This is a genomic window from Jeongeupia chitinilytica (assembly GCF_014652315.1).
GTDB lineage: Bacteria > Pseudomonadota > Gammaproteobacteria > Burkholderiales > Chitinibacteraceae > Jeongeupia > Jeongeupia chitinilytica.
This window is the reverse complement of record NZ_BMYO01000004.1, coordinates 110,410-164,623: the sequence shown is the minus strand read 5'-3', so window position 1 is coordinate 164,623 and position 54,214 is coordinate 110,410. Positions and strand designations below refer to the sequence as shown.

Here is a 54,214-nt window from a genome sequence, read left to right as displayed (position 1 = left end):
GTCGGTTTCGACTACTTCGGCGGCGAAGCCGAAGACCTGCTGTTCCGCAACGTCCCGGCCAAGCGCGTTCAACTTGCCGACGGTTCGACAGCGCTGGTCGCCACCGTCTACGACCTGCTGCTCGCCAACTACGGCGTCGACAACGGCATGGGCGGCGGCAACGTCGCGACCTCGTACGCCGACGACATCGCCTACACCCCGGCGTGGCAGGTCAAGCACACCGGCGTGCCGGCGATCGACGTCGAGACCGTCGCGCGCGAGTTCGCCCAGAACGCCCACGACACCCACGGCAAGAGCATGGTGATCGTCGGCGCGGCGCTGAACCACTGGTTCCACAACGACATGACCTATCGCGGCATCATCAATCTGCTGATGATGTGTGGCTGCGTCGGTCAGAGCGGCGGCGGCTGGGCGCATTACGTCGGCCAGGAAAAGCTGCGCCCGCAACCGGGCTGGACACCGCTGGCGTTCGCGCTCGACTGGCAGCGCCCGGCACGCCAGATGAACGGCACCTCGTTCTTCTACGCCCACACCAGCCAGTGGCGGCACGAAAAACTCTCGGTTTCCGAAATCCTCGGCCCGAGCGCCAATGTCGATGCGTACAAGGACATGTCGCTGATCGACTTCAACGCCAAGGCCGAACGGATGGGCTGGCTGCCGAGCGCGCCGCAGCTCGAAACCAACCCGCTCGATGTCGTCCGCCAGGCCGAAGCCGCCGGCCGCAATCCGGCCGAGTTCGCTGCCGAACAGCTGAAATCCGGCCAGCTCAACATGAGCTGCGACGATCCGGACAACCCGAAGAACTTCCCGCGCAACCTCTTCGTCTGGCGCTCGAATCTTTTGGGCAGCTCGGGCAAGGGCCACGAGTATTTTCTCAAGTACCTGCTCGGCACGCAGAACGCCGTGTTCTCGGATGAGAACGACGCGATCACGCCGTCCGATATCAAGGTGCGCCCGGCCGCCGAGGGCAAGCTCGACCTCTTGACGGTGCTCGACTTCCGGATGAGCACGACCTGCCTCTACGGCGATGTCGTGCTGCCGACGGCGACCTGGTACGAGAAGGACGACCTCAACACCTCGGACATGCATCCGTTCATCCACCCGCTGTCCGAAGCCGTGCAGCCGCTGTGGCAGAGCAAGACCGACTGGGAAATCTACAAGGCGATCGCCAAGAAGTTCACCGAACTGGCCGGCCCCTACCTCGGCGTGCAGAAGGATCTGGTCCTGACGCCGCTGATGCACGACAGCCCGGGCGAGCTGGGCCAGCCGTTTGCACCGAAGGACTGGAAGAAGGGCGAGTGCGAGCTGATTCCGGGCAAGACCGCGCCGAACATGACCGTGGTCGAGCGCGACTACGCCCGTATTTACGAGAAGTTCACCACCATCGGCCCGCTGCTGAAGAACGTGAACAACGGCGGCAAGGGCATCTTCTGGCAGACCGGTCATGAAATCGACGAGCTGGCCGCGCTGAACGGTGTTGCCGCCAACGGCCAGCCGAAGCTCGACACCGCGATCGATGCCGCCGAAATGATCCTGACGCTGGCGCCGGAAACCAACGGCCATGTGGCGGTGAAATCGTGGGCGGCGCTGTCCGAGGTCACCGGCCGCGACCACACGCATCTGGCGAACGGCCGCGAGCATGAAAAAATCCGCTTCCGCGACGTGCAGGCACAGCCGCGCAAGATCATTTCGTCGCCGACCTGGTCGGGCATCGAATCGGAAGAGGTCAGCTACAACGCCGGCTACACCAACGTCCACGAGCTGATCCCGTGGCGCACGCTGACCGGCCGTCAGCAGTTCTATCAGGATCACCGCTGGATGCTCGACTTCGGTGAAGGTTTTGCCGTCTACAAGCCGGCGATCGACCTGAAGACGGTGCAGCCGATGCTCGGCCGCCAGCCGAACGGCGAGCAGGAGATCGTGCTGAACTTCATCACGCCGCACCAGAAGTGGGGCATCCACTCCACCTACTCGGACAACCTGCGGATGCTGACCCTGAGCCGCGGCGGCCCGCACGTGTGGCTGTCGGAAACCGACGCCAAGAAGGCCGGCATCGAGGACAACGACTGGATCGAGGTGTTCAACGTCAACGGCACGCTGACCGCCCGCGCCGTGGTCAGCCAGCGTGTTCCGGAAGGCATGACGCTGATGTACCACGCGCAGGAAAAGATCATCAACGTGCCGGGCGCCGAGCAGAGCGGCAAGCGCGGCGGCATCCACAACTCGGTGACGCGCACGGTGACCAAGCCGACGCACATGATCGGCGGTTACGCGCAGCAGGCCTACGGCTTCAACTACTACGGCACCGTTGGCGCCAACCGTGACGAGTTCGTCGTGATCCGCAAGATGAAGAAGGTCGACTGGATGGAAGGCGAACTCAAGGGAGAAAAAGCATGAAGATTCGCGCCCAGGTAGCGATGGTGCTCAACCTCGACAAGTGCATCGGCTGCCATACCTGTTCGGTCACCTGCAAGAACGTCTGGACCAGCCGTGACGGCGTCGAGTACGCGTGGTTCAACAACGTCGAGACCAAGCCCGGCATCGGTTACCCGAAGGAATGGGAAAACCAGAAGAAGTGGAACGGCGGCTGGAAACGGCTTCCGAGCGGCAAGCTCGAACCGCGTCAGGGCGGCAAGCTGCGGATTCTGGCGCAGATGTTCGCCAACCCGAACCTGCCGGAGATCGACGACTACTACGAGCCGTTCACCTACGACTACGACCGGCTGCAGAACGCGCCGGAAGTACAGACGCCGCCGACCGCAAGGCCGGTGTCGGTGATCACCGGCAAGAAGATGGACAAGATCAACTGGGGCCCGAACTGGGAAGACGACCTTGGCGGCGAATTCGCCAAGCGCTCGAAGGACCAGCTGTTCGAGGACGTGCAGAAGGAGATGTACAGCACGTTCGAGAACACCTTCATGATGTACCTGCCGCGCCTGTGCGAGCACTGCCTGAACCCGGCCTGTGTCGCCTCGTGCCCGTCGGGCTCGGTGTACAAGCGCGAGGACGACGGCATCGTGCTGGTCGACCAGGACAAGTGCCGCGGCTGGCGCATGTGCGTGTCGGGCTGCCCGTACAAGAAGATCTATTACAACTGGCAGAGCGGCAAGGCCGAGAAGTGCACCTTCTGCTTCCCGCGCATCGAGGGCGGCCAGCCGACCGTGTGCTCGGAATCGTGTGTCGGCCGGATCCGCTATCTCGGCGTCATCCTCTATGACGCCGACCGGATCGAAGCCGCCGCCAGCGTCGCCGACGAAAAGGACCTGTACAAGTCGCAGCTGCAGGTCTTCCTCGACCCGCATTCGGATGCGGTGATCGAAGAAGCCCGCCGTCAGGGCATCCCGGATTCGTGGCTGACCGCCGCGCAGAAGTCGCCGGTCTACAAGATGGCGATGGAGTGGAAGGTGGCTTTCCCGCTGCACCCGGAATACCGCACCCTGCCGATGGTCTGGTACATCCCGCCGCTGTCGCCGATCCAGTCGGCGGCCGAGCGCGGGCTGATGAACCAGAAGGGCCTGCTGCCCGACGTCAGCGAAATGCGCATCCCGGTCAAGTATCTGGCCAACCTGCTGACCGCCGGCGACGAAGCGCCGGTGCTGTCGGCGCTCGAACGGATGCTGGCGATGCGCGTCTACATGCGCGGCAAATCGGTGCACGGCAGCGAAGACCTCGAAGTGCTGAAACAGGTCGGGCTGACGCAGGCGCAGGTCGAGGACATGTACAAGATCATGGCGATCGCCAATTACGAAGACCGCTTCGTGATTCCGAGCAGCCACAAGGAAGAGGTCGAGGACAGCTTCAACGACAAGGCCGCCTGCGGCTTCACCTTCGGCAACGGCTGCTCGGGCGGCACCTCGCCGCAGGGGCTGTTCGGCACGCGCAAGGAAGGCTCGGTGATCTTCGTCGACATGCCCAAATCGCGGAAGAACAAGGCGGAGGTGTAAACCATGACGACCGACACACTGCATTTCCGTGTCCTCTCGGCGCTGCTGCAGTACCCGGAAGCCGAGCTGATCGAAGCGCTGCCCGAACTCGACGCCGCGCTGGCACAGGCGCCGACGGGGCTGCGCATCACCGTCGCGCCGCTGCTGGCCGAACTGAACGCCGGCGATCTGATCGCCGCGCAGGAAGGCTATGTCGCAACGTTCGACCGCTCGCGCGGCCATTCGCTGCACCTCTTCGAGCACATCCACGGCGAAAGCCGCGAACGCGGTCCGGCGCTCGTCGACCTGATGAACGCCTACCGCACGCACGGCTTCGAGATCGACGCCAACGAGCTGCCCGACTACCTGCCGCTGTTCCTCGAGTTCCTCGGCAGCGTCGATGCAGCCACCGCGCAGGACTTCCTCAACGAGGCGGTCCACGTGATCGCCGCGTTGGCCGAACGCCTCGGCGAAGCCGAAAGCCGCTACGCCTGCGTGATGAACGCGCTGGTCGCGCTCGCCAGCGTGAAGATCCAGCCGCTGGTCGCTCCGCCGATCCGCGACATGGACGAGATGCTCGAAACCTTCGGACCCGGTGCCGACGGCACCGAACCGCTGCTGTCGCAGGCCGCAGGGCCCCAGACGGTGAAGTTCTACCCGCGCAATCAGGAGGCCCGGCCATGACTTACCTGCATCACTTCGTTTTCGGGGTCTACCCGTACATCGGTCTGGCGATCTTCCTGTTCGGCAGCCTGGTGCGCTTCGAGCGCGAGCAGTACACGTGGAAGAGCGATTCGAGCCAGCTGATCGACCGCCGGCTGCTGCGCGCCGGTTCCTACCTGTTCCACATCGGCGTGCTCGGTGTTTTTGCCGGTCACCTGGTTGGCCTGCTGACGCCGCTGGCGGTGTGGGATGCGCTCGGCGTGAGCCACGGCGCGAAGCAGCTGCTGGCGATGGTCGCCGGTGGCATCTTCGGCGGCATGGGGCTGATCGGTGCGCTGATCCTGATCTACCGCCGCTTTTCGAGCGAGCGGCTGCGCGCGATCACGACCTGGCGCGACAAGCTGACCTTGGGCTGGATCACCGTGACGCTGATCCTCGGCCTGTCGACGATCTTCGTCTCGAAGGATCACCTCGACGGCCACATGATGACGCTGTTCATGGAGTGGGCGCAGCGGATCGTCACCTTCCGTGGCGACGCGGCGAACTACATCGTCGACGCCCCGGGGATCTTCAAGCTGCACATCTTCATGGGCATGACCCTGTTCGTGATTTTCCCGTTCACCCGGCTGGTGCACGTGTGGAGCGGCTTCGGCGCCGCCGGCTACGTGACCCGGGCGTGGCAGCTGGTGCGGCCGCGCGGCTGAGTGCGAGTTGCCGACGTGAAAAGGGCGCCTGCGGGCGCCCTTTTTTTCGATCGGGTCGGGACGCCGGGCTGGGCGTCGCCGGCATGCCACGGCGCACGGATACCGGGCTGCCCCGAGGCGCCGGCATACGGGGTGGGTACAAAATCCGGTGCCGGTGTCCGGCGGGTTTCGTACAGGAAACTTAATCAAATATTCAGATATTGCATCGGCAACCCCGGTCTAGATTGATAGCAGGTCCACGACGCGGGAGAACGTCATGAGCACCAGCATCGGTCAGTACCTGCTGCAACGGCTGCACGAGGAGGGCGTGCGCCACGTCTTCGGCGTGCCCGGCGACTACATCCTGCGCTGGTACCAGCAGCTGGCACACAGCGAACTCACCCAAGTCGGCACCACGCGCGAGGATAACGCCGCGTTTGCCGCCGACGCCTATGCCAGGGTGCACGGGCTCGGCGCGCTGGCGGTGACCTACGGCGTCGGCGCGCTGTCGGTCGTCAACGCCGTCGCCGGAGCGGCGGCCGAATCGTCGCCGGTGGTGGTGATCTCGGGCGCACCGGGCGTGATCGAGCAGCGCGAACACCCGCTGCTGCACCACCGATTCGGGCCGTACCACTTCCAGCGCGAGATCTTCGAGCGGCTGACGTGCTACTGCGCGGTGCTCGACGACCCGCTGCTGGCGGCAAGGCAGATCGACCGGGCGCTGGCGGCGGCAAGGCGCTACAGCAAGCCGGTGTATCTCGAGCTGCCGCGCGACCGCGTCGACACGGTGATCCACCTGCAGCCCGAGTGCGTGTTCGACGACGACGGCAGCGATCCGGATGCACTGGCCGAGGCTGTCGCCGAAACCGTCGCCTTGCTTGCCGGTGCCGAACGCGGCGCGGTGCTTGCCGGGGTCGAGTTGCACCGCTACCGGCAGCAGGATGCGCTGGCGGCGCTGGTCGAGCGGCTGCGCTGGCCGGTCGCGGCGACGCTGTCGGGCAAGTCGGTGCTGTCCGAGCAGCATCCGGCCTATCTCGGCGTTTACGAGGGCGCAATGGGTGCCGAGTATGCACGCAACGTGATCGAGGACGCCGACATCCTGTTGCTGCTCGGTTCGGCATTGAACGACGTCGACCTCGGCGTGTTCACCGCCCGGCTCGACCCGCGGCACATGATCCAGGCGCGCAACGACGAGGTGTGTGTCCGGCACCACCGTTATCCGAACATCCGGCTCGCCGACTTCCTCTCTGCACTGATTCCGGCGCTGCAGGCGCCACAGCGCGACTGGCCGGCGCACAGCCTGCCGCTGTCGGCACCCGGTTTTCCCGAGCCCGGCGACGCGATGACGGTGTCGCGGCTGATCGGCCGGCTCAACGACACGCTGCCGGACGACATGCTCGTCGTCTCCGATACCGGCGACTGCCTGTTCGCGTCGCTCGAGCTGCGCACCCACCCGCGCACCGGTTTCCTCGCGTCGGCGTACTACACGACGATGGGCTTTGCGGTGCCGGCGGCGCTTGGCGCCCAGCTCGGCAGCGGGCTGCGGCCGCTGGTGCTGGTCGGCGACGGTGCGTTCCAGATGACCGGGATGGAGCTGTCGACCGCGGCATGGAAGGGACTGAACCCGGTGGTGATCGTGTTCGACAATGGCGGCTACAGCACCGAACGCTTTATCCTCGACGGACCGTTCAACGACATCGCACCATGGCGGCTCGACGCGCTCGCCGACGTGTTCGGTCCGCTGTACGCGTTCACCATCGGCGACGAGCAGGCGTTCGACGCGGCGTGGCAGCATGCGCTGGCGCACAAGGACCGGCCGACGCTGATCGCGGTCAAGCTCGCTGCCGACGACCCGTCGTCGGCGATGCGCCGGCTCGGCGAGTCGCTCGGAAAAACCGTCAAGGGAGGCTGAATGCGCGCGCGCAGCGAATATCTCGACTGGCTGATCGACGAGCTGGCGCCGCTCGGCCCGATCCGGGCAAAAAGCATGTTCGGTGGCTGGGGGCTGTACTGCGACGAAGCCTTCTTTGCCATCGTCGACGACGACGTGCTGTATCTGAAAGCCGACGACACCAGCCGGGCGGCCTTCGTCGCTGCGGGCTCCCGGCCGTTCAGCTATACGGCCCGCGGCAAACCGCAAACGATGTCGTATTACACCTTGCCTGATGCCGCGCTCGACGATTCGTCCGAGCTGCTTCGCTGGGCGCGAACCGGGTTCGGGGCCGCTTTGCGCGCGCAGGCGGCCAAACGCCGGGCCTGACGGAGGCGGCCGCTTCGCCACCGCTTTTGCACGCATCGCGATGCGGACGTGCGTTGGTAGTTGGCGGGGGATCGGCGGCGGGCAGCGTGCCCGAGTGTTGCCGGCCGGCATGCCAACGGCGCGCATGTCGGTCCGCCCCTTCCCGCCGCGGGCAAACTGTTGGAGAATCTGCATTAATCACGTCCAACTCTCGCCCGCAATCGGGGCTATCCATGCGTCAGGCTACCGTTACCCGCAATACCCTCGAAACCCAGATCACCGTCTCGGTTAACCTCGATGGCTCCGGCCAGTCCCGTTTCGATACCGGCGTGCCGTTCTTCGAACACATGCTCGACCAGATCGCCCGTCACGGGCTGATCGACCTCGACATCAAGGCGGTCGGCGACCTCCACATCGACGCGCACCACACCGTCGAGGACGTCGGCATCACGCTGGGCCAGGCGTTTGCCAAGGCCGTCGGCGACAAGAAGGGCATCCGCCGCTACGGCCACGCCTATGTGCCGCTCGACGAAGCGCTGTCGCGCGTCGTCGTCGACCTGTCGGGCCGCCCCTGTCTCGAGTACGACTGCGAATACACCCGCGCGATGATCGGCGGCTTCGACGTCGACCTGTTCGGCGAGTTCTTCCGCGGCTTCGTCAACCACGCGGCGATCAGCCTGCATATCGACAACCTGAAGGGCAAGAACGCCCACCACCAGGCCGAGACCATTTTCAAGGCACTGGGCCGCGCGTTGCGCATGGCGGTCGAGCACGACGAACGCATGGCCGGCATCACGCCGTCGACCAAGGGCACGCTGGTAGGCTGACATGGAAAAAATCGCCATCGTCGATTACGGCATGGGCAATCTGCATTCGGTGACCAAGGCGTTCGAGCTGGTCGCCGAAGGCCGTGCCGACGTGGTGCTGACCGCCGATCCGGCCGTCGTCGCTGCCGCCGACAAGGTCGTGTTCCCGGGGCAGGGGGCCATGCCCGACTGCATGCGCCATCTCGACGAGTCGGGACTGAAGGCCGAGGTGCTCAAGGCGGCATCCGAACGGCCCTTTCTCGGCATCTGCGTCGGCGCGCAACTGCTGTTTGCGCGCAGCGAGGAAGGCCCGACCGAGAGCCTGGGGGTGTTTCCGGGCGAAGTGGTGCGCTTTCCGCCCGAAAAGATGCACGACGCAGCCGGCCACAAGCTCAAGGTGCCGCACATGGGCTGGAACGAAATGTTCGTCAAGCACGCCCACCCCTTGTGGAAAGGCATTGCCGACGGCGAACGCTTCTACTTCGTCCACAGTTACCACTTTGCCGGTGCCGACGACATTGCCGTGATCGAGTCGGCGTATCCGTACCGCTTCGCTGCCGCAGTGGCGCGCGACAACATTTTCGCGATCCAGTGCCATCCCGAGAAATCGGCCGGCGCGGGTCTTCAGCTGCTGAAGAACTTCGTTGGCTGGGATGGCCGCCAGTAGGAGACTTTGGGTGAAATCACTGCCACAGTGGCTGCGCGCGTCTTTTCGGCAGTCGCTCATGACCGTTGGTGTGCTGGCGCTGGTTTTGCAGTTGTTTGCGCTGCCCGGTTCGCCATCGCAGATGAACTACCTGCTGTTTTTTGCCATATATTTCCCAGTTGGTGCGCTGGCCGCCTGTTTTCGCGCCAGATCGTTCCGTTCCCCGATCACCCATTCGTAACCGTCATCATGCTGATCATTCCTGCTATCGACCTCAAAGACGGCCAGTGCGTTCGCCTGCGCCAGGGCCTCATGAACGACGCGACCGTGTTCTCCGACGATCCGGCCAGCTTCGTCAGCCACTGGCTCGGCCAGGGCGCGCGCCGCATGCATCTGGTGGACCTGAACGGCGCATTCGCCGGCAAGCCGAAGAACCTTGACGCGGTCAAGAGCATCATCAAGGCCATCGACGGTGAAGTGCCGGTGCAACTGGGCGGCGGCATCCGCAACCTCGACACGATCGAGATGTACCTCGACGCCGGCATCGACTACGTGATCATCGGCACTGCCGCGGTCAAGCAGCCGGGCTTCCTGCACGAAGCGTGCGATGCGTTTCCGGGCCACATCATCGTCGGCCTCGACGCCAAGGACGGCAAGGTCGCGACCGACGGCTGGGCCAAGGTCACCGACCACGACGTCATCGATCTGGCGCAGCGCTTCGAAGGCTATGGCGTCGAAAGCGTGATCTACACCGACATCGGCCGCGACGGCATGCTCTCGGGCGTGAACATCGAAGCGACGGTGAAGCTGGCACAGGCACTGCGCATTCCGGTGATCGCCTCGGGCGGCCTGACCAACCTCGACGACGTCCGCAAGCTTGTCGAAGTCGAGTCGGAAGGCATCGAAGGCGTGATCACCGGCCGGGCCATCTACGAAGGCACGATCGACTTCAAGGCGGCGCAGGAGCTGGCCGACGGTACGCTCGAAGCCGTGGAAGCCTGATGCCGCTCGCCAAACGCATCATCCCCTGCCTCGACGTGACCGCCGGTCGCGTCGTCAAGGGTGTCAACTTCGTCGGTTTGCGCGACGCCGGTGATCCGGTCGAGATCGCCAAGAAGTACGACGCCCAGGGCGCCGACGAGCTGACCTTCCTCGACATCACCGCCAGCTCGGACGACCGCGACCTGATCCTGCACGTGATCGATGCGGTGGCCTCGCAGGTGTTCATTCCGCTGACCGTCGGTGGCGGCGTGCGCAAGGTCGACGACGTGCGCCGGCTGCTCAATGCCGGCGCCGACAAGGTGTCGATCAACACCACGGCCGTCAGCAACCCGGAAGTGGTCGAAGCCGCGGCCAGCCGCTTCGGCAGTCAGGCCATCGTCGTGGCGATCGACGCCAAGGCGGTCGACGACACCAATACCCGCTGGGAAATCTTCACCCACGGCGGCCGCCGGCCGACCGGGCTCGACGCGGTCGAGTGGGCGGTAAGGATGCAGCAGCTGGGCGCAGGCGAAATCCTGCTGACCAGCATGGACCGCGACGGCACCAAGATCGGCTTCAACCTGCCGCTGACGCGTGCGGTGTCGGACGCGGTGGACATTCCGGTGATCGCCTCGGGCGGCGTCGGCAACCTGCAGCATCTGGTCGACGGTGTGATCGACGGTCATGCCGACGCGGTGCTGGCGGCGTCGATCTTCCACTTCGGCGAGTACACGGTGCGCCAGGCCAAGGAAGCGATGCAGCGCGCCGGAATCGAGGTGAGGCTGTGAGCAACCGGACGAACTGGCTCGACGAGATCAAGTGGGACGACAAGGGCCTGGTGCCGGTGATCGCGCAGGACGCGCACACCGGTCGGGTGCTGATGTTCGCCTACGCCAACCGCGATGCGGTCGAGAAGACCGCCGAGCACGGCACCGCGCATTACTGGACCCGATCGCGGCAGAAGCTCTGGCACAAGGGCGAGGAAAGCGGCCATTTCCAGCACGTGCTGGAGATCCGCCTCGATTGCGACGGCGACGTGCTGATCTATGTGATCGAGCAGGACGGCGGCATTGCCTGCCACACCGGCCGCGAGAGCTGCTTCTACCGGGTGCTCAGCGACGGCGAGTGGGAAACGGTCGACCCGGTACTCAAGGATCCGGCTGCGATCTACCACAAGCATCACTGAGCGCAGCGCGTTCGAAACAGGCCGGTGTTCCGGCCTGTTTGCGTTTCCGTTCCCGCTTTTTTTCGGTGTCGGCCGCGTTCGTTACGCGAGTGTCACCAAACGGCAATATAATTGCCGCTAAATCACGTGCACTCTGAGGTCCAGCATGGTTTCCAGCGAAATTCTCGACCGCCTTTCGGCGACGCTTGCCAGCCGTCGCGATGCCGATCCGACCACCTCCTACGTTGCCAAGCTCTTCCACAAGGGCCAGGAAGCCATCCTCAAGAAGGTCGGCGAGGAGTCGTTCGAGGTCGTGATGGCCGCCAAGGATGGCGACAAGCGGCACCTGGTCGGCGAAATCGCCGACCTGTGGTTCCACACGCTGGTGCTGCTGGCCCATGAAGGGCTGAGCCACGAGGACGTGCTCGCCGAGCTGGCGCGGCGCGAAGGAATTTCGGGCATCGACGAAAAAGCTTCGCGGACCGCGGGCTGAGACGAGGACGGCATGAGCGACTGCATTTTCTGCAAGCTGGCGAGCGGCGAGTTTCCGACCACCAAACTCTATGAAGACGACGAGGTGCTTGTCTTCAACGACCTGCATCCGGTCGCACCGGTGCATTTTCTCGTCGTGCCGAAGCTGCACATCGAATCTATGGCGCACGCCGAGGTCCAACATCAGACCCTGCTGGGCAAGCTGATGCTGGTCGCCGCACGCGTCGCGGCCGAGCAGGGGCTGGCGCAGGGCTTCCGCACCATCATCAATACCGGTGCAGGCGGGGGCCAGAGCGTGTTCCACCTGCATCTGCACGTCATCGGCGGCGCACCGCTGCCGACCAAGATCGTCGACCTCAGTACCCACTGATTTCCAAGGAGATAGGTCCATGGGTTCCTTCAGCATCTGGCACTGGCTCATCGTGCTGGTCATCGTCATCCTCGTCTTCGGGACCAAGCGCCTCGGCAGCATCGGCAAGGACCTCGGGTCCGCCGTTCGCGGCTTCAAGGAAGGCATCCGCGAAGGTGAGGGCGACAAACCCGAAGCCAAGGACGTCTCGCCCGAGTCGGGCCGCGTGATTGACGTGGTCGACAAGGACAAACGCTAAGCCGTGTTCGACGTCAGTCTCGGCGAGCTGGCCGTCATCGGGGCCGTGGCCCTGGTGGTGATCGGCCCGGAACGTCTGCCGACCGTCGCACGCACCGTCGGTGCGCTGATCGGTCGGGCGCAGCGCTTCGTCCACAGCGTCAAGAGCGATCTGGAACGCGAAGTCCGTGCGAGCGAACTGGCGCAGATCGAGGCTGAACTGCGCGCCGAAGGCGAGTCGCTGAGGCAGACGATCCATGCGCCGGTCACCGAGCTGCGCGAAACGCTGAACGATGCACGCAATGCGCTGAGCGACGTGGCGCCGTCGAGTCCGGAACCCGCGCAGGCGGTCGGGACCGGAACGGCAGCCTCCGGCTTCGAACCCGTCGTCGTGCCGGCGCACGACGATCGCCAGCCCGACCTTTTCACCGCTCCCGATGCGCCGCCGCCCGCCCGTGACCGTCGCTGACCGCCCATGAATGCTGCCGATTTCCAGCCGCTGCTGGCCCACCTGATCGAACTGCGCAACCGGCTGGTCCGTGCCGGGCTGGTGTTCCTGCTCGGCTTCGGCGTGTGTTTCGCCTTCTCGGCCCAACTCTACGATCTGGTCGTCGCGCCGTTGACGCACGTATTGCCGGGGCAGAAGCTGGTGTCGATCGGCATTGCCACGCCGTTTCTGGTGCAGGTGAAGATCGCTGCGCTGGCGGCCTTCATCGCGACGCTGCCGCATACGCTGTACCAGGCCTGGGCCTTCATCGCGCCGGGCCTGTATGCGCACGAGAAGAAGCTGATCCTGCCGCTGATCATCGCATCGACGCTGCTGTTCCTCGCCGGTATGGCGTTCGCGTATTTCTTCGTGTTCGGTGTGGTGTTCAAGTTCATCGCCTCGGTCGTGCCGGCGTCGATGCAGTGGCTGCCCGATTCGGGCGAATACCTCGACTTCATTTTCGGCATGTTCCTCGCTTTCGGGACGACCTTCGAGGTCCCGGTCGCCATCGTCGTGCTCGTGTATCTCAACGTCGTCAGTGTCGACCAGCTCGTCCGCTGGCGGCCGTACGTGATCGTCGGAGCCTTTGTCATCGCCGCGGTGGTGACACCGCCCGACGTGTTGTCGCAATGTCTGCTGGCCGTACCGCTGTGGCTGCTGTACGAGCTCGGCTGTGTCGTTGCCCGGCTCATTTCTCCCCGCTCGCCCCTTCCTGCCTGAGTCTTCATGCTTCGCGTTTTCCAGATCCTGCTCTTTCTGCTCGCCGCCGTGCCGTGCGGCATCCCGTTCCGCTATCCGCCAAACCCGGTGTTTCCGTCCGAACTGGCGGCCTATACGCTGGCCACGCTGCTGGTGCTGGCCGTCGCGGGACTGCCGTCCCAAAGGGTCGAAACGACCCGTACGCCGTGGATGGCCATCGTCTGGTTCGGCCTGGCCGCCGTACTCGGCCTGCAGGCGCTGGTGCTGACGGTGCCGTACTGGTCCGACCTGACGATTCCGGCGCTCTACCTCGTGACCGCCGGCATGTCGGTGTGGGCGCTGGCGCGTGCGCGCGACGAGTTCGGCATCGCCCCGCTGGCACAGGCGCTGGCCTGGGGCCTGGTGGTCGGGGCGCTGTTCAATTCGGCACTCGCGGTCGACCAGATCTATCAGCTGATCAAGTACGGCCCGCGGCTGATCTTCGGCAACATCGGCCAGAAGAACATGTACGGCCACTATCTGGCCTGGGGCTTTGCGTCGCTGATGTGGCTGTCGGCCACCGGCAGGCTGCCGCGCTGGCTGACGGTCACGCTGTCGCTGTGGTTCGCGCTGTCGATGGCGTACTGCGGTTCGCGCTCGCCCTTCCTGTACGCGGTCGCGTGGCTGGTGTTCGGCCTGGCGCTGGCGTTCGGCCGCAACGAGGTCGTGCGCCGGCTCGGTCGCAACCTGATGATTGCCGGTGCGCTGATCGTCGCGATGCAGTTCGTTGCGCCGCTGATCAACGACGTGCTCGGCCATCTGCTCAGTACCAAGAACGAAGTGCCGACCGGGCTCGACCGGCTCGATTCGAACGGTGCGCGCCGGCTGGTCGAGTGGCACAAGGCGTGGCTGACCTTCCAGGCTCATCCGTGGCTCGGGGTCGGCTGGGGCGAGTACCCGGCGCACGGTGTCGCGCTGCAGGTCCGGCCCGAGTTCGCCAAGGTGGTCGAGAGCGTGCTGTTCACCCACGCGCACAACTCGCTGCTGAACCTGATGGCCGAAACCGGCGTCATCGGTGCCGGCATCGTCGTGCTCGGCGTGCTGGCCGCCTTCTTCGGCCTGTGGTCGCGCCGGGACGACGACGTGGCGATGTTTGCCGCGGCGCTGGTCGCGGTGTCGATCCTGCACAGCCTGGTCGAATATCCGCTGTGGTACTACCACTTCTTCGGCCCGTTCGCGCTGATGCTCTTCCTGGCCTTCGGCGCCGCGCCGCGCCGGGCGCCGGCAGTGTCGCGCGGCGGCTTTGCGCTCTACGGCATCGCGTCGATCGCCGTGGCGGTGTTCGGCGGCCTGACCTACCTGAAGATCTATCCGATCATCGACCCGAGCGACAGCGTGGCGACCAACGAACGCAACCTGAAAACGCTGGGCGAGCTGCGCCACAACCCGCTGGTCGACTTCTACGCCGATTACGCGCTGTCGAACTACATCACCGCCAGCGCCGAGAACATCGACTGGAAGCTCGGCATCCTCGACCGGCTCAACGCGGTCCGGCCGTACCCGGGCCAGCTGTCCGATGCGGCGATTATGCACGCGATCAAGGGCGATGCCGCACAGGCGCAGACGCTGATGCGCCAGGCCGCATTCGCCTATCCGGAAAGCCTCGACTACTTCCGCGACGAGCTGGCGCGCTTCCCGAACGACGCCCGCGTCCAGGCGCTGGCCAAACCGGTCGACGACGGCGAAGCGATGTTCGGCAAGCAGCCGCACGACGGCGAGTAGCGGCCGCTCGGTTTGCGGAGAAGCCCGGCATTGCCGGGCTTTTTACTTGCGGAAGCCGGTCAGAACTTCTCGGCGCGCAGCACCCTGACCTCGGCGAGCCACTGCACCAGCGCATAGTGCGCACCGAAGCGCTCGGCGATCGTCGTCGCCAGTTGTTCGGCCGCTGCCGTTTCGGCGATCAGCTCGATCTGGATGTTGCCGTTGGCGTCGAAACTGCCTCGCTTTTCGCCGTGCTCGCCCTTGCCGCGCGCCTCGACGATGGTCCAGCCGCGCAGGCGGTGCCGGTGAAACAGCTCGACCAGATCGTTTTCCAGCGCGGATTCGGTCACGATGGTCAGCAGCGTACGGGTGTGGAAAGTCATCGCGTTTCCTCAGGCAACGGCAAGGGCGAACTGATGGTACAGCGGGATGCCGACCAGCAGGTTGAAGGGGAAGGTGATACCCAGCGCGGCACCGAGCGACAAGGCCGGGTCGGCTTCGGGAACCGCCATCCGCATCGCTGCCGGTGCGGCGATGTAGGACGCCGATGCCGCAAGCAGCGCCATCAGCGTCAGGCCGCCGGCCGACATCCCCAGCATCAGGCCGACGCCGATGCCGAGCCAGCTCAGCGCCAGTGGCAGGCCGATGCCGGCGACGAGCAGGAACAGCCCTTCTCGCCGCAGGATGCCGATCTTGCCGGCGACGACCAGCCCCACTTCGAGCAGGAACAGCGTCAGCGTCGGCTTGAACAGGTCGACATAAAGCCGGTCGAGCGGCTTGATGCCGTCCGGCCCGGCCAGCGCGCCGATCGCCAGACCGCCAAGCAGCAGCACCATGCTCTTGCCCAGCAGCACTTCGTGCAGCAGCTTGCCCCAGCCGTGGCCGTGGCCGGAGCGGCTGCCGCGCCGAGCGAGGATCACGCCGACGATCAGTGCCGGCATCTCCAGCAGCACGAGGAACAGCGTCGTCTGCGACTCGAACGCCTCGCCGATCCGCGACAGGTAGGCCACGCCGACCGCATAGGTCACGACCGAGACCGAGCCGTAGTGCGCCGCGATGCTGGCGGCGTCGGCCTGCGTCAGGCGCCAGCGCAGCAGCGGGTAGACGAGCAGCGGAATCGCCGCGCCCATCGCCAGTACCAGCAGTGCCTGCGGCAGTAGCGTCAGGACGGGCTGCTTGGCGAGCTCGAGCCCGCCCTTGATCCCGATGCACAGCAGCAGGAACACCGACAGCGTGTCGTACAGCGCGGCGGGCAGCTTGAGGTCGGATTTGGCGACGCCGGCCGCGAGGCCGAGCAGGAAGAACAGGACGACGGGATCGAAGGACATCGGCAGCGGTCGGCGGTTGGGGCGCCGCGACTCTAGCGTGTCGGCACCGTCGCCGATAGTGACGCCGGGCGGCGACCGCCGGTCGGTATTTTGCGCCGAATGTCGGGAACTTCGCGCCGTTCAGGCCGTCGTGCCGCGCCGGGCGTAGATGAAGAACTCGCGGTTGCCGTCGCCGCCGGTGATCGGGCTGTCGAAGTAGTCGAGCACCTCGAAACCGGCCTTGAGCGCGGCGTTGCGGATTTTGGTCTCGACTTCGGGGTAGCAGCCGGCGTCGCGGACGATGCCGCCCTTGCCGAGCCGGGTCGGCCCGACTTCGAACTGCGGCTTGACCAGAAACAGCAGCAGACCACCCGTCCCGAGCTGGCCGGCGAGTGCCGGCAGGATCAGCGTCAGCGAGATGAACGACACGTCGCCGACGATCAGCCCGACCGGGGCATCGAGCACGCCGGCGAGCCCGTCCGGCTGCAGGTGACGTGCGTTCACGCCCTCGAGCGTGGTGATGCGTTCGTCGCCGGCCAGTCGCGGATGCAGCTGGCCGTGGCCGACTTCGAGGCCGACGACGCGGCGCGCGCCGGCCTGCACCAGACAGTCGGAAAAGCCGCCGGTGCTCTGGCCGACGTCGAGCACCGTCATGCCGGCGACGACGAGCCCGGTCTGCGCCAGCGCGCCGGCCAGCTTGAGCCCGCCGCGCGAGACGAAGCGGTCGGCCGGGTCTGCGGCAATGGCGATGTCCATGCCGGCCGCGAGTCTGGCGCTGGCCTTGTCGACGCGCTTGCCGGCGACGCTGACGCGGCCGGCGGCGATCATCTGCTGCGCCTGGGTACGCGAATCGGCGAGGCCGAGCTCGACCAGCAGCAGGTCGGCACGCGCCATCAGAACATCTCGTCGGCGTTCAGGTAGCGCCACTGGCCGGTCGGCAGGTCGCCGAGCTCGACCTTGCCGATGCGGATGCGCTTGAGGCCGACCACGCGCAGGCCGACGGCTTCGCACATCCGGCGGATCTGCCGCTTCTTGCCTTCCTGCAGGATGAAGCGCAACTGGTCGCGGTTCTGCCACCAGACTTCGGCGCGCTTGAGCTTCTGGCCGTCGAGCTCGAGCCCGTAGTTGAGCCGTTTCAGATCACCCGGTGCCAGCTGGCCGGAGACGCGCACGAGGTATTCCTTCTCGACGGTCGAATCCTCGCCGATCAGGTGCTTGGCGACGCGACCGTCCTGCGTCAGCACCAGCAGGCCGACCGAGTCGATGTCGAGCCGGCCGGCGGGCACCAGGCTTTTCAGGTGCTCGCGCTCGAAGCGGATGCCGCTCTTGTCCTCGACCCACTGGTTGTCGGGCTTCACCAGCACCACGGCCGGCTGGTAGCCGTCCTCGGCCTGACCCGAGACGTAGCCGATCGGCTTGTTGATCAGTACGGTGACGCGGTTGGCCTGCTCGCGTTCGGCGGCCTTGTTCAGCGTGACGGCCTGCGTCGGTAGCACCTTGCTGCCGAGCACGTCGATGACGACGCCGTCGACGCGGACCCAGCCGCGGGCAATGTATTCATCGGCTTCGCGGCGCGAGCACAGACCGAGTTCGGCCATGCGTTTGGAAAGGCGGATCGGTTCCATGACGTCGCTCCGGAAAAACCGAGCAGCTTAGCGAATCGGGCGGCCGGTGGCGAGCCGGAACGCACGATTCACGCGATCGGTGCGTGGTTGATCAGGCTGAGAGGTTCGCTGATGTCGAAAATGAACGAGCGGATGTCGGTGGCACCCATTTCGCTCAGCCGCAGCCAGTGCTTGGCCAGGTACTGTTCGGCGTCCCCGCGGTTTTCGAACAGGTAGATGCCGCCGCTGCGGCCGGCGGCTTCGCTGAAAGTCCAGACCTTCCAGACGAAACCCGGTTCCCGGTTGATCGAGTCGGCCAGTTCGAGCAGCGGCGCCGGCAGCGCTGCACCGGTCAGAGCATCGGGAGAAAAAACGAAATCGACTTGCAACAGCACGCGCATACGGCCTCCGGTATCAGGCGGTACCCGAAGGGCACCCGGTTTCAGCTTAGCGCCGTGGCGCGGTGCGTTTCCTGCGCGCGATCAAGCCGGCCGGCCCAGACCGTGCTCGACCGCGTAGACCGCGGCCTGCACCCGGCTCGACAGGCCGAGCTTCTTGAGGATGTTCTGCACGTGGATCTTGACCGTGCTCTCGGCCAGATCGAGTTCGCGCGCGATGCCCTTGTTGCTGTCGCCCCGGGCGAGAAAGCCGAGGATCTCGCGCTCGCGCGGCGTCAGCCTGTCCTCGTCGCGCGGTTCGGCCGGTTGAGCGGCGCTGCGGAACTGGGCGACGAGCTTGGCCGTCATTGCTTCGGCGATGACGGCTTCGCCGGCGTGGGCGCGGACGATGGCGCCGACCAGATAGTCGGCATCGATGTTCTTCAGCAGATAGCCGCGCGCACCGCTGCGCAGCGCCTCGGCCAGGTCTTCGGCATCTTCGGAGACCGTCAGCATCAGCACGGCGGTCTGCGGCCGGTCTTCGAGGATCAGCTGCAGCGCTTCGAGGCCGGACAGGCCCGGCATGTTCAGGTCGAGCAGCACCACATCGGGTGCGAGTTCGTGGCAGCGCTTGACGCCTTCGGCGCCGTCGGCCGCTTCGCCGACGACGTCGAACTCCGGCTGGCGCGACAGCAGCAGCTTGATGCCGCTGCGGAACAGCGTGTGGTCGTCAACCAGCAATACCCTGATCGCCATGCTTGCCTGTCCTTTCCTGTGTTCGTTCATCGAGCCGGCGTGCGTCGAACGGAATCGTCAGCCGCAGCACGGCGCCGTGGTCCGATTCGACCTGCAGCTGCGCCGACAGCCGGCTGGCGCGCTCCTGCATGATTTTAAGCCCGACATGACCTTCGGCGCGCGCCGCCATTTCGGCGGCGTCGAAACCGCGGCCATCGTCGCGGATTTCCAGCGTCACGTCGCGCTCGTTGGTGAAGCGGACCCGGACCGTGGTCGCGTACGCGTGCTTGCGCACGTTCGACAGCGCCTCCTGCAGCACGAACAGCAGCTGCAGCTGGTCTTCGGCCGGCAGCGGCGTTCCCGAGCCGACGGCGTCGAAGTCGACGGCAATGCCGGTCTGGCGGCGGAAGCGCTCGATCGTCGCGCGCATGTTGGCGACGAGGTCGCCTTCGGCCAGCCGGGTGCGGAAGTTGTTCAGCAGCTCGCGGACGTCGTCGTAGCTCTCCTGCACGCCGGCCTTGAGCAGCGGCACGATGTCCCGCGCCTCGGCCGTTGCGCCGCGCTTGAGCGAGTCGTTGAGCATCTGCACCTGCAGGTTCAGGAAGGACAGCCCTTGAGCGATGCTGTCGTGCAGCCCCTGGGCGAGCAGGTTGCGTTCTTCGTAGACGGCGATTTCGCGTTCGCGCGCGGCGAGGCGCAGGTTTTCCAGTGCGATGCCGAGCTGTTCGCCCAGCGCTTCGAGCAGGTCGCGTTCGCTGCGGGTGATGTCGCGCGAGCGGCGGAAGTGCAGGTTGAACTGGCCGGTCTGGCGCGTGCGGGCGCGGACCGGAAACGCGCTGACCTGGACGAAGCCCTCGCGCTCGCACGAATAGGGCTCCGGCGCGCTCGGCAGCTTGCGGAAGTCATGGATCACCGCGACACCGTCCTTGAGGCTGGCGCCGCACAGGCAGTCGCCGGGCTGCAGGCAGTGCTCGGCCGCGGCCAGCGTGTCCGAAATGCCCTCGTAGACGACCATGTGCGCCGCGTTCGAGTGCGGATCGACGATGCGCACGCTGCCGCCGTCGGCGCCGAACCACTGCATCAGCCGGGTCAGGAAATCGCGGCACATCGCTTCGGCCGACAGGCCGGCATTGAGGCCGGCGCCGATGTCGTTGCGCAGCGCCAGTTCGCGGTTGCGGGTGTTGAGCGCGGCGGTCTTGGCCTGCACGCGTGCTTCGAGCGTGCCGTGCGCGTCGGCGACCCGGTCGGCCATGCGGTTGAAACTGCGCGTCAGCTCGCCGAACTCGTCGTCGGTCTCGACCGGCAGGCGCACGCTGTAGTCCTGTTCGGCCATGCGCGAGATGCCGCCGGACAGCCGGTACAGCGGGCGGAACACCAACAGGAACATCAGGTAGATCTGCGTGACGGTGCCGACGATGGCCAGCGCGATCAGCAGGATCTGCGAGCCGCGCATCAGCATGGTCCGGCGCGCGTTGTACTGCTCGATGTCGAGCACCAGTGCGTTGATCTGGTCGACGAACTCGTCCATCAGCACGCGCATCCTGACCGGGTCGTGCCTGACGTCGTTCGGCTCGGCCAGCAGTTGCGCGTACCGCTGCTCGATCGCCGCAAAACGCGCGCGTACGGCCGGGTCGCTGGGCAGGTAGAGCGGCCGGGCCGGATCGCCGCGGTCCAACAGCGCCAGCGTGGCGGCAAACTGCCGGCGTTCCTGCGCGATCTGCGTTGCCAGTTCGGCACTGGGCCGCTCGCGGTTCAGCTGCAGCGTGTAACCGAGCCGGTAGGTCTGCATGCGCAGGCTGCCGGCGGCATTGATCGCCGCGGCACCGCCTTCGAGCTGCCACGACAGGTAGAGCGTTGCGCCGACGGCGGTCAGTCCGGCCAGCAACGAGACCAGCAGCAGCGTGACGACCTTGATCGACAGCTGTTGTCGCGCAGGAAGCGCGGGTTCGCCCTGCATCAGCCGATTCCGCCGGCGGGTTCGTCGCCGGCCCGCCATGTACCCGATTTGCCGCCGCGTTTTTCCAGCAGGCGGACGTCGCCGATCACCATGCCGCGGTCGACGGCCTTGCACATGTCGTAGATGGTCAGCAGCGCGACGTTGACTGCGGTCAGCGCCTCCATTTCGACGCCGGTCTTGCCGACGGTCTCGGCGACGATTTCGCAGCGTACGCTGTCGGCTTCCAGCTCGAATGCCACGTCGACACGGGTCAGCGGGAGCGGGTGGCACAGCGGGATCAGGTCGGACGCCTTCTTGGACGCCATGATCGCGGCGATGCGGGCGATGCCGAGCACGTCGCCCTTCTTGTGGCCGCCACCGGCGATCAGCGCCAGCGTCGCCGCCTGCATGCGGATCCGGCCCTCGCAGCGGGCCACGCGATGCGTGTCCGCCTTGGCGCCGACATCGACCATGTGTGCCTGGCCTTGTTCGTTGAAATGGGTCAGCGGATTCATGCGTCGGACTCTGGGGGGAAAAAGGCGGCCAGTGCCGCCGGGGTGTTCAGGTTCGGAAAGGCCGCGGGCGCGAAGCGGACGGACACTGCATCGAGGCTGGCAAGCCAGTCGCGCAGCCGCAGTTCGCGCCGCTGCAGCCGTTGCGCCAGCGCCGGAGCGCAGTCCGTGCGGACGAGGCAGATGCTGGGCTGGATCGTGTCACCGGCCCATGCTACCGCGGCTTGCGCGGTGTCTGCGTGCTGAAGTGCGTCGGCCAGCCGGACGACGAGGTCCGCCGTTAGCACCGGCACGTCGCACGGCAGCACCAGCAGTGCGTCGGCATCGGCGTGGTCCAGCGCGGCATGGATCCCGGCGAGCGGGCCCAGCCGTTCCGGAGTCGCGTCGGGCAGTACCGGCACGCCGAAGTTGCCGTAGGCGTCAGGATTGCGGTTGGCCGAGATCATCACGGCCTCGACCGGCCGTGTCTGCGCGGCCAGCGCGGCCAGCACCCAGGCCACCAGCGGCCGGCCCTGCAGCGGCAGCAGCCCCTTGTCGGCACCGCCCATGCGCCGGCCTTCGCCGCCGGCAAGGATGACGGCGGCGATGTTCACTGCACGTCTCCGGCGAATGTGGCCATGGCGATCGTCATGGTGCGTCGTCGGGCAGCCAGCGCTGCATCGCCTCGGCATCGCTGTCGCGCGCGTCGACCCAGCGTGCCGTGTTGCCGTCCGACTCGCGTTTCCAGAACGGTGCCTCGGTTTTCAGGTAATCCATGATGAAGGCGTTGGCATCGTACGCAGCATGGCGGTGGGCGCTCGCGGTCAGTACCAGCACGATCTGCTCGGCCGGATGCAGCGGGCCGACACGGTGAACGACGGTCACTGCGGTCAGCGGCCAGCGTGCGGCCGCGTCGGCCGCGATCCGGGCCAGCGCCTTTTCGGTCATGCCCGGATAGTGTTCGAGTTCGAGCACCGCAACGTGCTGCGCCAGATTCAGGTCGCGCACGCGGCCGACAAAGGCGACCACGGCGCCACTGTCCGCCTCGTCGGCAACCAGCGCGGCGTATTCGCGACCGAGGTCGAAGTCGTCGGGGCCGACGCGGATGGTGATCCTGGCCATGTCAGCCTCCGGTCACCGGTGGAAAGATCGCCACCTCGGCGCCGGCCGGAATCGGATCATCGGGTCTGGCCATCTCCTGGTTGACTGCAACGCGGAACACCCGCGCGCCGCCAAGCTCGTCGGCAAAGGCGCCGCCCCGTGCAACGAGCCGCGCGATCAGGTCGGCGACGGCGCTGCCTTCCGGCAGCGTCAGTGTCTCCGAATGAAGGCCGAAAACGTCGCGCAGCCGCGCGAAATACAGCAACTGGACGGTGTTCATGGGCTTACCTCAGTGCGGCGAGCGGGAGGAAGTCCACCAGCTCGCCGTCGGCGATGGTGCGGTCTTCCGGAACGATGACCAGTCCGTCGGCCCAGACCACGGACGTCAGCACGCCCGAGCTCTGGTTCGGGTACGGCACGGCGCGACCCTGTTCGAGCCTTGCGCGCAGGAATTCGCGCCGGTTGCCGGCACGGCCGATCGCAAAACCCGCCGGCACCTTGACCGCCGGCGTCGTTGCCCCGGCGCCGAGCCGGGCGGCGAGGAAAGGACGGACGAAGACGAGGAAGGTGACAAAGCTCGAGACCGGATTGCCGGGCAGACCGATGAAGTCTGCCCCCTGTGCGGTTCCGGCGGAGGCGATCCGGCCGAAGGCGAACGGCTTGCCCGGCTTGATGGCGATTTTCCACAACGACAGCGTGCCGAGCGACTCGACCGCGGCCTTGACGTGGTCCTCCTCGCCGACCGACACGCCGCCGGTGCTGAGCACGACGTCGTGCGTCGCGGCGGCGGCCGCCAGCATGTCGCGGGTTGCGGCAAACCGGTCCGGGACGATGCCGAGGTCGTCGACGATACAGCCGGCCTCGCGCAGCAGCGCCGAGATCGCGTAGCGGTTGGAGTTGTAGATCTGCCCCGGTGCGAGTGGCGTGCCGGGCTCGACCAGCTCGTTGCCGGTCGACAGCAGCGCGACGCGCAGTTTTCGCACCACCGCCACACGGTCGACACCGATTGCGGCGAGCAGTCCAAGCTCGGCCGCGCCGAGCCGGGTGCCGCTCTTGAGGACGACGGCGCCGTCCTGCACGTCCTCGCCGCGACGGCGGATGTGCTCGCCGGCGCGAAGCGGTGTCCCGACCGTCAGTGTGCCGCCGTCGACGTTGCAGTCTTCCTGCATCGCGACCGCATTGGTGCCGTCGGGTACCGGTGCGCCGGTGAAAATGCGCGCCGCTTCGCCGGGCGCCAGCGCGACGCCGGTGTCGCCTGCGGCGATGCGCTGGACAACGGCGAACGGGCCCGGCTGGGCAACGTCGGCGACGTTGAGCGCATAGCCGTCCATCGCACTGTTGTCGAAACCGGGGACGGCCAGCGTCGAGACGACGTCGGTCGCCAGTACGCGACCGAGGGCGTCGTTCAGCGCCAGTGTCTCGGTTTCGGCAATTCGGCGGGCGGCGGCGAGCAGCTGTTCGCGGGCCTGGTCAACGGTCAGCATGGGGGGGATCGCTTCAGATGGTCGGAGATGAACGCGGCAATCGCCGCGACGTCGTTCAAGTCGAGCAGCGGCAGCCCGCTGGCGATCGGAACATCGATCGGCGCATCGCTGGCGACCGCGACGACGTGCGGATCGTCGGGAAACAGCAGCGGCTTGCCGGTGGCGGCGCGCCAGACTTCGAGCTTGGGGAACGCTTCGCGCTTGAAACCTTCGACCAGGGTCAGGTCGGCCGGCGCCAGCCGGACCAGTTGTTCGGCCAGCGTCGGTTCCGGTTCGTTGCGCAGTTCGTGGACGAGGGCGTAGCGGTAGGGCGAGGCGACCAGCACCTCGGCGGCACCGGCGCAGCGGAAGCGTGCGCTGTCCTTGGCCGGCGGTTCGAGTTCGAGGTCGTGGTGCGAGTGCTTGATCGCGTTGACCCTCAGCCCGCGTGCGCTGAAGTGGGCGATCAGTTGTTCGGTCAGCGTGGTCTTGCCGCTGCCGGAATAGCCGACGATGCCGAAGACCTTCATCAGCCGCCCGTTTGCGACATGAAGCGGATCAGCTTGGCCGGCGCTTCACGGAATTCGTGGCGTTCGGGCTTGAGTTCGATCGCGCGGGCGATCGCGGCGTCGAGGTCGGCATCGCTGCAGCCGTCACGCAGCATCGGCCGGAACTCGAACTTTTCCTCCTGGCCGAGGCAGAGGTAGAGCGTGCCGTCGACCGCGAGCCGGACGCGGTTGCAGGTCGCACAGAAGTGCTGCGAGATCGGCGTGATGAAGCCGACCCGGCCATGGCCGTCGGCGGTTTTCCAGTACCGCGCCGGCCCGCCACCGAGTTCGTCGGCCTCCGGCACGAGCCCGAAGCGCGCGACCAGTTTGTCGCGCACCGGTGCGAGGTCGAGGTATTGCGCGTTGCGGCCGGTATCGCCCATCGGCATCGCCTCGATCAGCCGCAGGATGAAGCCGTGCTGCATCGCGAATTCGGTCATCCGCTCGATTTCGGCTTCATTGATGCCCTTCATCGCCACCATGTTGAGCTTGATCGGGGCGAAACCTTCCTGCTTGGCGGCCATGATGCCGGCGAGGCTGGCATCGAACGCGTCCCGGCCGGCAAGCTTTTCGTAACAGCCGCGATCGAGCGTATCAAGGCTGATGTTCAGCCGGTCGACCCCGGCGGCGCGCAAGGCGCGGGCATGGCGGACCAGTTGGGTGGCATTGGTCGACAGCGACAGGTCGGAGAGGCCGGGAATGCGCTTGAGGTTGCCGGCCAGCTGGTCGAGATTGCGGCGCAGCAGCGGCTCGCCGCCGGTCAGGCGGACCCGGCTGACACCGGCGCGCACAAAGGCGGCGACCAGACGCTCGATCTCGTCGAAACGCAGCCAGTGTGCCGGCTCTTCGAAGCCGTGGAAGCCCTTGGGCATGCAGTAGCTGCAACGCAGGTCGCAGCGGTCGGTGACCGACACGCGCAGATAGCGGATCGAACGGCCGAAGCGGTCGGTCAGCAGCGGGTCTGTCAGTGAACGGTCGATGTGCATAGCCTCCTCCTCAATGCCTATTCTAGGCGGATGGCGGCGCGAGGGCAGTTCGTCGGTCGATGCAGTTGGCGTAGTCCGTTCGGACTAGAGCTGGTTCATTCTATGCGGTTCGAAACGCGGTGTGGATAAGCAATCGCCCCGGGCTGGGCCGGGGCGATGCAGGAGGGCGTGGGGCCGGAATTACTGGCCGGCGGCCTTGAGGTCGTAGCCCTGGATGTCGGCAGCTTCGACCAGACCTTGCAGGTAGGTGTGCATGGCGCGGCGGGCTTCCATTTCGGTCAGATAGGCAGTCAGGCGTTCCTTGACTTCGTCGAAGCTGACGCTGCTGCCTTCGGTCTTCTTGCCGGCCTTGATGATGTGCAGGCCGAACTGGGTTTCGACCAGCTCCTTGGCCAGTTCGCCTTCGCCGAGCGCGAAGGCCGCCTGTTCGAATTCCGGCACCATCTGGCCGCGGCCGAACGAGCCGAGCGCGCCGCCCTGCTGGCCCGACGGGCAGGCCGACAGTTCCTTGGCGCGGGTTTCGAACAGGTGCGGCGCAAGGCGCAGTTCCATCAGCACCTGTTCGGCCTTGCCGCGCATCAGCGCTGCCGGCGTTTCCGGGGTGCTCTTGAACAGGATGTGGCTGGCTTCGACCTGCTCGCCCTGGACGAAGGCTTGCGGATTGGCGTCGTAGAAGGCACGGGCCTGGGCTTCGTCGACCTTCGGTGCTTCGATTTCCTGGCCGAGGAGTTCGCCGACGGCTTCCTGCGGTTCGGTTGCGGTGATGCCCTTGGCACGTGCGCGCTGGGTCAGCAGTTCGCGCAGGATCAGTTCCTGAACGGTGGCGTCGACCGGGCTCGGTGCGTCCTGGTGGTGCGGCAGTTCCGCTTCGATCTGTGCATCGGTGATTTCAACGCCGTTGACGAGAATGGCCATGGGTCAGGTCCTGTCTGAATATGAAAATGGCCGCAACACCGTCGCGGCCCGTCTGTGCTGCATATCGGGTCGAATAACCCGATTGCAAGTGGGTGATTATTTCAGTCGCAGCTCGGCGGCATTGGCGTGCGCCGTCAGGCCTTCGCCGTGCGCCAGGGTCGCCGCGACGCGGCCCAGCGTCTGTGCGCCGGCTTCGGACACCATGATCAGGCTCGAGCGCTTCTGGAAGTCGTAGACACCGAGCGGGCTGGAGAAACGCGCGCTGCGCGCCGTCGGCAGCACGTGGTTCGGCCCGGCACAGTAGTCGCCGAGGCTCTCCGAAGTGAACTTGCCCATGAAGATCGCGCCGGCGTGGCGGAGCTTTTCGACCCAGGCTTTCGGATCGGCGACCTGCAGTTCAAGGTGCTCGGGGGCGATCCGGTTCGAGATCGCGCAGGCCTCGTCGAGGTCGGCCACGTGGATCAGCGCACCCCGGTTGCCGAGCGATGCGGCGATGATGTCGCGGCGCGGCTGGCTGGGTAGCAGCTTTTCGATGCTGGCGGCGACGCGGTCGATGTAGGCCGCATCCGGGCACAGCAGGATGGCCTGGGCGATTTCGTCGTGCTCGGCCTGCGAGAACAGGTCGATCGCAACCCAGTCCGGGTCGGTCGAACCGTCGCACAGCACGAGGATTTCGGACGGGCCGGCGACCATGTCGATGCCGACGACGCCGAACACCGCGCGCTTGGCGCTGGCGACGTAGGCGTTGCCCGGACCGGTGATCTTGTCGACCTGCGGCACGGTTTGCGTGCCGTACGCGAGTGCGCCGACAGCCTGCGCGCCACCGATGGTGAACGCACGCGACACGCCGGCGACATAGGCGGCGGCGAGGACCAGATCGTTCTTCTCGCCCTTCGGCGTCGGCACGACCATGATGATTTCGGCCACACCGGCGACGTGGGCGGGAATCGCGTTCATCAGCACCGACGACGGGTAGGCCGCCTTGCCGCCCGGTACATAGATGCCGACGCGGTCGAGTGCGGTGATCTGCTGGCCGAGCAAGGTGCCGTCCTCGTCCTCGTAGGTCCACGAGCTCATCTTCTGGTGCTCGTGGTAGCTGCGCACGCGCTTCGCAGCGAAGGTCAGCGCATCCTTCTGCACTTGCGGCAGGCGCTCGTACGCCGCCTTGAGTTCGTCCTGCGTCAGCTCGAGGTCCGTCATCGAAGCGGCTTGCGTGGCGTCGAAGCGGTTGGTGTACTCGACCACCGCGGCGTCACCGCGCGCCTTCACGTCGGCAAGAATGGCGGCGACACGGGCGTCGACCTCGGGATCCTGCGAGGTTTCGAACGCCAGCAGCGCGGCGAGTTCGGATTCGAAGTCTTTGGTGCGGGTATCGAGGCGGCGGATCATGGCGGCTCTGCGGAAATCATCGGGTTTGCCGGCGATTATACCCTGTCGCGTATCCGTCAGACTTGACCGCGCTACGGTTGCATCCGGTCCAGTTGCTCGATGCGGCTGACGCTTTCGCTTCTCAGCAGCAGGACCTTGCCGTTGCGGCGGATCAGTGTGTCGGTACTTTGACTGCGGATGTTCATGATGCTGCCGCCGACGTCCAGCGTGCTGTCGACACGGACGACCGCCCGGCGTTTGTCGGTTGCGACGGACACGCTCCGGACGTTGATGTCGGAATCGAGTTGCAGGATGCCGTCCATGCTGTTGCCGATCCGTTCGATCGACTTGAAGAAGACGACGGTCTCCGCGCAGGCCTGTTCCTTGTCGCTCTCCCTGCCGTTGCTGAGCCCCTGAAAGTCGTCGGCGAGCAGTGCGCACAGGTTCTTGGGGTCGCGCGAAAAGAGGGCATTTTCGTAGTCCGCATAGAAAGCCCGGGCCTGTTCGTCGCTGATCGTCCGGCCGCCGATGAAAAACCACCAGGCCGCGACAACCAGCACCAGCGCCAGCAGCAGCCATTTTCCGGGTGACAGCCGGATGGGCAGGCGGGACGATTCACCTGGCGCCGGAACCGGCGGCACGAGCTGCTGCGGCTGCCGGGCGGCTTCGGCCTGGGCCGAGCGAAAGCGCGGCATGTCGACACCGCAGCCAAGGCACAGCGTGCGCGGCGGTTGCTGCCGTCCGCAGGCGGGACAGGCGATGCCGTTCTCGAGGACCGGCTCGGCGACGGGGACGACGGTCAGGCTGGCGATGTCGAGGTCGTCGCTGATGGCGGCTTGTCCCCGGGCGGCATCCGCCGGCGGTGCCAGCGGCTCGGCGCGAACGACGACGCCGGCACGTTTCAGGTGCGCCAGATAGTGCGCCGTTTCCTTGCCGGACACGCTGGGCTTGATGATTTTCGGTGCGGCATCAAGCAACTGGCGCGCGCGTTCGACGTCGATCCTGAGCAGTGTGGCCAGATTGCCTGCTGCGGTTTCGGGGGAAATGCCGGGCTGCAGCTCGCCGGTCAGGACGAGGCGTACGGGGTCGTGCATCGATGCGATCCGAAGGTTCGTTTGTCGATGACGATATTGTTTGATTCAGTTTCAAGCAAGAAAAATGTCGCCGCACGTGGTTTGACGGCGCAAAAAAGCCGGCGTCGCGCCGGCTTTGCTGACGGTGGCGTACCCGGGCTTACTGGCCGATCGCACCGGAACCGATCGCACCGGCGAAGGCATCCAGCATCGGCTGGATCCGTTCTTCCTTGAGTTTCAGCGCGGCCTGGTTGACGACGAGGCGGCTGGAAATGTCGCGGATGTGCTCGACCGCCACCAGGTCATTGGCCTTGAGCGTGCCGCCGGTCGATACCAGGTCGACGATGGCATCGGCAAGGCCGACCAGCGGCGCGAGCTCCATCGAGCCGTACAGCTTGATCACGTCGACGTGGACGCCCTTGGCGGCGAAGTGCTCGCGCGCCTGCTGCACGTACTTGGTGGCGATTTTCAGCCGTGCACCCTGACGTACCGCGCCGTCGTAGTCGAAGCCGTTGCGGGTCGCGACCATCAGCCGGCACTTGGCGATCTCGAGGTCGAGCGGCTGGTACAGGCCGGCGCCGCCGTGCTCGATCAGCACGTCGCGGCCGGCGACGCCGAGGTCGGCCGCGCCGTATTCGACATAGGTCGGTACGTCGCTGGCGCGGACGATGATCAGCCGCACGTCGTCGCGATTGGTGCCGATGATGAGCTTGCGGCTGGCTTCCGGATCTTCGGCCGGCGTGATGCCGGCGGCAGCGAGCAGCGGCAGGGTTTCTTCGAAAATGCGTCCCTTGGACAGCGCGATCGTGATCATCGCAGGCTCACTTGAAGAGTTTAATGGTCAGCGGGTATTTGGACTGCCAGCCGTTGATGGCCTTGGCGCCTTCCCACATCGAAAAGATCGTCGAGCCGATGGCAACCCACCAGATCAGGAACATCGATTGCAGCGCGAAGCCGGCCACCATCGCGAACAGGTAGAGGCTGCCCATCAGCAGCTGGAAGTTCACCGCCTGCACCGCGTGCTGTTCGACGAACTGGGAGTGGACGCGCGCGAACTGCAGGATCAGGAAAGGGATCACCAGCGCGAGGATGGGCATCGGCAGATAGGGAATCCAGAACAGCCCGGCCAGATGCGCCAGCGCGGCAAAGCCTTTTTCGACCGGCTGCGGCGGGCGCTGCTTGCCGTCGTCGTCGTCACCACGGGGTTTGGGGTTGAGCGTCAGCATGCGGTCGTCCGGTTCAGGAAAGACGTTCGATCTGCGCGCCGACGCCGGCGAGCTTGGCTTCGATGTGCTCGTAGCCGCGATCGAGGTGGTAGATGCGGTCGACGATGGTTTCGCCTTCGGCGACCATGCCGGCAATCACCAGACTGGCCGAGGCGCGCAGGTCGGTGGCCATCACGGTGGCGCCCGAGAGCCGGTCGACGCCGGTGACGATGGCGGTGTTGCCTTCGGCCTTGATCTGCGCGCCCATGCGGCCGAGTTCCGGCACGTGCATGAAGCGGTTTTCGAAGATCGTTTCGGTCATCACGCTGGTGCCGTTGGCAATCGCGTTCAGCGTCATGAACTGCGCCTGCATGTCGGTCGGGAAGGCCGGATATTCGAGCGTACGGATGTCGACGGCCTTGGCGCGCTGCTTCATGTCGAGCGCGATCCAGCCGTCGCCGGCCTCGATGTGGGCACCGGCCTCGACCAGCTTGTCGAGCACGGCGCCGAGAATGTCGGCGCGGGTGTTGCGACAGACGATGCGGCCCTGTGCGGCGGCAGCGGCGACGAGGAAGGTGCCGGTTTCGATCCGGTCGGCCACGATGGCGTGTTCGGCGCCATGCAGCGATTCGACGCCCTCGATGGTGATCGTGTCGGTACCGTGGCCACTGATCTTCGCGCCCATCTTGATCAGCAGTTCGGCCAGATCGACGATTTCGGGTTCGCGTGCGGCGTTTTCCAGGATCGTCGTGCCTTCGGCCAGCGTCGCGGCCATCAGCAGGTTTTCGGTGCCGGTGACGGTGATCATGTCCGAACGGAAGCGCGCGCCCTTGAGCCTGCCCTTGGCCTTCACGTAACCGTGTTCGATGACGATCTCGGCGCCCATCGCCTGCAGGCCCTTGATGTGCTGGTCGACCGGGCGCGCGCCGATGGCGCAGCCGCCCGGCAGCGACACCTGTGCTTCGCCGAAGCGCGCCAGAGTGGGGCCGAGGACGAGGATCGACGCACGCATCGTCTTTACCAGCTCGTATGGTGCGACGAGGCTGCTGATGTGGCTGGCGGTGATCTCGTATTCGTGGACGTTGTCGGTCATCACCCGCACACCCATGCCCTGCAGCAGCTTCTGCGTCGTCTTGACGTCGGCCAGCTGCGGCACATTGGTCAGGCGCAGCGTGTCGGCGGTCAGGAGGCTGGCACAGAGAATGGGCAGCGCGGCATTCTTGGCGCCGGAAATGGTGATCTCGCCGTTGAGCGGCGTACCGCCGATGATTCTGAGTTTGTCCATGGTGTATCTACAGCAGGGCCGGCGCGGCTGCACCGGTGGATTGATTGGGGCCGATCTAGTGGAAGAAGTACCAGTAGATCAGTGCGACCGCGGCGATGAGCCACGGCAGGTTGGTCAGCCCGGCCAGGCCGCTGGGCTGCTTGCCGGCTTCGTGGGCGGCCTTGATGGCGGCATCAAGCTTGGCGCGTTCGCGGTCGATGGTATCGAGCGAGAAGCGGTCTTGCGGATCGTTCACTGTGCGGCCCATTCGGCCGGGGTGGCGGTCTTTTCCAGCGACAGCGCGTGCAGTTCGCCCGAGTCGATCACGTCCTTCAGTGCGTCCTTGACGAGGCGGTGCCGGGCCAGCAGGCCGAGGCCCTCGAAACGCGGGCTGACGATGCGCGCGTAGAAATGGTGGCCGTCGCCGTTGACGTGAACGTGGGTGGCGGCGAGGCGGTCGGTGATCAGTTGCTGAACGAATTCGGGTGTCATGGTGGGCTTAGTGCCTGATTTTGTAGCCCGATTTTATCAGCGAGTAGGCCCAGAGCGACAGCGCAATCAGCGCCACGCCGACGACCGCAAGGCTTTGCCATGGCGAAACGTCGGAGACGCCGAAGAAGCCGTGGCGGAATCCGTCGATCGCATAGAACACCGGGTTCCACTGCGACACGCCGTACCAGAAGGGCGGCAGCGAGTGGATCGAGTAGAACACGCCCGACAGGAAGGTCAGCGGCATGATCAGGAAGTTCTGGAACGCCGCAAGCTGGTCGAACTTCTCGGCCCAGATGCCGGCGACCAGGCCGAGTACGGCCATCAGTGCGCTGCCGAGCAGCGCAAACACGATGACCCACAGCGGGTTGGCCATCGGCGGTACGGCGAACAGCAGCGTCACCAGCAGCACGCCGGCACCGACCACGACGCCGCGCACGATGGCGGCAAGCACATAGGCGGCGAAGAACTCGAAATGGCTGAGCGGCGGCAGCAGGATGAACACCAGATTGCCGGTGATCTTGGACTGGATCAGGCTCGAGCTGGTGTTGGAGAAGGCGTTCTGCAGCATCGCCATCATCGCCAGCCCGGGAATCAGGAAGGCCGTGTAGCGCACGCCCGGATAGGGCTGGACGTGGGCGTCGAGCACATGGGCGAAGATCAGCAGGTAGAGCAGGGCGGTGAGCACCGGTGCGGCGACCGTCTGGAACGAAACCTTCCAGAAGCGCAGCAGCTCCTTGTAGAACAGCGTCGAAAAACCTTGCATCGGATCAGTCCAGCTTTGGCGGGCTCAGCCCAGCGTCTTGACGAAGCGCAGGCCGGTATCGCGGTAGCCCTGCGTTTCGTAGAAATGGTGTGCGTGTTCGCGTTGGTGCGCGCTGTTGACGATCAGCCGGTCGGCACCGTGTTCGCGCGCCCAGGCTTCACCGGCGGTCAGCAGCGCCTGGCCGACGCCGGCACCGCGACAGTGCTCGGCAACGACAAGGGCGATGATGCGCGCATGCGCGCCGTCCTGGTCGAGCGAGAGTCCGAGCGCCAGCCCGATCAGTCCGACCACGTCGCCATCGATCTCGGCGACCAGTGCGCCGTAACCGCCGGCCTTGTTCAGCTGGCCGAGGCGGGTCTGCATTTCGCAATCGGTGCTCGGGTAACCGAGTGCCGTCATCAGCCGCGCGAGGATGGGCGCATCGCCCAGTTGCGCCGGGCGGATCGTCGGTGAGGTCATTGGCGGTTCATCATTTCGACGAAGATGTCCTCGAGGTCGGGCTTGGCGATTTCGATGTCACGGACACCGACCGATTCGGCCTTCAGCGCGGCGAGGATGGTTTCCAGCGCACCGACATCGGCCAGTTTCAGTTCGACGCCGCCATCGCCGGTGCGCAGCAGCAGCGGGGCCAGCGACGCCGGCAGCGGCTGGTCGAGCCGGAGTTTCAGGGTACGGCTGCGGCCGCGGTTGAGCAGGGTGCACTTGTCCTCGAGCGCGAGCAGCTGGCCCTGCTTGAGCATGGCGATCCGGTTGCACAGCGCCTCGGCTTCCTCGAGGTAGTGCGTCGTCAGCACGATGGTGTGGCCTTGGTCGTTCAGTCGCTGCACGAAGTCCCACAGCGTCTGCCGCAGTTCGACGTCGACGCCGGCGGTCGGTTCGTCGAGGACGATGACCGGCGGCCGGTGCACCAGCGCTTGCGCGACCATCACGCGGCGTTTCATCCCGCCCGACAGTGCACGCATGTTGGCGTCGGCCTTGGCGGTCAGTCCGAGGTTTTCGAGGATTTCGTCGATCCAGTCGTCGTTCTTCTTCAGGCCGAAGTAGCCGGACTGGAATACCAGCGATTCGCGCACGCTGAAGAAGGGATCGAACACCAGTTCCTGCGGCACGATGCCGACCGCGCGGCGCGCGGCGCGATAGTCGCTGGCGACATCGTGGCCCATGACCGAGACCCGGCCACCCGTTGCGCGGGCGAGGCCGCCGAGGATCGAGATCAGCGTGGTCTTGCCGGCGCCGTTGGGGCCGAGCAGCGCAAAGAAGTCGCCCTCGTTGACGTCGAAGCTGACGCCGGAGAGCGCGCTGAAGTCGCCGTAGCGCTTGACGACCCGGTCGAACGAGATCGCACTCATGGCGTGCTGGCGTCGGGTGTCGACGCGGGGACGGAAGCCGCTGCCGGCACGGAGGACCCGGGCGCATGGTCTGCGGCTTCGGCCGCCACGCCGGAGGCGTCCGGTGCGGCGTCCTCATCGTCACCCTCGCCCAGTTGCAGCTGGTGCGGCGGCTGGCCGTCGTAGACCTTGTTCCAGCGCGCCTGCAGGTAGGCGTCACGCATGTAGGCGTACGGGTCGATCTGGCTGTCGAGCATTGCGTCGAGCGGCAGCAGCCGGCTGCGTGCGTCGACGACGTACACGCCGTAGTAGGCGATCTGGCCGGCCAGCGGATCGATGTAGTCGATCGGGCCCCAGGTCAGTCGTACTAGCGGGTCGGCCGTGTCGCGCAGGGTCAGCGGGCCGAAGAACGGCACCATCAGGTAGGGACCGGAACCGACGCCCCAGTGGCCGAGAGTCTGGCCGAAGTCGGCGTTGCCCTTGTCCAGCCCCATCCGGGTGCCCCAGTCGAACAGACCGAACATGCCGAAGGTGGTGTTGACCACGACACGCCCGGCACTGGTGCCGGCCTCCTTGAACTTGCCCTGGAACAGCGCCGCGACCGAGCCGAACAGGTCGTCGACGTTGGAGAAGAAGTTGGACGTACCGCCTTTGACCGGACCGGGGACGTAATCGGCATACGTTTGTGCGACCGGGCGCAGCACGGTGCGGTCGATGGCACGGTTGAACGTGAATACGCCACGATTGACCGGTTCGATCGGGTCGTAGTTGTTTTGCGGCGTCGCACAGCCGGCGAGCAACAGCGCAAGGCCACAGAGCCGCAGGGAGGTCGGGATTGAATGGGTCATGATTCAGCGTAGTGCAGGTCTGCCCCGGATCGCCGCGGGCCGGAGACGGCCGCGCTACCGATCGCGGGCAGGCGATGAAAAGATTGCCGGCCGCCACGGCGACCGGTCGGGTTCATTGCTCGCGCAGCCAGTCGGCCACGCCGTACAGCCGTGCCAGTTGCTGAAGGGCGGTCGGCACGTGGACGAAGTGTAGCGTCACCTGACGCCGTTGCGCTTCGCGCAGCCAGTGCAGCAGCACCGAAACCCCGGCCGAATCGACCTCGCCGATGCCCGCGAGATCGACGGCGAGGCTGCCGCCGGCTGCCGGCCAGCCATCCAGCTTCAGCCGTTCTGCGGCGTTGGCCAGCGTCAGCGCGCCGGTGGGCGCGATGCGCGCGGCCTCAGCCACCTTGCTTGCCGTTGCCGGCGAGTTTGGCGTTGCGGTCGGACAGCGTCTTGATCAGACCGTCGATGCCATCCTTGCGGATGACCGTGCCGAACTGGTTGCGGTTGTTGACGGTAAAGCTGATGCCGTCGACGGCGATGTCGAACACCTTCCAGTTGTTGCCGACCTTCTCGAAATAGAAGTCGAGCGGAATCGGTTTCTGGCCCGGAATGGAGACTTCGGTCCGCACGGTCTGTTCGCCCGAATCGGCCCCGGGGCGGGTGCCCTTCACGTCGACTTCGGCGTTCTTGTAGATCGTCAGCGCCGACATGTAGGTGCGGACCAGCATGGTCCGGAACTCTTTCGCCAGTGCCTGTTGCTGCTCCGGTGTGGCCTGGCGCCAGTACTTGCCGACGGCAAGCGACGTCATCCGCGGATAGTCGGCCAGCGGCGAGACGCGCGCATCGACCTGTTCGCGGACCTTGACCGGGTCCTTGTCGTTCTGCTTCAGGATGGCGAGGACGTCGTTGCTGACGCCACGGACAATCTGTTCGGGTTCGGCCGCGGCCAGCGCTAAAACCGGCAGCAGGGCGATGACGAGCGAGGCAATCCATTTTTTCATTGTTCATTTCTCCGTATGCGCGGTGCCGCCTTCTTCTGCCTTGGAGAACAGGAAGCGGCTGATCAATTGTTCCAGCACGATGGCCGACGAGGTGATCGTGATCCGGTCGCCGTCCTTGAGCATCTTGTCGTCGGCACCCGGCTCGAGGCCGATGTACTGCTCGCCGAGCAGGCCGGACGTGAGGATCTCGGCGCTGGTATCGCGACTGAAGCGGTAGCGGTCGTCGAGCTTCATCGTCACGCTGGCGACGTAACGCTGCGGATCGAGCGAAATCCCGGCCACCCTGCCGACGACGACGCCGGCGCTCTTGACCGGTGCGCGTACCTTGAGGCCGCCGATGTTCTCGAAATTGGCGGTCACCGTATACGAACTCGATGCCGGCAGGCTGCTCTGGCTGCTGACCTTCAGGGCCAGAAACAACAGTGCGACGATGCCGAGGGCGATGAAGAGGCCGACCCAGAAGTCGATCATTGTCCGTTTCATTGCTGAAATCTCAAGTATCTATTTGTCAATTCTGCTTACCCGTCCGGTACTGTCAAATGCCGCGGAACATGAACGCCGTCAGCAGCACGTCGAGGCCGAGGATCACCAGCGCACTGGTGACCACGGTACGCGTCGTCGCGCCGGAGACGCCTTCGGCGGTCGGCGGCGCATCGTAGCCTTCGAACACGGCGATCAGGCTGACCGCGATGCCGAAGCACACGCTCTTGATCACGCCGTTGATCACGTCGAGGCGGAAGTCGACGGCGCTCTGCATCTGGCTCCAGAAGCTGCCGGCATCGAGTCCGAGCAGCTGCACGCCGACCAGATAGCCGCCGAAAATCCCCATCGCGCTGAACAGCGCGGCCAGCAAGGGCATCGAAATCACGCCGCCCCAGAACTTCGGCGCGACCACGCGTGCGATCGGGTTGACCGCCATCATTTCCATTGCCGACAGTTGCTCGGTCGCCTTCATCAGGCCGATTTCGGCGGTGATCGCGCTGCCGGCACGGCTGGCAAACAGCAGCGCGCCGATGACCGGACCGAGCTCGCGCACCAGCGACAGGGCGACCAGCACGCCGAGCGAACTCGATGCGCCGAAGCGCACCAGCGTTTCGTAGCCCTGCAGCGCCAGCACCATGCCGACGAACAGTCCCGACACGACGATGATCAGGACCGACAGTACGCCGGCAAACCAGATCTCGCGCATCGTCAGCGAGAACCTGTGCAGCGCGAAAGGCGATGCCTTCAGCACCGACCAGAGGAAGCGGCAGGCAAAGCCGAGCTTGATCAGCGTGTTGGTGACCGGCGCGCCGAGGCGTTGCAGGGCGCGGGAGACCGGATTTGTCATGGCCGCTCCAGATTCAGCGCCGCCGCGTACGGCTCGGCTTCGCGATGGAACGGAACCGGGCCATCCGGCTCGCCGTTGATGAACTGTCTGACAAAGGGATGCGTCGAGTTCCGCACTTCGTCCGGCGTGCCCTGCGCGACCATTGCACCGTCGGCAAGGAAATAGACGTAATCGACGATCGCCAGCGACTCGGCAACGTCGTGGGTGACGACGATCGATGCACCGCCGAGCGCATCGTTGAGTTCGCGGATCAGCTGGCCGGTGACGCCGAGCGAAATCGGGTCCAGCCCCGTAAACGGTTCGTCATACAGCATGATGGCCGGATCGAGCGCGATGGCGCGTGCCAGCGCCACCCGCCGCGCCATGCCGCCGGACAGTTCGGCCGGCATCAGTTGCGCGGCGCCGCGCAGGCCGACCGCCTGCAGCTTCATCAGGACCAGATCCCGTACCACCGATTCGGGCAGCCTGCCGCGTTCGCGCAGCGGAAACGCGACGTTGTCGTACACCGAGAGGTCGGTGAACAGCGCGCCGAACTGGAACAGCATGCCGAGCTTGCGGCGCATGCCGTACAGCTGCGCTTCGTTCATGACCGTCACGTCATCGCCATCGACCAGCACGCGGCCCGAGCCGGCGCGAAGCTGGCCGCCGATCAGCTTGAGCAGCGTGGTCTTGCCGGAGCCCGAGCCGCCCATGATGGCGACGACCTGGCCGCGGTCGATGCGCAACGACAGGTCGCGCAGCACAGGCTGCTCGCCGTAGGCAAACGAGACGTCGTCAAAGACGACCATGGGGGCGGAATGGGACAAGGTGGCTGACTAGACTGATGAGTACAAAGTCCATCCATTGTACGACGGACGGCCCACTCGGGGCCATGGCAAAGGCATCGGAAACAACACGTACAGTGTAAGAAATTTCGCAAAATCTCTTCACTTGTCTAGCATACGGCTGACAATAATTTCGTGAATATTACCAATCGTCATGTACCTGCAGCATTTCGGCCTCACTGCACCGCCCTTCCGGATCACGCCGCATCCGGCGTTTTTCTTCGGCGGCGGCCGGCGTGGCGAAGTGCTGGTGGCGCTGGAATACGCCGTGCTGCATGGCGAGGGTCTGATCAAGGTAGTCGGCGAAGTCGGCAGCGGCAAGACCATGCTGTGCCGGATGCTGCTGGAGCGGCTGGCCGGCGGTGCCGATCTGGTCTTCATTCCCCACCCGCTGCTCGAACGCAACGAGATTCTCGACGCGATTGCGACCGAGCTGGCACTGCCCGTCCAGCAAGGCCATGGCGGCGCCCGCATCCGGTCATTGCAGCTGTCTTTGATCGAGCGTTTTGGCCGCGGCCGGCGGGTCGTCATCGTGATCGACGAGGCGCATGCGATGCCGGTTGTGAGCCTGGAGACGATCCGGCTGCTGTCCAACCTCGACCACGGCCACGAGAAGCTGCTGCAGATCGTCCTGTTCGGTCAGCCCGAGCTTGATGGGCGACTGGCAAGTTACGCGCTGCGACAGCTTTCGGAGCGGATCACCCATTCATTCGCATTGCAGCCGCTGCATCGCGACGAGTTGTCCAGCTACGTCGAATTCCGTCTGCGCGCGGCCGGATACCGGGGCGCGCAGCTGTTCTCGCCTGCCGCACTGCGGCAGATCGCCGCGGCCGCCAGCGGACTGACGCGACGTGCCAACATCCTCGCCGACAAGGCGCTGCTGGCGGCCTATGCCGACGGTGCCTATGCGGTGACTGCGCGGCATGCACGCGCCGCCGTGGCCGATTGCGCTTACCGGCACGCGGCGCGGCTGCCGCGCCGTTTAGCCGGCGCACTGAGCGCGTTCTGGCGGGCGCATGGCTGAGGCGCGGACGCTGTGGCCGTTTGCGTTTGTCGTCGCCCTGTTCGGCTGTGCCGGCAGCAACGGGCTGACGATGTCGCCGACGCGCCATCTGTCGGCCGCGGCGAGCACGCCGGTGGCCGCGATTCCGCCGACGATCGGCGGGCTGCCGCCTTTACCCAGGCCGAGGCCGGTACCAAAGACCGAGACCTACAGCGTGGTCGTGCACAAGCTGCCGCTGGCCGAACTGCTGTTTGCACTCGGGCGCGACGCGAAGATCAACGTCGACGTGCATCCCGATGTTGCCGGTGTGATCACGCTGAACGCAATCAACCAGACGCTGCCGCAGATCATGGATCGCGTGTCGCGCCAGGCCGACATCCGCTGGACGCTGGCTGACGGCGTTCTGGCCGTCATGCCCGACACGCCCTATCTGAAAACGTATGCAATCGACTACATGAACGTGTCGCGCAACGTGAAGTCGGCGGTCAACATCCTCAATTCGGTCACGAGCGTCGGTGGCAACAGCACGACCAGCAATACCGGTGCGACGCTGACGTCGTCGGGCGGCAGCGACGGTGGCAATACCTCGAGTACGCAACTCGAAATGGCTTCCGACCACCAGTTCTGGCGCCGCCTGGAGGGCAATCTGAGAATCCTGCTGGGAATCGCCGACGGCGGCGCGGCGGCGGTGCCCGGCGTGGCACAGCAGACGGTCACCCAGGTTGCAACGAGTGCCGCGGCGACGCCGCAGCTGGCGCAACAGCTGGCCCTGATCGAGAAAAACCTTGCGCAGGCAGGCAAGGCGCAGGCCGAGACGACCGCCTTGCTGGCGAAAATCACCCAACCGGTTGCACCGGTGGGCAGCCCGCTGACAGCAGCCAACCAAGTCATGGTCCACCCGGAAACCGGCATGGTCACCGTGCGGGCTTCGCACAAGGACCAGTTGCGTGTCGCCGAGATGCTCGCCGCGGTGCAGGCCAGCGCGTCGCGGCAGGTGCTGATCGAGGCGACCATCGTCGAAGTGGCCTTGTCGAACCAGTATCAGGCCGGTGTCGACTGGAGCCGGGTCGCGACCAATGGCGTCAACTTCGCCGTGCAGAACATCGGCACGGCGCTGGCACAGGCACCGTTTACCGCCGTGTCGTACAGCAATCCGAACCACGGTTTCGACATGACCGTGAAGATGCTCGAACAGTTCGGCCGGACGCGCGTGCTGTCGAGTCCGAAGATCATCGCGCTGAACAACCAGACCGCGCTGATGAAGGTGGTCGAGGAGCAGGTCTACTTCACCATCACCCAGCAGACCAACCAGAACGACAGCCAGACGGTGACCAATCTGACCAGCACGCTGAATACCGTGCCGGTCGGTCTCGTGATGCAGGTGACGCCGCAGGTGGCCGAGGACAACACGATTTCGCTCAACGTGCGGCCGACGATCACCAATATCAGCGGTTACGTCGCCGATCCGGCGGTGGCGCTGCTGGCGGCACAAGCCAAGGTCAGTCTGCAGAGTCTGGTGCCGGTCCTGCAGGTACGCGAGTTCGATTCGACGCTGAAGGTGCCCAGCGGCCAGATCGCCGTGCTCGGCGGACTGATCCAGGACGCACTCGACACCGACCGCTCCGGCATACCGGGCGTGTCGCGCATTCCGGTCGCCGGCGACCTGTTCAGTTACCGGGACGACAAGGTCCGCAAGATCGAGCTTGTCGTGTTCCTGCGGCCGGTGGCGGTGAAGAACGCCAGCGTCGACGGCGACCTGTCCGGCCTCAAGTCCTACCTGCCCGGCGGCGACTTCTTCGACCAGCCACAGGACCAGAACCTGTCGGCCTTTCAGGGCGGGCTGACGTCGCTGCCGGGCAGGGTGGTGCAGTGAGCCTGTTGCTGCAGGCGCTCAAGCGCGCCGAACTGCAAAAGCGCCAGCCCGCCGATGCGGGGCTGTCCAGCTGGGAGGCGCGGGGACCGGCGATGACGCTTGCCTTGCAGGACGACGAGCCGGCCTTGGCCGACGCGCTTCCAGCCGGTCCGGCACATGCCGGGGACCGGTCCGATTCGGATCGTGAGCCCGGTCGGGACGCTGCGCCACTGCCGTCGGATGCCACGACAGGCGCGCCGCTGCCGGCGTCTCCGGCGCTGGCCAGAGCGGTCTTTGCCGCCAAGCCCGCACCGCGTCGGCAAGGCATGCTGATTTGGCTCGGGGCGCTGGGCGCCGCAAGTGCCGTCGCTGGGGCATGGTGGCTGGCGCGCTCCCAGCCCTCTGCGACGCCGGATGCGACGGTGGTCGCGCTCCGGTCGACGGTTGGCGGCGCTCAGGTTAATGCAGCGCCGCCACCGGTCCCGACTGCTCCAGCCGTCGCGGCCGTCGTGACTGACACACGCAGCGTCGCCCCCCCGTCGTCGATGCCGGGCCTGCCCGAACGGTATGAAGCGTCGGGCCCCGGTAACGAACCGCCGCTGGTCGAAGTGCGCCGCAGCGAATCGGTCGAGCGGGTACCCGCGGCGGTCGAGGCGGGTTTCGATGCCTATCAGGCTGGCCGGTGGCAGGAGGCCGAAGCGCAGTACCGGCGCGCGCTGCAGCAGGATGAACGTTCGCGCGATGCGCTGCTCGGTCTGGCGGCAACGCTGGCTCAGCGGGGCAAGACGGCGGCGGCAATCGAGAGCTATCAGCGGCTGGCGCAACTGTATCCGGACGACAGCACGGTCCAGGCCGGGCTGGCTGCCTTGCAGCGCGACGGGGGCGAGCGCCAGCGTGCCCGCCTCAAGCAGCAGGCCGACAGCGGTGACGCCGAGGCGGCGTTCGTGCTCGGCAACCGGCTGGCCGCGGAAGGGCGCTGGACCGAGGCGCAGGCGGCGTACTTCCAGGCGTATGCGCTGGTGCCAGCGTCGGCCGACTATGCCTACAACCTGGCGGTGAGCCTGGACCGGCTGCAGCAACCCCGGCTGGCGGCCGACCATTACCGTCGCGCTTTGTCGCTTGCGGGAGAGCATCCGGTACGTTTTGACGCCACCGCGGCAAGGCTGCGACTGGCCACGCTGGACGAAGTGCAATGAATGCACCGCTGGCGGGATCGGCATCCAGGCGCATGCCGCTGGGGGAGCAACTGGTCGCCAGGGGGCTGATCAGCGACGACCAGTTGCGCATCGGCCTGATCGAACAGCGACGCGGCGGCAGGCCGCTTGGCCAGACGCTGGTACGGCTCGGTTTCCTGTCCGAAGCGATCCTGCGCGATGCCCTGTCGGAAACGCTCGGACAGGACAGCGTCGATCTGGCGCACACGATTGCCGACCCGCGGGCGGTCCGGCTGGTCGGCAAGGACCAAGCCAGGCGGCTGATGCTGCTGCCGATCGCGCTCGACACCGGCACGGCCACGCTGACGGTGGCGATGGTGCAGCCGAACAATCTGGTGGCGCTCGATCAGCTGCGCCAGTTGCTGCAGGACCGCTACGTCATCGTGCCGCTGCTGGCGGCCGAATCGCAGCTGAGCCACGCGATCGACCAGTATTACGGTTTCGAGCTGTCAATCGACGGCATCCTGCACGAAATCGAAACCGGTGAAATCGACGAAGCCAGCCTGCAACAGCAGGACGCCGAGTACAACCAGCCGGTGGTACGGCTGATCGACGCGCTGCTCGCCGACGCGGTGTCGCGCGGTGCGTCGGACATCCACTTCGAGCCCGAGCAGAGTTTCGTGCGCATCCGTTACCGGATCGACGGCGTGCTGAGGCAGATCCGTGCGCTGCACCGGACTTACTGGCCGGCCATGGTCGTCCGGCTCAAGGTGATGTCGAAGATGAATCTGGCCGAAACGCGTGCGCCACAGGACGGCCGCATTTCGCTGACGCTGGGCGGGCGTCCGCTGGATTTCCGCGTCGCCAGCCAGCCGACGACCTGGGGCGAGAACGTCGTGCTGCGGATCCTCGACCGTCACAAGGGCCTGGTTGCGCTGGATGCACTCGGACTGACCGATGCCAACCTGCAACTGCTGCAGCTGATGATTGCCCGTCCGGAAGGCCTGATCCTCGTGACCGGGCCGACCGGCAGCGGCAAGACGACGACGCTGTATTCGGTGTTGAGCCACATCAGCAGCGAAGCGATCAACATCATGACGCTCGAGGACCCGGTCGAGTATCCGTTGCCGCTGCTGCGACAAACGTCGGTCAACGAGACGGTGAAAATGGATTTCGCCGGCGGCATCCGTTCGATGATGCGCCAGGACCCGGACGTCATCCTCGTCGGGGAAATCCGCGACCACGATACCGCCGAGATGGCTTTCCGCGCGGCGATGACCGGCCACCAGGTCTATTCGACACTGCACACGAATTCGGCGATCGGCGCCGTGCCACGGCTGCTCGATATCGGCGTGTTGCCGGACATCATCGCCGGCAACCTGATCGGCATCGTCGCGCAGCGGCTGGTACGCAGGCTCTGCACACGCTGCCGCGAACCGTACGTGGCGGATGCTTTCGAGCGCCAGCTGCTCGGCATCACCGGTGACGGCCCGGTGACGCTGTACCGTGCTGCCGGCTGCACCGATTGCGAGCATCAGGGTTATCGCGGCCGAATGTCGGTGACGGAAATCCTCAAGATCGGCGACGAGCTCGACGAGCTGATCGCCCGACGGGCCACGCTGCGCGAGATCCGTGCTGCGGCACAGGCGGCCGGGTTCGTGCCGCTGGTCGACGATGCGTGCCGGCGCGTGCGCGACGGGTTGACGACGCTGGAAGAAATTTCACGCGTCGTCGACATGACCTCGCGGGCGGCCTAGCGCAATGCAGTTCCGTTACCGCGCGGTCGACAACGATGGCCGCATCCACCTCGGTACGATGGATGCCGCCAACATCGCCGATCTGGAGCTGCGACTGAAGCGGCTGTCGCTGTCGCTGATCCGCGCCAGGCCGGCGCTCGGGCCGCACGCGCTGACGGCTCGGCGAATCGGCCGGCGCGAGCTGGTGACGTTCTGCTTTCACCTCGAACAACTGAGCCGGGCGGGCGTGCCGCTGCTGGACGGACTGACCGACCTGCGTGACAGCAGCGAGCATCCGCGTTTCCGGCTGGTGATCGCACAACTGATCGAGGACATCGAGGGCGGCAAGCTGTTCTCGCAGGCGCTGGCGATGCACCCGCGGGTCTTCAATCCGCTGTTCGTCAATCTGGTCCTGGCCGGCGAGGCGAGTGGCACGTTGCCGGTGGTGTTGGCCCGGCTGGCGGAGTCGCTCAAGTGGCAGGACGAACTGGCGGCCCAGGCGAGAAAGGTGCTGGCTTACCCGGTTTTCGTCATGGTGGTGGTGCTGGCGGTCATCGCATTCCTGATGAGCTATCTGGTGCCGCAGATGGTCGAATTCATGCGTTCGATGAACCAGACGCTGTCGCTCAACACGCGCTTGCTGATCGGACTGTCCCGCATGGTGCTCGATTACGGCTGGCTGTTGATGGCCGTGCCGATCCTGCCGGCCCTGTTGCTGCCGGCGTGGGCGCGGCGCAACGCGGTGCTGGCCGAACGGCTCGATATCCTGAAACTGAACGCCCCCTTTGTCGGCCCGACGCTGAAGAAGCTGTCGCTGGCGCGTTTTGCCGACCAGTTCGGCCTGCTTTATGCCGCCGGCGTGCCGATCCTCGACGCGCTGGCGATCTGTGAGGGCGGGGTCGGTAACCGCGGCATTGCCGCTGCGCTGGTCCGGGTGCGTGGCCTGATCCGCGAGGGCGTCGGCATTGCCGCCAGTTTCGAGCGGGAACAGCTGTTCCCGCCACTGGTGCTGCGCATGGTCAGGATCGGCGAGCAGACCGGCGGTATCGATACCGGCATGCGCAACGTCGCCTACTTCTTCCATCGCGACGTGCGCGAGTCGGTTTCCCGCATCCAGGGCCTGGTCGAACCGGCCATGACCGTGGTTCTCGGCCTGCTGTTGCTGTGGGTGATGTCGGCGGTGCTCGGGCCGATCTTCGACACCGTGGGCAGGTTGCGCTGATGGGCTGGTGGCGCAGACCGGCGCGAGACGGACTGATCCTGCTGACACCGCAGCGGGTAGCCGTCGGGGTGCTGGGGGCGCCGAGCTGGCGTGCCGATGCGCAGTTCGCGCCCGACCCTCGGGGACTGGCGGATCTGGGGGCGTACTGTCTTCACCATCCGCTGCGCCGATTCCGGATACTGGTGCTCGGCGGCGACGAGGAGTTCAGGTTCGACACCCTGCCGCCGGTGCGCGGACGGGATCGCCGGACGTTGATCCGGCGGCGGCTCGAACTGGCCTTTCGCGGCACGCCTTACCGTCAGGCCCGGCAACTCGGCCCTGACGCATTGCTGCTGTCGGCGCTGACCCAGCGTGACCCGCTCGATGCGGTCGTGCACGCCCTGCTGGCTGCCGGTTGTGCCATCGCCGGCATCCATACGGCGTCGGCGTTGCTGGGGGGCGTGCTGGCGCGGCTGTCGCTGCTCGACGGGCCGACGCTGTTGCTGTCGCCCCTGCCCGATGCAGGCATCCAGCTGGCCTGGCTCATGCCCGACGGCCTTCGGTTCGCCCGGGTCGGCCAAGGGCACCGGTGCTTCAGGTCTGCCGATCCTGCCACGCTGGCGCCCGTCCTCGCCGACGAAGTGGCGCTGACCCTGCGGTATCTGGCCGGCGAGCGGCAGCTGCAGCGGGATGGCGGGGTGACGGTCTGCCTGCTGGATGCCGCGCTTCGCGTTCAGCAACTGGCGCCCCTGCTGCAACAGCATCTGGACGACACTGGCGAGGCTGCGCAGGTGGGCGCGCTGCCGCTCGAAGCACTGAGTGCAGCACTGAAGCTGTCCGGCTCCGGCGATCTGCCCGCCTTGATGGCAGGGGCGCTGCCGCAGCTGCCGCTGTCGGCAGGCTATGCCGGTGCGGACGCCTGCCGTTTCGACCGGGTCAGACTCCTCCGTCGGCGACTGCGCTGGACGGGGGCTGCGGTGCTCGGTGTCGCCGTGCTCGGGTCGGCAGCGATCTGGCTGGATGCTCGGACACTGGCCGCACGGACCGATGCACAGCTGGCGCGACTGCGCATGCTGCGGCACGAATCACAGCAGGTCAGCGACGAGCTTGTCCGGCGCGACGTCGGCGATCCGGTTGCACTGCGCGCGGTGAGCCGGCTTTACCGTAGCGGCATGGCGTCGTGGCCGAGCGCCGAAGCCGGTGCACGGGACCTCAGCCGGATCGTTGCGGCAGTTCCCGGCATCCGCATCGACGCACTGGCGTGGGACGTGGCGCAGCCCGCCGAGCCGGGAGCCGACACGCCACAGGGCACCACATGGACGCAGCATGTGTCGCTGTCGGGACACGTACAGCCGCCAGCGGATGCCCGGCAGGCGTTGCAGCAGGTCGATGCACTGGTCGCCCGGTTGCGTGCCGAATCCGGAATGCGCGTCGACGTCGTCAGCCTGCCGCTGGATGTCCGCTCGCAGGTCGCGATCCGGAGCCGTACCGACGCACCGGCCGATGGCGAGGTCGAACACGGTTTTGCGCTGACACTGACCCGGACGCCGGGAGGTGGCGCGTGAGCCTGCCCTTGCGCCAGGACTGGCCTTTGCTGCGTGGTGCTGTGTCGTGGCTGGTTTTCGCAACCGGTGTCGGTGCCGGGCTGTGCTATGCCGCGTGGCAGTACCGGACGAGCGCAGAAGCAGGGTTCGAAACCGGGCATGATCAACTTCAGGCAATGCAGGCACGGGTCGACGATGCGCGTACGCAGCTCGATCAGCTGGGCGAGCTTCAGCGCGAGTACACGCGGTTGCGCGTTCGCGGTGCCATCGGCGCCGAGCACCGGCTCGAATGGGTCGAGTACCTGAATGCCGGCGCTCGTCGCTGGCCGGGTCTGGGATTCCAGCTTGCCGCCCGGCGGCCGGTCTCCGGGGGCGGCGAACAGGATGGCCTGCAGCTGTTTGCCAGCAGGATGAACGTGCACTTCATCGCGAGGGACGAGACCGACTGGTCGGATTTCAATGCCGGTCTGCGCCGGTTGCCGGGCTGGCCGGCCGAAGGCTCGTGCAGGATTGCGCGATCCGCCGCCGAGGACCGGGCAGGGCTTGCGGTCGATTGCGACTACGAATGGTTGAGCATCGATCGCGCGGCCACGGGGGGCACGGAATGAAGGCGCCGGGCCTTGCACTGCTGTTGCTCGCGCTATGTGCACAGGCCGACGACGGCTGGGGCACGCTGTTTACCTCGCCTGCAGAGCGCGGCGGCAGGTCGCAGGCGTCGGTGGCCGGCGGCGCGAACGAGCGCTTTGACGGCGAGGTGCGCGGCCCGCACGGCGTGTCGCGCTGGGTCGATGGCGAGTGGCGCAGTTCGCCGCCGGCGGGACTCCGGCCCGGACAGCGCCGTGTCGACGGCAAGGTACGCGAGGTCTATGACACCGATGCGCGCTGATCTGCCGTCCACCCAGCAGGGCATGGCGATCGGACTGTTCCTGCTCGCACTGACGGTGCTGGTACTGGCGCTCGGCACGCGGGCGTTCCGCGTTTCTGCCGGCGCCGGTGAACGTGCAACCATGCGCGCACTTGCCGACGCCAAGCGCCAGTTGCTGGCGAATGCACACGGCCGGCAGCCGACCGGGGTCGGCGGCGCCAACAACGACAATCGGCCGGGATCGTTGCCGTGTCCGGACCTGAACGCGCCGGGCGGCGCCGATGCGGGGCGCGCCGGACTGGCCGGGGTTGCCTCATGCAACGGCACGTCGGATACGCCGCGACTCGGGCGTCTGCCCTCGCTGTCGATGCGGCAGCCGATGCTGTACGACAGTAGCGGCGAGCCGCTGTGGTATGCGCTGGTACGGGGGCTCGACGACAACGACGATTCGCCGCTGAACGACGATTTCGTTCCCGAGGGGGGCAAGCCATGGTTTGCGCTGTGGTCCGACGGCGGCCGCACAACGATGTCGTCGGCCGGTGACCCGGTCGTTGCCGTGGTGATCGCACCGGGCGCCATCGTGGCCGGACAGTTGCGCGACACCGCCGTGCAGCAACGCAACCCGGTCAACTATCTTGAAGCGGCCACGACGGCGCAGGGCCGGTTTTCCAATCGCGACCTGGCGCTCGCCCGCTTCCTGGATGGCCCCTTGTCGGGCGCCGATGGCGATGTGCAGCTCAATGACCGCATCGTGACGATCCGGCGCAGCGAACTGTTCGTGCCGGTCGCGCGCCGGGCCGCCGCGGAGTACCAGCAGCTGCTGGCGCTGTGGGCCGAACGCAAGGGCGGGGGCCGCTGGCCGAATCCGGCCGATCCGGCCAGCGGCGAATGCACGGAAAGCGGACCGAAGGCGGTAGCCGGTGGCTGCGGCCCCGATGCATCGCGCTGTCGGGGCCGCTTGCCGAAATCGGTTGCGCTGACCGACGACCTCGACCACGCCGCCTTTCGCCCGCCCGGTGTCAGTGCAGCGGGCTGGCGGGCGCGGCTGGCTACCTATCACTGGCTGTACCGCAACCGCTGGGAGCAGCAGTTTTTTTACGCGGTGGGTACACGGGCGATCCATGACGTGCCTGCAGGCTGTGCCGCGTCGCCGATCGTGCGCGGTGCGGTCCTGCCGCAGGGGGCCGCGCTGCTGGCGGTGATGTTCGGCAGCGGCCCGGTCCGCAGCGATCTGCAGCCGCCGCAACAGCGTGGCAGCGCGACGCAAAAGGCCGGCCTCGCAAACTATCTGGATCCGCCGGACGGTGCGATGCCGGCACTGAACCGGCAAGGCTGGGACGACCCGCCGCCGTCTCCGGACGAATACGCGCTGCCGTCCGGCAATGACAGTCTTTATCTATTGGTGGACCGCAATGGCACGACCGCTTGGCTTCACGCTCCTTGAACTGGCGGTCGTGCTGGCGGTGGTCGGGATGCTGCTGGCCGGCATGCTGCAGGCCGGCCGCGTGCTCGACGAGGCCCAGCGCGTCCGCGATACCCGGAACGAAATGGCCGAGGTCCGCGAAGCGCTCCTCGGCTTTGCCGTCCGCAGCGGCCATCTGCCATGCCCGGCGAATCCGGCTGCCGCCGGCGCGGCTGCCGGCGTCGAGGACCGCGCGGCCGGTGGCAACTGCAACCGTCAGCAGGGGCTGCTGCCCTGGGTTGCGCTCGGGCTGGGGCAGAGCGATGCATTCGGCCGGCCGTTCAGCTACCGCGTGACGGGCTATTACGCCGATACCGATCCGGCCACGGTCGGCGGCTGCAACGGTGCGCCGCCGCCGGCTAGCGTGTCGTTCGCGATCTGTTCGGAGGGCGACATCAACGTTCGTCCTGCCGCCGGCGCGGCGCAGACACTGGCACTGCATGTCGCTGCGGTGGTGGTGTCGCACGGTCGTTCCGGCCCCGGGCCGTTGCAGGCCGGCGGCGGTGCCGACGAAGCCGAGAACGTCAACAACGATGCCGAATTCGTCAGTCATGACCGGGTGGATGCGGCGGGTGGCGTTGCCAGTTACGACGACCTGACCGACTGGCTGGCGCCGTCGACCCTGCTCAGCCGGATGCTGGCGGCGGGGCGGCTGCCGTGATCGACGGCGTATCCGTTGTCGCAACGCCGGCCGGACCGTGAACCGGTCGCGTCATGGCTTCCCGGTGCCGAAGCATTCCCGTCAAAAACAGAACCACCAAGGAGAGATGAAATGAAGTGCACGAACAAGCAAGGCGGTTTTACCCTGGTCGAGCTGGCGATCGTCCTGGTCATCGTCGGCCTGATTCTGGGGCTGGCGTTCAAGGGGCGGGACCTGATCGACGGTGCGCGGGTCAAGAGTGCGCAGGCCAGCACCAACAAGATCCAGGCGGCGGTGAACGTCTATTTCGAGCGCTACAACGCCGTGCCGGGGGACGGGTGTCCGACGGCCACGCCGGCGAACCAGGCCGCGTGCAATGGTGCGCGAAACGGCCTCGTCGACGGGGCGACCGAGCCGCAAGCGTTCTGGCAGCAACTGGTGACCAATTCGACCATCCTCACCGCATCGGAGCGCAATACGCCGTTCGGCGTGCAATGGAACGTGCTGACCAGCGCTGCGGCGGCCAACAGTCTGGCGGGGAACGTGTCCTACCTGATCGCGGGGCCGGATGCGACGACGGCGAGTGTCGACGTGCGCTATGTGTGTTCGCTCGATCAGCAGTACGACGATGGCGTCCGGACGACCGGCAATATCCGCAGTACCGGCGTGACCTACAACGCCAGCACCGACTGCTGGCGCATCTCCGGGCTGGCCACGCTGGCGGTTCGTTTGCTGCCCTAGGCGTTGCGGATCAGTCCTTGCCGGCGTCGCTGCTGCCGAGCACTTCGCGCAGCAGCGGCAGCGTGACCGGGCGGCGCAGCGACAGTGCGTAGCGGTTGGCGCGGGCGATCAGCACCTGCAGGTCGGCGAGGTCACGGCTGGCGTGGTGCAGCAGGTAGTCGCAGGCTTCGTCGCTGAGGTCGAAACCGAGCTGGTGCGCGAGCTGTTGCAGTACCGCGGCCTTGTCCCGGTCGGACAGGCCCTTGAGCTGGTAGACGAGGCCCCAGCCGAGTCGCGTGGTCAGGTCGTCGCGCAGGGAAAGCAGCATCGGCGGCAGCGGGCCGGCTGCCAGCAAGCGGCCGCTGCCTTCGCGCAGCGTGTTGTAGTGGTCGAACAGGCGGATCTGCTGTTCGTTGTCGAGCGCGTCGACGTTGTCGACGATCAGCGCGGCATCCGCGGCGACTTCGTCGGGCAGCGCCCCGTGTCGGGCGTCGACGCGGATCGCGCCGGCCAGCCGTTCGGCCGCCGCATTCAGCAGGTGGGTCTTGCCGACGCCGGCGCCCCCCCACAGGTAGAGGAAGCGGACGTCGTCACCGCCGGACAACCATTCGCCGAGCATGAACAGCAGCTCGGCGTTGTCGCCGGCGATGAAGCCGGCAAAGCCCGCCGGTTGCGGGAGCATCAGGTCGAGGACGAGCTGCTTCATCGGCAAGCGGCACCGGACGCACGGAAGCGCACGGCCGGATCGGCAGCGCGCGGGACAGTCGGGGTGGGGGCAACGGACTCGAACGGCAGAGGCTGGTTCGGGCCGTGCCGGCGGGCGGACAGCAGGCGTTTCATTGCAGGATACGGTAAACTACCGCGTTTTCAGCAGCTTGCCGCCATTTTACCTGAGTTGGCGCGCTGCAGAACCCGAATTCCTTCACGAGGCCGTCATGAGTTCCCAAAGCCTGAGCTACCGCGACGCGGGTGTCGATATCGACGCTGGCGATCAGCTGGTCGAAAACATCAAGCCGTTCGCCAAGCGCACGATGCGTCCCGAAGTGCTGTCCGGTATCGGCGGCTTCGGTGGCCTGATCGAAATCTCCAAGAAATTCAAGGAGCCGGTGCTGGTGTCGGGAACCGACGGTGTCGGGACCAAGCTCAAGCTGGCGTTCGAACTGAACCGCCACGACACGGTCGGCCAGGATCTGGTCGCGATGAGCGTCAACGACATTCTGGTCCAGGGTGCCGAGCCGCTGTTCTTCCTCGACTACTTCGCCTGCGGCAAGCTCGACGTCGACACCGCGACCGAAGTGATCCGCGGCATTGCCCACGGCTGCGAGCTGTCGGGCTGCGCGCTGATCGGCGGCGAAACCGCCGAAATGCCGGGCATGTACCCGGTCGGCGAATACGATCTGGCCGGTTTTGCGGTCGGCGTGGTCGAAAAATCGAAAATCATCACCGGTGACAGCATCGTCGCCGGCGACGTCGTGCTGGGCCTTGCCTCGAACGGCGCGCATTCGAACGGCTATTCGCTGGTGCGCAAGATCCTGCACCTGACCGAAGCCGATTACGCGGCCGAGTTCGACGCCGGCAAGAGCCTCGCCGACGTGGTGATCGCGCCGACGCGCATTTATGTGAAGCCGATCCTGAAACTCCTCGAGTCGGTGACGGTCAAGGGCATGGCGCACATCACCGGCGGCGGCATCACCGAGAACGTGCCGCGCGTGCTGCCGGCCAACGTGGTTGCCCAGATCGACGCCAGGAGCTGGACGCTGCCGAAGCTGTTCCAGTGGCTGCAGAAGGAAGGCAACGTCGAAGCGCAGGAAATGTACAAGACGTTCAACTGCGGTGTCGGCATGGTCGTGATCGTGTCGGCGCAGGATGCCGAAGCGGCGAAGAAGCAGCTCGAAGCCGAGGGCGAAATCGTCTACACACTGGGTGCGGTGCGTGCGCGCAACGGCGACGAGCACCAGACCCAGGTCGCCTGATCGGTTTGACCGGTCAACGGGGCGAGGTGGCGACACCTCGCCCTTTGTCATTGGAAGTGGACGTACTGATTGGAAGTGGGCGCATTCGTTAGAGACATGAAGAATATTGTCATCCTGATTTCCGGCCGCGGTTCGAACATGCAGGCCATCGTCGACGCACAGGTGGCGGGCGCGCGCATCGCCGCAGTGATCTCGAACAAGGCCGATGCCGAGGGCTTGGCGTGGGCGCGCGAACGCGGCATCGCCACGGCGTCGCTGAACCACAAGGACTTCGACGGCCGCGAGGCGTTCGACACGGCGCTGGCCGCGTTGATCGACGGTTATGCGCCGGATCTGGTCGTGCTGGCCGGTTTCATGCGCATCCTTACCGCCGGCTTTGTCGGCCACTATGAAAACCGGCTGCTGAACATCCACCCGTCGCTGCTGCCGGCGTTTACCGGCCTGCACACGCACGAGCGCGCGATTGCCGAGGGCGTGAAGTTTGCCGGCTGCACCGTGCATTTCGTCACGGCCGAGCTCGACCACGGCCCGATCGCCGCACAGGCGGTCGTCCCGGTGCACGACGACGATACCCCGGCGGCACTGGCCGCGCGCATCCTGACCGAAGAACACCGGCTGTATCCGCAGGTCGTGGCCGATTTCGTGGCAGGCCGGTTGACGATCGCCGGTCAGCGCGTGCTGCGCCGGAACTGAGGCATCGATGACGCTCGGCCGCCGCCTGCTTGCGTTCGCGCTGGTCCTGTCGCTGCTGCTGCATCTGTCGGGACTGTTCGGCGAGCTGGCGCTGGCCTGGTGGGACCGGCCGCGCGGCGACGACACGCCGCTGCGCAAACCGACGCAAAAGCTCGCGGCACAGGAAATCGACGAAGCACCCAAGCCGGCCGGCCTCGCCGGGGTCAAACCGGCCGAGAAACAGGTTGTCTATCTGCGGCCGCTGGCGGAACTACAGCCGCCACCGCCCAAGCCTGCCGCACCCGTCCCGCAGGCCAGGCCTGCGGTCAAACCGCATCCGGTGAAACGGCTGGCGTCGGCGCCGAAGGCGCAGGCTGTTGTCGCCGATACCCGCGGTGTCGCCAGTGGCATTGCCAGTGAAGTGGCCCTTGCCATGGTCGCGAGCGCCGCAGCCGAACGCGCGCCGGCCAGTACGGCCACGAGCGTTGCCGCTGCCGCAGCGTCGATGCCGGTCGATGCCCGACGTGTCACCCAGGCCAGTGCGCCCTTGGGCAAGCAGGCCAAGGCCTTTCCGAAGAACGTTGAAATTACCTACGTCTACGGTGTGTTCCCGGTCAAAATGACCTGGCAGGTCGACCAGGGTGACTACCGGCTCAGGCTGGCCGGTTCGCTGTTCGGCCGGACCCGGGTGATCGAGAGCGAAGGCAGGGTAGGCAAGCACGGCGTCGTGCCGCAGCGCTTTTCGGACCACAAGGACGGCAAGCTGCTGAACGAAGCGAATTTCGACTGGGACGCGAACACGGTCACGCTGAACGACAAGGGCAATCTGAAAACGGCCGAAATCTCCCCGGGCGACCAGGATCTGTTTTCGGCGGCGTTCCAGTTTGCGCTGCAGGGGGCCAAGATGAAGAACTTCACCTTTGCCATGGTCAGCGGCCGCAAACTTTATCCGGAAGTCGCATTCGAGATCCGGGGCGAGACGACGCTGCGGCTTGGCGACCAGAAGGTCGACGCCATCCTGCTGCACGGCGATTTCGAGGACCGCAGTTTCGACTTCTGGCTGGCGCCGCAATGGAACAACATGCCGGTCCGCATCCAGCTGACGCTGGGCAAGGACAACGGCAGCATCGACATTCTCGCCAACGCGATCACGATCAACGGCGAGCAGGTGCTCAAGCCGCTGTCGTCGGTCAACGGCGTCAACCGCAACACTCCGCAGCTGCGCTAGCCGCGCTGCACAGACCCAGGCGGGCCGCGGCCCGCACCGATAAACGCTGGTGTGAACCCGCTTTCGCCGCTACAACGCTGATATGAACAAGACCCAATTTGATGCCATTC

General features: G+C 66.2%; 64 protein-coding genes and 1 pseudogene (2 of these 65 running past the window's edge). 33 read left to right on the top strand and 32 right to left on the bottom strand.

Annotation, left to right across the window (positions count from 1 at the left end):
* The 18 genes and pseudogenes from IE097_RS08660 to IE097_RS08575 all read left to right on the top strand — a co-directional run.
* Positions 1-2,397: the 3' portion of a nitrate reductase subunit alpha gene (locus tag IE097_RS08660; protein ID WP_189459881.1), read on the top strand. 1,299 nt of this gene lie to the left of the window's left edge; the window shows 2,397 of its 3,696 coding nt (coding positions 1,300-3,696); the start codon falls outside the window, past its left edge; it ends in the stop codon at positions 2,395-2,397.
* Positions 2,394-3,944, top strand: a complete 1,551-nt coding sequence (gene narH, locus IE097_RS08655) for a nitrate reductase subunit beta (RefSeq protein WP_189459880.1) — start codon at positions 2,394-2,396, stop codon at positions 3,942-3,944. The genes IE097_RS08660 and narH overlap by 4 nt, the downstream gene beginning before the upstream one ends.
* A 3-nt stretch (positions 3,945-3,947) precedes the next feature.
* Positions 3,948-4,607, top strand: coding sequence for a nitrate reductase molybdenum cofactor assembly chaperone (gene narJ / locus IE097_RS08650; protein WP_189459879.1), 660 nt, complete (start codon positions 3,948-3,950; stop codon positions 4,605-4,607).
* Complete coding sequence (gene narI / locus IE097_RS08645; protein ID WP_189459878.1) at positions 4,604-5,290, top strand: respiratory nitrate reductase subunit gamma; 687 nt, start codon at positions 4,604-4,606, stop codon at positions 5,288-5,290. The genes narJ and narI overlap by 4 nt, the downstream gene beginning before the upstream one ends.
* Before the next feature lie 256 nt (positions 5,291-5,546).
* On the top strand, positions 5,547-7,181 hold the full coding sequence (locus tag IE097_RS08640) for an alpha-keto acid decarboxylase family protein (RefSeq protein WP_189459877.1): 1,635 nt from the start codon (positions 5,547-5,549) through the stop codon (positions 7,179-7,181).
* A complete protein-coding gene (locus tag IE097_RS08635; RefSeq protein WP_189459876.1) occupies positions 7,182-7,529 on the top strand; it encodes a TfoX/Sxy family protein in 348 nt (115 codons plus the stop codon).
* A gap of 212 nt (positions 7,530-7,741) precedes the next feature.
* Positions 7,742-8,335, top strand: coding sequence for an imidazoleglycerol-phosphate dehydratase HisB (gene hisB / locus IE097_RS08630; RefSeq protein ID WP_189459875.1), 594 nt, complete (start codon positions 7,742-7,744; stop codon positions 8,333-8,335).
* A 1-nt stretch (position 8,336) separates the two neighbouring features.
* Positions 8,337-8,981 carry an imidazole glycerol phosphate synthase subunit HisH gene (gene hisH, locus IE097_RS08625; protein ID WP_189459874.1) on the top strand — a complete coding sequence of 215 codons (645 nt, stop codon included), beginning with the start codon at positions 8,337-8,339 and terminating at the stop codon, positions 8,979-8,981.
* 10 nt (positions 8,982-8,991) lie between these two features.
* On the top strand, positions 8,992-9,201 hold the full coding sequence (locus tag IE097_RS08620; RefSeq protein WP_189459873.1) for a hypothetical protein: 210 nt from the start codon (positions 8,992-8,994) through the stop codon (positions 9,199-9,201).
* A gap of 8 nt (positions 9,202-9,209) precedes the next feature.
* On the top strand, positions 9,210-9,962 hold the full coding sequence (hisA, locus tag IE097_RS08615; protein WP_189459872.1) for a 1-(5-phosphoribosyl)-5-[(5-phosphoribosylamino)methylideneamino]imidazole-4-carboxamide isomerase: 753 nt from the start codon (positions 9,210-9,212) through the stop codon (positions 9,960-9,962).
* Positions 9,962-10,729: an imidazole glycerol phosphate synthase subunit HisF gene (gene hisF / locus IE097_RS08610; RefSeq protein WP_189459871.1), complete on the top strand. Its 768-nt coding sequence runs from the start codon at positions 9,962-9,964 to the stop codon at positions 10,727-10,729. The genes hisA and hisF overlap by 1 nt, the downstream gene beginning before the upstream one ends.
* Entirely contained in the window at positions 10,726-11,127 is a 402-nt protein-coding gene (hisI, locus tag IE097_RS08605) for a phosphoribosyl-AMP cyclohydrolase (RefSeq protein ID WP_189459870.1), read from the top strand. Before hisF ends, hisI begins: the two co-directional genes overlap by 4 nt.
* 145 nt (positions 11,128-11,272) lie before the next feature.
* A complete protein-coding gene (locus tag IE097_RS08600) occupies positions 11,273-11,599 on the top strand; it encodes a phosphoribosyl-ATP diphosphatase (RefSeq protein WP_189459869.1) in 327 nt (108 codons plus the stop codon).
* A 12-nt stretch (positions 11,600-11,611) separates the two neighbouring features.
* Positions 11,612-11,968 carry a histidine triad nucleotide-binding protein gene (locus IE097_RS08595; protein ID WP_189459868.1) on the top strand — a complete coding sequence of 119 codons (357 nt, stop codon included), beginning with the start codon at positions 11,612-11,614 and terminating at the stop codon, positions 11,966-11,968.
* A 19-nt stretch (positions 11,969-11,987) separates the two neighbouring features.
* Positions 11,988-12,206 (top strand): Sec-independent protein translocase subunit TatA, encoded by a 219-nt coding sequence (gene tatA, locus IE097_RS08590; protein WP_189459867.1) that lies wholly within the window; start codon positions 11,988-11,990, stop codon positions 12,204-12,206.
* Positions 12,207-12,209: 3 nt separating this feature from the next.
* Positions 12,210-12,354, top strand: a pseudogene (locus IE097_RS19620) (Sec-independent protein translocase subunit TatA/TatB); the annotation flags it as partial.
* Between the two features lie 305 nt (positions 12,355-12,659).
* On the top strand, positions 12,660-13,391 hold the full coding sequence (gene tatC, locus IE097_RS08580) for a twin-arginine translocase subunit TatC (protein ID WP_189459865.1): 732 nt from the start codon (positions 12,660-12,662) through the stop codon (positions 13,389-13,391).
* Between the two features lie 6 nt (positions 13,392-13,397).
* Positions 13,398-15,131, top strand: coding sequence for a PglL family O-oligosaccharyltransferase (locus IE097_RS08575; protein ID WP_189459864.1), 1,734 nt, complete (start codon positions 13,398-13,400; stop codon positions 15,129-15,131).
* Positions 15,132-15,190: 59 nt separating this feature from the next.
* Here the strand turns inward: IE097_RS08575 and IE097_RS08570 are convergent, their stop codons facing one another.
* From IE097_RS08570 to IE097_RS08420, 31 genes are all read right to left on the bottom strand, one after another.
* Positions 15,191-15,493, bottom strand: a complete 303-nt coding sequence (locus tag IE097_RS08570) for a P-II family nitrogen regulator (RefSeq protein ID WP_189459863.1) — start codon at positions 15,491-15,493, stop codon at positions 15,191-15,193.
* A 9-nt stretch (positions 15,494-15,502) separates the two neighbouring features.
* Complete coding sequence (locus tag IE097_RS08565; RefSeq protein WP_189459862.1) at positions 15,503-16,438, bottom strand: sodium-dependent bicarbonate transport family permease; 936 nt, start codon at positions 16,436-16,438, stop codon at positions 15,503-15,505.
* 120 nt (positions 16,439-16,558) lie between these two features.
* Complete coding sequence (locus IE097_RS08560) at positions 16,559-17,311, bottom strand: TlyA family RNA methyltransferase (RefSeq protein ID WP_189459861.1); 753 nt, start codon at positions 17,309-17,311, stop codon at positions 16,559-16,561.
* On the bottom strand, positions 17,311-18,042 hold the full coding sequence (locus tag IE097_RS08555; RefSeq protein WP_189459860.1) for a pseudouridine synthase: 732 nt from the start codon (positions 18,040-18,042) through the stop codon (positions 17,311-17,313). The genes IE097_RS08560 and IE097_RS08555 overlap by 1 nt, the downstream gene beginning before the upstream one ends.
* Before the next feature lie 68 nt (positions 18,043-18,110).
* Positions 18,111-18,422 carry a monooxygenase gene (locus IE097_RS08550; protein WP_189459859.1) on the bottom strand — a complete coding sequence of 104 codons (312 nt, stop codon included), beginning with the start codon at positions 18,420-18,422 and terminating at the stop codon, positions 18,111-18,113.
* 81 nt (positions 18,423-18,503) lie between these two features.
* Positions 18,504-19,154, bottom strand: coding sequence for a response regulator (locus IE097_RS08545; RefSeq protein ID WP_189459858.1), 651 nt, complete (start codon positions 19,152-19,154; stop codon positions 18,504-18,506).
* Positions 19,129-21,090 carry a type IV pili methyl-accepting chemotaxis transducer N-terminal domain-containing protein gene (locus IE097_RS08540; protein ID WP_189459857.1) on the bottom strand — a complete coding sequence of 654 codons (1,962 nt, stop codon included), beginning with the start codon at positions 21,088-21,090 and terminating at the stop codon, positions 19,129-19,131. The genes IE097_RS08545 and IE097_RS08540 overlap by 26 nt, the downstream gene beginning before the upstream one ends.
* On the bottom strand, positions 21,090-21,584 hold the full coding sequence (gene moaC / locus IE097_RS08535) for a cyclic pyranopterin monophosphate synthase MoaC (RefSeq protein WP_189459856.1): 495 nt from the start codon (positions 21,582-21,584) through the stop codon (positions 21,090-21,092). Before moaC ends, IE097_RS08540 begins: the two co-directional genes overlap by 1 nt.
* The gene (mobA, locus tag IE097_RS08530) at positions 21,581-22,174 is read right to left on the bottom strand and encodes a molybdenum cofactor guanylyltransferase MobA (RefSeq protein ID WP_229797500.1); all 594 of its coding nucleotides are present in this window, start codon (positions 22,172-22,174) and stop codon (positions 21,581-21,583) included. The genes moaC and mobA overlap by 4 nt, the downstream gene beginning before the upstream one ends.
* A gap of 34 nt (positions 22,175-22,208) precedes the next feature.
* Entirely contained in the window at positions 22,209-22,682 is a 474-nt protein-coding gene (gene moaE, locus IE097_RS08525; RefSeq protein WP_189459854.1) for a molybdopterin synthase catalytic subunit MoaE, read from the bottom strand.
* Between the two features lies 1 nt (position 22,683).
* Complete coding sequence (gene moaD / locus IE097_RS08520) at positions 22,684-22,941, bottom strand: molybdopterin converting factor subunit 1 (protein ID WP_189459853.1); 258 nt, start codon at positions 22,939-22,941, stop codon at positions 22,684-22,686.
* A gap of 4 nt (positions 22,942-22,945) precedes the next feature.
* Positions 22,946-24,145 carry a molybdopterin molybdotransferase MoeA gene (locus tag IE097_RS08515; protein ID WP_189459852.1) on the bottom strand — a complete coding sequence of 400 codons (1,200 nt, stop codon included), beginning with the start codon at positions 24,143-24,145 and terminating at the stop codon, positions 22,946-22,948.
* Positions 24,139-24,654 (bottom strand): molybdopterin-guanine dinucleotide biosynthesis protein B, encoded by a 516-nt coding sequence (gene mobB, locus IE097_RS08510; protein ID WP_189459851.1) that lies wholly within the window; start codon positions 24,652-24,654, stop codon positions 24,139-24,141. The genes IE097_RS08515 and mobB overlap by 7 nt, the downstream gene beginning before the upstream one ends.
* Positions 24,654-25,628, bottom strand: coding sequence for a GTP 3',8-cyclase MoaA (gene moaA / locus IE097_RS08505; protein WP_229797519.1), 975 nt, complete (start codon positions 25,626-25,628; stop codon positions 24,654-24,656). Before moaA ends, mobB begins: the two co-directional genes overlap by 1 nt.
* Before the next feature lie 210 nt (positions 25,629-25,838).
* On the bottom strand, positions 25,839-26,573 hold the full coding sequence (locus tag IE097_RS08500; protein WP_189459849.1) for a peptidylprolyl isomerase: 735 nt from the start codon (positions 26,571-26,573) through the stop codon (positions 25,839-25,841).
* Positions 26,574-26,669: 96 nt separating this feature from the next.
* Complete coding sequence (gene hisD, locus IE097_RS08495; protein ID WP_189459848.1) at positions 26,670-27,962, bottom strand: histidinol dehydrogenase; 1,293 nt, start codon at positions 27,960-27,962, stop codon at positions 26,670-26,672.
* Between the two features lie 71 nt (positions 27,963-28,033).
* Complete coding sequence (locus IE097_RS08490) at positions 28,034-29,035, bottom strand: nuclear transport factor 2 family protein (RefSeq protein WP_189459847.1); 1,002 nt, start codon at positions 29,033-29,035, stop codon at positions 28,034-28,036.
* 139 nt (positions 29,036-29,174) lie between these two features.
* Positions 29,175-29,828 carry an ATP phosphoribosyltransferase gene (gene hisG / locus IE097_RS08485; RefSeq protein WP_189459846.1) on the bottom strand — a complete coding sequence of 218 codons (654 nt, stop codon included), beginning with the start codon at positions 29,826-29,828 and terminating at the stop codon, positions 29,175-29,177.
* 7 nt (positions 29,829-29,835) lie between these two features.
* Positions 29,836-30,240 carry a DUF4870 domain-containing protein gene (locus tag IE097_RS08480; protein ID WP_189459845.1) on the bottom strand — a complete coding sequence of 135 codons (405 nt, stop codon included), beginning with the start codon at positions 30,238-30,240 and terminating at the stop codon, positions 29,836-29,838.
* 13 nt (positions 30,241-30,253) lie between these two features.
* Entirely contained in the window at positions 30,254-31,504 is a 1,251-nt protein-coding gene (murA, locus tag IE097_RS08475) for a UDP-N-acetylglucosamine 1-carboxyvinyltransferase (protein WP_189459844.1), read from the bottom strand.
* Positions 31,505-31,559: 55 nt separating this feature from the next.
* Positions 31,560-31,739, bottom strand: a complete 180-nt coding sequence (locus IE097_RS08470) for a hypothetical protein (RefSeq protein WP_189459843.1) — start codon at positions 31,737-31,739, stop codon at positions 31,560-31,562.
* Complete coding sequence (locus tag IE097_RS08465) at positions 31,736-31,975, bottom strand: BolA family protein (protein ID WP_189459842.1); 240 nt, start codon at positions 31,973-31,975, stop codon at positions 31,736-31,738. Before IE097_RS08465 ends, IE097_RS08470 begins: the two co-directional genes overlap by 4 nt.
* 7 nt (positions 31,976-31,982) lie before the next feature.
* The gene (locus tag IE097_RS08460) at positions 31,983-32,738 is read right to left on the bottom strand and encodes an ABC transporter permease (protein ID WP_189459841.1); all 756 of its coding nucleotides are present in this window, start codon (positions 32,736-32,738) and stop codon (positions 31,983-31,985) included.
* Between the two features lie 24 nt (positions 32,739-32,762).
* Positions 32,763-33,197: a GNAT family N-acetyltransferase gene (locus IE097_RS08455; RefSeq protein WP_189459840.1), complete on the bottom strand. Its 435-nt coding sequence runs from the start codon at positions 33,195-33,197 to the stop codon at positions 32,763-32,765.
* Positions 33,194-34,087, bottom strand: coding sequence for an ABC transporter ATP-binding protein (locus tag IE097_RS08450; protein ID WP_189459839.1), 894 nt, complete (start codon positions 34,085-34,087; stop codon positions 33,194-33,196). The genes IE097_RS08455 and IE097_RS08450 overlap by 4 nt, the downstream gene beginning before the upstream one ends.
* Positions 34,084-34,914, bottom strand: coding sequence for an MlaA family lipoprotein (locus IE097_RS08445; RefSeq protein WP_189459838.1), 831 nt, complete (start codon positions 34,912-34,914; stop codon positions 34,084-34,086). Before IE097_RS08445 ends, IE097_RS08450 begins: the two co-directional genes overlap by 4 nt.
* A gap of 112 nt (positions 34,915-35,026) precedes the next feature.
* Positions 35,027-35,302 (bottom strand): STAS domain-containing protein, encoded by a 276-nt coding sequence (locus tag IE097_RS08440; RefSeq protein ID WP_229797499.1) that lies wholly within the window; start codon positions 35,300-35,302, stop codon positions 35,027-35,029.
* Complete coding sequence (locus IE097_RS08435; protein ID WP_189459837.1) at positions 35,295-35,900, bottom strand: MlaC/ttg2D family ABC transporter substrate-binding protein; 606 nt, start codon at positions 35,898-35,900, stop codon at positions 35,295-35,297. The genes IE097_RS08440 and IE097_RS08435 overlap by 8 nt, the downstream gene beginning before the upstream one ends.
* Before the next feature lie 3 nt (positions 35,901-35,903).
* The gene (gene mlaD / locus IE097_RS08430) at positions 35,904-36,383 is read right to left on the bottom strand and encodes an outer membrane lipid asymmetry maintenance protein MlaD (protein ID WP_189459836.1); all 480 of its coding nucleotides are present in this window, start codon (positions 36,381-36,383) and stop codon (positions 35,904-35,906) included.
* Positions 36,384-36,435: 52 nt separating this feature from the next.
* On the bottom strand, positions 36,436-37,230 hold the full coding sequence (gene mlaE / locus IE097_RS08425; protein WP_189459835.1) for a lipid asymmetry maintenance ABC transporter permease subunit MlaE: 795 nt from the start codon (positions 37,228-37,230) through the stop codon (positions 36,436-36,438).
* Complete coding sequence (locus tag IE097_RS08420) at positions 37,227-38,018, bottom strand: ABC transporter ATP-binding protein (RefSeq protein ID WP_189459834.1); 792 nt, start codon at positions 38,016-38,018, stop codon at positions 37,227-37,229. Before IE097_RS08420 ends, mlaE begins: the two co-directional genes overlap by 4 nt.
* Positions 38,019-38,208: 190 nt before the next feature.
* On the opposite strand from IE097_RS08420, the gene IE097_RS08415 reads away from it, so the two are divergent.
* The 11 genes from IE097_RS08415 (at position 38,209) to IE097_RS08365 (ending at position 50,252) form a co-directional block, all read left to right on the top strand.
* A complete protein-coding gene (locus IE097_RS08415) occupies positions 38,209-39,078 on the top strand; it encodes an ExeA family protein (protein WP_189459833.1) in 870 nt (289 codons plus the stop codon).
* Entirely contained in the window at positions 39,071-40,930 is a 1,860-nt protein-coding gene (locus IE097_RS08410; RefSeq protein WP_189459832.1) for a pilus (MSHA type) biogenesis protein MshL, read from the top strand. Before IE097_RS08415 ends, IE097_RS08410 begins: the two co-directional genes overlap by 8 nt.
* Positions 40,927-42,105: a tetratricopeptide repeat protein gene (locus IE097_RS08405; RefSeq protein WP_189459831.1), complete on the top strand. Its 1,179-nt coding sequence runs from the start codon at positions 40,927-40,929 to the stop codon at positions 42,103-42,105. The genes IE097_RS08410 and IE097_RS08405 overlap by 4 nt, the downstream gene beginning before the upstream one ends.
* Positions 42,102-43,820 (top strand): GspE/PulE family protein, encoded by a 1,719-nt coding sequence (locus tag IE097_RS08400; RefSeq protein WP_189459830.1) that lies wholly within the window; start codon positions 42,102-42,104, stop codon positions 43,818-43,820. Before IE097_RS08405 ends, IE097_RS08400 begins: the two co-directional genes overlap by 4 nt.
* Positions 43,821-43,824: 4 nt before the next feature.
* Positions 43,825-45,021, top strand: a complete 1,197-nt coding sequence (locus IE097_RS08395) for a type II secretion system F family protein (protein WP_189459829.1) — start codon at positions 43,825-43,827, stop codon at positions 45,019-45,021.
* A complete protein-coding gene (locus IE097_RS08390) occupies positions 45,021-46,565 on the top strand; it encodes a hypothetical protein (protein WP_189459828.1) in 1,545 nt (514 codons plus the stop codon). The genes IE097_RS08395 and IE097_RS08390 overlap by 1 nt, the downstream gene beginning before the upstream one ends.
* Positions 46,562-47,152: a hypothetical protein gene (locus tag IE097_RS08385; protein ID WP_189459827.1), complete on the top strand. Its 591-nt coding sequence runs from the start codon at positions 46,562-46,564 to the stop codon at positions 47,150-47,152. The genes IE097_RS08390 and IE097_RS08385 overlap by 4 nt, the downstream gene beginning before the upstream one ends.
* The gene (locus tag IE097_RS08380) at positions 47,149-47,430 is read left to right on the top strand and encodes a hypothetical protein (protein WP_189459826.1); all 282 of its coding nucleotides are present in this window, start codon (positions 47,149-47,151) and stop codon (positions 47,428-47,430) included. The genes IE097_RS08385 and IE097_RS08380 overlap by 4 nt, the downstream gene beginning before the upstream one ends.
* Complete coding sequence (locus IE097_RS08375; protein WP_189459825.1) at positions 47,420-48,853, top strand: hypothetical protein; 1,434 nt, start codon at positions 47,420-47,422, stop codon at positions 48,851-48,853. The genes IE097_RS08380 and IE097_RS08375 overlap by 11 nt, the downstream gene beginning before the upstream one ends.
* A complete protein-coding gene (locus IE097_RS08370) occupies positions 48,822-49,532 on the top strand; it encodes a type II secretion system protein (protein ID WP_189459824.1) in 711 nt (236 codons plus the stop codon). Before IE097_RS08375 ends, IE097_RS08370 begins: the two co-directional genes overlap by 32 nt.
* Before the next feature lie 111 nt (positions 49,533-49,643).
* Positions 49,644-50,252, top strand: a complete 609-nt coding sequence (locus tag IE097_RS08365) for a type II secretion system protein (RefSeq protein ID WP_189459823.1) — start codon at positions 49,644-49,646, stop codon at positions 50,250-50,252.
* A gap of 10 nt (positions 50,253-50,262) precedes the next feature.
* On the opposite strand, the gene hda is transcribed toward IE097_RS08365, so the two are convergent.
* Complete coding sequence (gene hda, locus IE097_RS08360; RefSeq protein ID WP_189459822.1) at positions 50,263-50,937, bottom strand: DnaA regulatory inactivator Hda; 675 nt, start codon at positions 50,935-50,937, stop codon at positions 50,263-50,265.
* 229 nt (positions 50,938-51,166) lie between these two features.
* Here hda and purM point away from each other — a divergent pair, with 229 nt between their 5' ends.
* From purM to IE097_RS08340, 4 genes are all read left to right on the top strand, one after another.
* Entirely contained in the window at positions 51,167-52,204 is a 1,038-nt protein-coding gene (purM, locus tag IE097_RS08355) for a phosphoribosylformylglycinamidine cyclo-ligase (RefSeq protein ID WP_189459821.1), read from the top strand.
* 96 nt (positions 52,205-52,300) lie between these two features.
* Positions 52,301-52,897, top strand: coding sequence for a phosphoribosylglycinamide formyltransferase (gene purN, locus IE097_RS08350; RefSeq protein ID WP_189459820.1), 597 nt, complete (start codon positions 52,301-52,303; stop codon positions 52,895-52,897).
* A 7-nt stretch (positions 52,898-52,904) separates the two neighbouring features.
* Positions 52,905-54,104: a DUF3108 domain-containing protein gene (locus IE097_RS08345; RefSeq protein ID WP_189459819.1), complete on the top strand. Its 1,200-nt coding sequence runs from the start codon at positions 52,905-52,907 to the stop codon at positions 54,102-54,104.
* Positions 54,105-54,186: 82 nt separating this feature from the next.
* A protein-coding gene (locus IE097_RS08340; protein WP_189459818.1) for an RsmB/NOP family class I SAM-dependent RNA methyltransferase crosses the window boundary here: on the top strand, positions 54,187-54,214 show its start. 1,229 nt of this gene lie beyond the right edge of the window; the window shows 28 of its 1,257 coding nt (coding positions 1-28); it begins with the start codon at positions 54,187-54,189; the stop codon falls past the right edge of the window.

Excerpts from the sequence above, each read along its gene's own strand:
- narH (WP_189459880.1), top strand. The coding sequence starts at position 2,394 with ATGAAGATTCGCGCCCAGGTAGCGATGGTGCTCAACCTCGACAAGTGC.
- narJ (WP_189459879.1), top strand. The coding sequence starts at position 3,948 with ATGACGACCGACACACTGCATTTCCGTGTCCTCTCGGCGCTGCTGCAG.
- narI (WP_189459878.1), top strand. The coding sequence starts at position 4,604 with ATGACTTACCTGCATCACTTCGTTTTCGGGGTCTACCCGTACATCGGT.
- IE097_RS08640 (WP_189459877.1), top strand. The coding sequence starts at position 5,547 with ATGAGCACCAGCATCGGTCAGTACCTGCTGCAACGGCTGCACGAGGAG.
- IE097_RS08635 (WP_189459876.1), top strand. The coding sequence starts at position 7,182 with ATGCGCGCGCGCAGCGAATATCTCGACTGGCTGATCGACGAGCTGGCG.
- hisB (WP_189459875.1), top strand. The coding sequence starts at position 7,742 with ATGCGTCAGGCTACCGTTACCCGCAATACCCTCGAAACCCAGATCACC.
- hisH (WP_189459874.1), top strand. The coding sequence starts at position 8,337 with ATGGAAAAAATCGCCATCGTCGATTACGGCATGGGCAATCTGCATTCG.
- hisA (WP_189459872.1), top strand. The coding sequence starts at position 9,210 with ATGCTGATCATTCCTGCTATCGACCTCAAAGACGGCCAGTGCGTTCGC.
- hisF (WP_189459871.1), top strand. The coding sequence starts at position 9,962 with ATGCCGCTCGCCAAACGCATCATCCCCTGCCTCGACGTGACCGCCGGT.
- IE097_RS08600 (WP_189459869.1), top strand. The coding sequence starts at position 11,273 with ATGGTTTCCAGCGAAATTCTCGACCGCCTTTCGGCGACGCTTGCCAGC.
- IE097_RS08595 (WP_189459868.1), top strand. The coding sequence starts at position 11,612 with ATGAGCGACTGCATTTTCTGCAAGCTGGCGAGCGGCGAGTTTCCGACC.
- tatA (WP_189459867.1), top strand. The coding sequence starts at position 11,988 with ATGGGTTCCTTCAGCATCTGGCACTGGCTCATCGTGCTGGTCATCGTC.
- tatC (WP_189459865.1), top strand. The coding sequence starts at position 12,660 with ATGAATGCTGCCGATTTCCAGCCGCTGCTGGCCCACCTGATCGAACTG.
- IE097_RS08575 (WP_189459864.1), top strand. The coding sequence starts at position 13,398 with ATGCTTCGCGTTTTCCAGATCCTGCTCTTTCTGCTCGCCGCCGTGCCG.
- IE097_RS08570 (WP_189459863.1), bottom strand. The coding sequence starts at position 15,493 with ATGACTTTCCACACCCGTACGCTGCTGACCATCGTGACCGAATCCGCG.
- IE097_RS08565 (WP_189459862.1), bottom strand. The coding sequence starts at position 16,438 with ATGTCCTTCGATCCCGTCGTCCTGTTCTTCCTGCTCGGCCTCGCGGCC.
- IE097_RS08560 (WP_189459861.1), bottom strand. The coding sequence starts at position 17,311 with ATGGCGCGTGCCGACCTGCTGCTGGTCGAGCTCGGCCTCGCCGATTCG.
- IE097_RS08555 (WP_189459860.1), bottom strand. The coding sequence starts at position 18,042 with ATGGAACCGATCCGCCTTTCCAAACGCATGGCCGAACTCGGTCTGTGC.
- IE097_RS08550 (WP_189459859.1), bottom strand. The coding sequence starts at position 18,422 with ATGCGCGTGCTGTTGCAAGTCGATTTCGTTTTTTCTCCCGATGCTCTG.
- IE097_RS08545 (WP_189459858.1), bottom strand. The coding sequence starts at position 19,154 with ATGGCGATCAGGGTATTGCTGGTTGACGACCACACGCTGTTCCGCAGC.
- IE097_RS08540 (WP_189459857.1), bottom strand. The coding sequence starts at position 21,090 with ATGCAGGGCGAACCCGCGCTTCCTGCGCGACAACAGCTGTCGATCAAG.
- moaC (WP_189459856.1), bottom strand. The coding sequence starts at position 21,584 with ATGAATCCGCTGACCCATTTCAACGAACAAGGCCAGGCACACATGGTC.
- moaE (WP_189459854.1), bottom strand. The coding sequence starts at position 22,682 with ATGGCCAGGATCACCATCCGCGTCGGCCCCGACGACTTCGACCTCGGT.
- moaD (WP_189459853.1), bottom strand. The coding sequence starts at position 22,941 with ATGAACACCGTCCAGTTGCTGTATTTCGCGCGGCTGCGCGACGTTTTC.
- IE097_RS08515 (WP_189459852.1), bottom strand. The coding sequence starts at position 24,145 with ATGCTGACCGTTGACCAGGCCCGCGAACAGCTGCTCGCCGCCGCCCGC.
- mobB (WP_189459851.1), bottom strand. The coding sequence starts at position 24,654 with ATGAAGGTCTTCGGCATCGTCGGCTATTCCGGCAGCGGCAAGACCACG.
- IE097_RS08500 (WP_189459849.1), bottom strand. The coding sequence starts at position 26,573 with ATGGCCATTCTCGTCAACGGCGTTGAAATCACCGATGCACAGATCGAA.
- hisD (WP_189459848.1), bottom strand. The coding sequence starts at position 27,962 with ATGATCCGCCGCCTCGATACCCGCACCAAAGACTTCGAATCCGAACTC.
- IE097_RS08490 (WP_189459847.1), bottom strand. The coding sequence starts at position 29,035 with ATGCACGACCCCGTACGCCTCGTCCTGACCGGCGAGCTGCAGCCCGGC.
- hisG (WP_189459846.1), bottom strand. The coding sequence starts at position 29,828 with ATGATCACGATCGCGCTGTCCAAGGGACGCATTTTCGAAGAAACCCTG.
- IE097_RS08480 (WP_189459845.1), bottom strand. The coding sequence starts at position 30,240 with ATGCTGACGCTCAACCCCAAACCCCGTGGTGACGACGACGACGGCAAG.
- murA (WP_189459844.1), bottom strand. The coding sequence starts at position 31,504 with ATGGACAAACTCAGAATCATCGGCGGTACGCCGCTCAACGGCGAGATC.
- IE097_RS08465 (WP_189459842.1), bottom strand. The coding sequence starts at position 31,975 with ATGACACCCGAATTCGTTCAGCAACTGATCACCGACCGCCTCGCCGCC.
- IE097_RS08460 (WP_189459841.1), bottom strand. The coding sequence starts at position 32,738 with ATGCAAGGTTTTTCGACGCTGTTCTACAAGGAGCTGCTGCGCTTCTGG.
- IE097_RS08455 (WP_189459840.1), bottom strand. The coding sequence starts at position 33,197 with ATGACCTCACCGACGATCCGCCCGGCGCAACTGGGCGATGCGCCCATC.
- IE097_RS08450 (WP_189459839.1), bottom strand. The coding sequence starts at position 34,087 with ATGAGTGCGATCTCGTTCGACCGGGTCGTCAAGCGCTACGGCGACTTC.
- IE097_RS08445 (WP_189459838.1), bottom strand. The coding sequence starts at position 34,914 with ATGACCCATTCAATCCCGACCTCCCTGCGGCTCTGTGGCCTTGCGCTG.
- IE097_RS08435 (WP_189459837.1), bottom strand. The coding sequence starts at position 35,900 with ATGAAAAAATGGATTGCCTCGCTCGTCATCGCCCTGCTGCCGGTTTTA.
- mlaD (WP_189459836.1), bottom strand. The coding sequence starts at position 36,383 with ATGAAACGGACAATGATCGACTTCTGGGTCGGCCTCTTCATCGCCCTC.
- mlaE (WP_189459835.1), bottom strand. The coding sequence starts at position 37,230 with ATGACAAATCCGGTCTCCCGCGCCCTGCAACGCCTCGGCGCGCCGGTC.
- IE097_RS08420 (WP_189459834.1), bottom strand. The coding sequence starts at position 38,018 with ATGGTCGTCTTTGACGACGTCTCGTTTGCCTACGGCGAGCAGCCTGTG.
- IE097_RS08415 (WP_189459833.1), top strand. The coding sequence starts at position 38,209 with ATGTACCTGCAGCATTTCGGCCTCACTGCACCGCCCTTCCGGATCACG.
- IE097_RS08410 (WP_189459832.1), top strand. The coding sequence starts at position 39,071 with ATGGCTGAGGCGCGGACGCTGTGGCCGTTTGCGTTTGTCGTCGCCCTG.
- IE097_RS08400 (WP_189459830.1), top strand. The coding sequence starts at position 42,102 with ATGAATGCACCGCTGGCGGGATCGGCATCCAGGCGCATGCCGCTGGGG.
- IE097_RS08395 (WP_189459829.1), top strand. The coding sequence starts at position 43,825 with ATGCAGTTCCGTTACCGCGCGGTCGACAACGATGGCCGCATCCACCTC.
- IE097_RS08390 (WP_189459828.1), top strand. The coding sequence starts at position 45,021 with ATGGGCTGGTGGCGCAGACCGGCGCGAGACGGACTGATCCTGCTGACA.
- IE097_RS08380 (WP_189459826.1), top strand. The coding sequence starts at position 47,149 with ATGAAGGCGCCGGGCCTTGCACTGCTGTTGCTCGCGCTATGTGCACAG.
- IE097_RS08375 (WP_189459825.1), top strand. The coding sequence starts at position 47,420 with ATGCGCGCTGATCTGCCGTCCACCCAGCAGGGCATGGCGATCGGACTG.
- IE097_RS08370 (WP_189459824.1), top strand. The coding sequence starts at position 48,822 with ATGGCACGACCGCTTGGCTTCACGCTCCTTGAACTGGCGGTCGTGCTG.
- IE097_RS08365 (WP_189459823.1), top strand. The coding sequence starts at position 49,644 with ATGAAGTGCACGAACAAGCAAGGCGGTTTTACCCTGGTCGAGCTGGCG.
- hda (WP_189459822.1), bottom strand. The coding sequence starts at position 50,937 with ATGAAGCAGCTCGTCCTCGACCTGATGCTCCCGCAACCGGCGGGCTTT.
- purM (WP_189459821.1), top strand. The coding sequence starts at position 51,167 with ATGAGTTCCCAAAGCCTGAGCTACCGCGACGCGGGTGTCGATATCGAC.
- purN (WP_189459820.1), top strand. The coding sequence starts at position 52,301 with ATGAAGAATATTGTCATCCTGATTTCCGGCCGCGGTTCGAACATGCAG.
- IE097_RS08345 (WP_189459819.1), top strand. The coding sequence starts at position 52,905 with ATGACGCTCGGCCGCCGCCTGCTTGCGTTCGCGCTGGTCCTGTCGCTG.